This window comes from Castellaniella defragrans 65Phen, assembly GCF_000612685.1.
Taxonomy (GTDB): domain Bacteria; phylum Pseudomonadota; class Gammaproteobacteria; order Burkholderiales; family Burkholderiaceae_B; genus Castellaniella; species Castellaniella defragrans.
On sequence record NZ_HG916765.1, the window covers coordinates 3,819,731 to 3,875,521 of the forward strand.

The 55,791-nt window shown below is 69.5% G+C and carries 54 protein-coding genes and 2 pseudogenes (2 of these 56 only partly in view); 29 read left to right on the plus strand and 27 right to left on the minus strand.

The window, feature by feature from the left end:
- A protein-coding gene (locus tag BN940_RS17130; protein WP_043685057.1) for a YggT family protein crosses the window boundary here: on the plus strand, window positions 1–224 show its 3' portion. It extends 340 nt beyond the left edge of the window; only the last 224 of its 564 coding nucleotides appear in the window; its start codon lies off the left edge, out of view; it ends in the stop codon at window positions 222–224.
- Window positions 225–326: 102 nt separating this feature from the next.
- Here BN940_RS17130 and BN940_RS17135 read toward each other — a convergent pair whose 3' ends face one another.
- The 7 genes from BN940_RS17135 to BN940_RS17165 all read right to left on the minus strand — a co-directional run bounded on the left by BN940_RS17135 (window position 327) and on the right by BN940_RS17165 (window position 6,623).
- Complete coding sequence (locus tag BN940_RS17135; RefSeq protein WP_043685060.1) at window positions 327–824, minus strand: outer membrane lipoprotein; 498 nt, start codon at window positions 822–824, stop codon at window positions 327–329.
- Between the two features lie 55 nt (window positions 825–879).
- Window positions 880–1,827, minus strand: coding sequence for a carbohydrate kinase family protein (locus tag BN940_RS17140; RefSeq protein ID WP_043685063.1), 948 nt, complete (start codon window positions 1,825–1,827; stop codon window positions 880–882).
- 15 nt (window positions 1,828–1,842) lie between these two features.
- Window positions 1,843–3,111: a zinc-ribbon and DUF3426 domain-containing protein gene (locus BN940_RS17145; protein ID WP_043685066.1), complete on the minus strand. Its 1,269-nt coding sequence runs from the start codon at window positions 3,109–3,111 to the stop codon at window positions 1,843–1,845.
- Window positions 3,112–3,125: 14 nt separating this feature from the next.
- Window positions 3,126–4,040 (minus strand): 50S ribosomal protein L11 methyltransferase, encoded by a 915-nt coding sequence (gene prmA / locus BN940_RS17150; protein WP_043685068.1) that lies wholly within the window; start codon window positions 4,038–4,040, stop codon window positions 3,126–3,128.
- 8 nt (window positions 4,041–4,048) lie between these two features.
- A complete protein-coding gene (accC, locus tag BN940_RS17155) occupies window positions 4,049–5,395 on the minus strand; it encodes an acetyl-CoA carboxylase biotin carboxylase subunit (protein WP_043685071.1) in 1,347 nt (448 codons plus the stop codon).
- A 5-nt stretch (window positions 5,396–5,400) separates the two neighbouring features.
- Complete coding sequence (gene accB, locus BN940_RS17160) at window positions 5,401–5,859, minus strand: acetyl-CoA carboxylase biotin carboxyl carrier protein (RefSeq protein ID WP_043685074.1); 459 nt, start codon at window positions 5,857–5,859, stop codon at window positions 5,401–5,403.
- A gap of 281 nt (window positions 5,860–6,140) precedes the next feature.
- On the minus strand, window positions 6,141–6,623 hold the full coding sequence (locus BN940_RS17165; protein WP_242404227.1) for a TlpA family protein disulfide reductase: 483 nt from the start codon (window positions 6,621–6,623) through the stop codon (window positions 6,141–6,143).
- 226 nt (window positions 6,624–6,849) lie between these two features.
- On the opposite strand from BN940_RS17165, the gene mpl reads away from it, so the two are divergent.
- From mpl to BN940_RS17195, 6 genes are all read left to right on the plus strand, one after another.
- On the plus strand, window positions 6,850–8,241 hold the full coding sequence (gene mpl, locus BN940_RS17170) for a UDP-N-acetylmuramate:L-alanyl-gamma-D-glutamyl-meso-diaminopimelate ligase (RefSeq protein WP_043685078.1): 1,392 nt from the start codon (window positions 6,850–6,852) through the stop codon (window positions 8,239–8,241).
- Window positions 8,242–8,265: 24 nt separating this feature from the next.
- Window positions 8,266–10,143 (plus strand): ribonuclease catalytic domain-containing protein, encoded by a 1,878-nt coding sequence (locus BN940_RS17175; protein WP_043685081.1) that lies wholly within the window; start codon window positions 8,266–8,268, stop codon window positions 10,141–10,143.
- A 35-nt stretch (window positions 10,144–10,178) separates the two neighbouring features.
- The gene (locus tag BN940_RS17180) at window positions 10,179–11,072 is read left to right on the plus strand and encodes an energy transducer TonB (protein WP_043685083.1); all 894 of its coding nucleotides are present in this window, start codon (window positions 10,179–10,181) and stop codon (window positions 11,070–11,072) included.
- 58 nt (window positions 11,073–11,130) lie between these two features.
- Complete coding sequence (gene mtgA, locus BN940_RS17185; RefSeq protein WP_043685085.1) at window positions 11,131–11,841, plus strand: monofunctional biosynthetic peptidoglycan transglycosylase; 711 nt, start codon at window positions 11,131–11,133, stop codon at window positions 11,839–11,841.
- 114 nt (window positions 11,842–11,955) lie between these two features.
- On the plus strand, window positions 11,956–13,131 hold the full coding sequence (gene lptG / locus BN940_RS17190) for an LPS export ABC transporter permease LptG (RefSeq protein WP_043685087.1): 1,176 nt from the start codon (window positions 11,956–11,958) through the stop codon (window positions 13,129–13,131).
- Complete coding sequence (locus BN940_RS17195) at window positions 13,128–13,985, plus strand: symmetrical bis(5'-nucleosyl)-tetraphosphatase (protein WP_052355991.1); 858 nt, start codon at window positions 13,128–13,130, stop codon at window positions 13,983–13,985. Before lptG ends, BN940_RS17195 begins: the two co-directional genes overlap by 4 nt.
- Before the next feature lie 72 nt (window positions 13,986–14,057).
- On the opposite strand, the gene BN940_RS17200 is transcribed toward BN940_RS17195, so the two are convergent.
- The 4 genes from BN940_RS17200 to BN940_RS17215 form a co-directional block, all read right to left on the minus strand.
- Window positions 14,058–14,801 (minus strand): lysophospholipid acyltransferase family protein, encoded by a 744-nt coding sequence (locus tag BN940_RS17200; protein WP_043685089.1) that lies wholly within the window; start codon window positions 14,799–14,801, stop codon window positions 14,058–14,060.
- An 88-nt stretch (window positions 14,802–14,889) separates the two neighbouring features.
- On the minus strand, window positions 14,890–15,294 hold the full coding sequence (gene ruvX, locus BN940_RS17205) for a Holliday junction resolvase RuvX (protein WP_043687965.1): 405 nt from the start codon (window positions 15,292–15,294) through the stop codon (window positions 14,890–14,892).
- 136 nt (window positions 15,295–15,430) lie between these two features.
- Window positions 15,431–16,027, minus strand: a complete 597-nt coding sequence (locus BN940_RS17210) for a YqgE/AlgH family protein (RefSeq protein ID WP_043685092.1) — start codon at window positions 16,025–16,027, stop codon at window positions 15,431–15,433.
- Window positions 16,028–16,283: 256 nt separating this feature from the next.
- Window positions 16,284–16,448: a rubredoxin gene (locus tag BN940_RS17215; protein WP_043685094.1), complete on the minus strand. Its 165-nt coding sequence runs from the start codon at window positions 16,446–16,448 to the stop codon at window positions 16,284–16,286.
- Between the two features lie 157 nt (window positions 16,449–16,605).
- Between BN940_RS17215 and thiD the strand changes: the two genes are divergently transcribed.
- The 9 genes from thiD (at window position 16,606) to proB (ending at window position 25,204) form a co-directional block, all read left to right on the plus strand.
- Window positions 16,606–17,415 (plus strand): bifunctional hydroxymethylpyrimidine kinase/phosphomethylpyrimidine kinase, encoded by an 810-nt coding sequence (gene thiD / locus BN940_RS17220; protein ID WP_052355992.1) that lies wholly within the window; start codon window positions 16,606–16,608, stop codon window positions 17,413–17,415.
- A gap of 190 nt (window positions 17,416–17,605) precedes the next feature.
- Window positions 17,606–18,334: a thiamine phosphate synthase gene (gene thiE / locus BN940_RS17225; protein WP_043687970.1), complete on the plus strand. Its 729-nt coding sequence runs from the start codon at window positions 17,606–17,608 to the stop codon at window positions 18,332–18,334.
- A gap of 67 nt (window positions 18,335–18,401) precedes the next feature.
- A complete protein-coding gene (hemL, locus tag BN940_RS17230) occupies window positions 18,402–19,679 on the plus strand; it encodes a glutamate-1-semialdehyde 2,1-aminomutase (RefSeq protein ID WP_043685097.1) in 1,278 nt (425 codons plus the stop codon).
- A gap of 192 nt (window positions 19,680–19,871) precedes the next feature.
- Complete coding sequence (locus BN940_RS17235; RefSeq protein WP_052355993.1) at window positions 19,872–20,399, plus strand: MarR family winged helix-turn-helix transcriptional regulator; 528 nt, start codon at window positions 19,872–19,874, stop codon at window positions 20,397–20,399.
- Between the two features lie 157 nt (window positions 20,400–20,556).
- Window positions 20,557–21,783, plus strand: a complete 1,227-nt coding sequence (argJ, locus tag BN940_RS17240; protein ID WP_043685100.1) for a bifunctional glutamate N-acetyltransferase/amino-acid acetyltransferase ArgJ — start codon at window positions 20,557–20,559, stop codon at window positions 21,781–21,783.
- A 221-nt stretch (window positions 21,784–22,004) separates the two neighbouring features.
- Window positions 22,005–22,316, plus strand: coding sequence for a 50S ribosomal protein L21 (gene rplU, locus BN940_RS17245; protein WP_043685103.1), 312 nt, complete (start codon window positions 22,005–22,007; stop codon window positions 22,314–22,316).
- 27 nt (window positions 22,317–22,343) lie between these two features.
- Window positions 22,344–22,604, plus strand: coding sequence for a 50S ribosomal protein L27 (gene rpmA / locus BN940_RS17250; RefSeq protein ID WP_043685106.1), 261 nt, complete (start codon window positions 22,344–22,346; stop codon window positions 22,602–22,604).
- A 205-nt stretch (window positions 22,605–22,809) separates the two neighbouring features.
- Window positions 22,810–23,979 carry a GTPase ObgE gene (obgE, locus tag BN940_RS17255; protein WP_084330763.1) on the plus strand — a complete coding sequence of 390 codons (1,170 nt, stop codon included), beginning with the start codon at window positions 22,810–22,812 and terminating at the stop codon, window positions 23,977–23,979.
- A gap of 67 nt (window positions 23,980–24,046) precedes the next feature.
- A complete protein-coding gene (proB, locus tag BN940_RS17260; RefSeq protein WP_043685108.1) occupies window positions 24,047–25,204 on the plus strand; it encodes a glutamate 5-kinase in 1,158 nt (385 codons plus the stop codon).
- Between the two features lie 109 nt (window positions 25,205–25,313).
- Here proB and BN940_RS17265 read toward each other — a convergent pair whose 3' ends face one another.
- Complete coding sequence (locus tag BN940_RS17265; protein ID WP_043685110.1) at window positions 25,314–25,802, minus strand: winged helix-turn-helix transcriptional regulator; 489 nt, start codon at window positions 25,800–25,802, stop codon at window positions 25,314–25,316.
- A 270-nt stretch (window positions 25,803–26,072) separates the two neighbouring features.
- Here BN940_RS17265 and BN940_RS17270 point away from each other — a divergent pair, with 270 nt between their 5' ends.
- The gene (locus tag BN940_RS17270; RefSeq protein ID WP_043685113.1) at window positions 26,073–27,323 is read left to right on the plus strand and encodes a D-amino acid dehydrogenase; all 1,251 of its coding nucleotides are present in this window, start codon (window positions 26,073–26,075) and stop codon (window positions 27,321–27,323) included.
- A gap of 11 nt (window positions 27,324–27,334) precedes the next feature.
- On the opposite strand, the gene BN940_RS18120 is transcribed toward BN940_RS17270, so the two are convergent.
- A complete protein-coding gene (locus BN940_RS18120; protein WP_148305003.1) occupies window positions 27,335–28,039 on the minus strand; it encodes a helix-turn-helix domain-containing protein in 705 nt (234 codons plus the stop codon).
- Window positions 28,040–28,126: 87 nt separating this feature from the next.
- Between BN940_RS18120 and BN940_RS18125 the strand changes: the two genes are divergently transcribed.
- Both BN940_RS18125 and thiC read left to right on the plus strand, forming a co-directional pair.
- Complete coding sequence (locus BN940_RS18125; protein WP_084330764.1) at window positions 28,127–28,495, plus strand: helix-turn-helix domain-containing protein; 369 nt, start codon at window positions 28,127–28,129, stop codon at window positions 28,493–28,495.
- A gap of 314 nt (window positions 28,496–28,809) precedes the next feature.
- Entirely contained in the window at window positions 28,810–30,723 is a 1,914-nt protein-coding gene (thiC, locus tag BN940_RS17285) for a phosphomethylpyrimidine synthase ThiC (protein WP_043685116.1), read from the plus strand.
- 57 nt (window positions 30,724–30,780) lie between these two features.
- Here thiC and BN940_RS17290 read toward each other — a convergent pair whose 3' ends face one another.
- The 5 genes from BN940_RS17290 to BN940_RS17310 all read right to left on the minus strand — a co-directional run bounded on the left by BN940_RS17290 (window position 30,781) and on the right by BN940_RS17310 (window position 35,723).
- Entirely contained in the window at window positions 30,781–31,437 is a 657-nt protein-coding gene (locus tag BN940_RS17290) for a YiaD family glycine zipper/OmpA-like lipoprotein (protein ID WP_043685119.1), read from the minus strand.
- A gap of 101 nt (window positions 31,438–31,538) precedes the next feature.
- The gene (locus BN940_RS17295) at window positions 31,539–32,279 is read right to left on the minus strand and encodes an amino acid ABC transporter ATP-binding protein (RefSeq protein WP_043685121.1); all 741 of its coding nucleotides are present in this window, start codon (window positions 32,277–32,279) and stop codon (window positions 31,539–31,541) included.
- 52 nt (window positions 32,280–32,331) lie between these two features.
- On the minus strand, window positions 32,332–33,426 hold the full coding sequence (locus tag BN940_RS17300; RefSeq protein WP_043685124.1) for an amino acid ABC transporter permease: 1,095 nt from the start codon (window positions 33,424–33,426) through the stop codon (window positions 32,332–32,334).
- Entirely contained in the window at window positions 33,427–34,614 is a 1,188-nt protein-coding gene (locus BN940_RS17305; protein ID WP_043685127.1) for an amino acid ABC transporter permease, read from the minus strand. It lies immediately after the preceding gene.
- Between the two features lie 92 nt (window positions 34,615–34,706).
- Window positions 34,707–35,723, minus strand: coding sequence for an amino acid ABC transporter substrate-binding protein (locus BN940_RS17310; protein WP_043685130.1), 1,017 nt, complete (start codon window positions 35,721–35,723; stop codon window positions 34,707–34,709).
- Window positions 35,724–35,924: 201 nt separating this feature from the next.
- On the opposite strand from BN940_RS17310, the gene BN940_RS17315 reads away from it, so the two are divergent.
- The 3 genes and pseudogenes from BN940_RS17315 (at window position 35,925) to mutY (ending at window position 38,714) form a co-directional block, all read left to right on the plus strand.
- The gene (locus BN940_RS17315) at window positions 35,925–36,680 is read left to right on the plus strand and encodes a cell division ATP-binding protein FtsE (protein ID WP_043685133.1); all 756 of its coding nucleotides are present in this window, start codon (window positions 35,925–35,927) and stop codon (window positions 36,678–36,680) included.
- Window positions 36,677–37,585 (plus strand): cell division protein FtsX, encoded by a 909-nt coding sequence (locus tag BN940_RS17320; protein WP_043685136.1) that lies wholly within the window; start codon window positions 36,677–36,679, stop codon window positions 37,583–37,585. The genes BN940_RS17315 and BN940_RS17320 overlap by 4 nt, the downstream gene beginning before the upstream one ends.
- Window positions 37,585–38,714, plus strand: a pseudogene (gene mutY, locus BN940_RS17325) (A/G-specific adenine glycosylase). Before BN940_RS17320 ends, mutY begins: the two are co-directional and overlap by 1 nt.
- A gap of 4 nt (window positions 38,715–38,718) precedes the next feature.
- Here the strand turns inward: mutY and rodA are convergent.
- From rodA to BN940_RS17350, 5 genes and pseudogenes are all read right to left on the minus strand, one after another.
- Window positions 38,719–39,861: a rod shape-determining protein RodA gene (rodA, locus tag BN940_RS17330; RefSeq protein ID WP_043685139.1), complete on the minus strand. Its 1,143-nt coding sequence runs from the start codon at window positions 39,859–39,861 to the stop codon at window positions 38,719–38,721.
- A gap of 189 nt (window positions 39,862–40,050) precedes the next feature.
- A pseudogene (mrdA, locus tag BN940_RS18710) lies at window positions 40,051–41,896 on the minus strand (penicillin-binding protein 2); the annotation flags it as partial.
- A 15-nt stretch (window positions 41,897–41,911) separates the two neighbouring features.
- Entirely contained in the window at window positions 41,912–42,475 is a 564-nt protein-coding gene (gene mreD / locus BN940_RS17340; RefSeq protein WP_084330765.1) for a rod shape-determining protein MreD, read from the minus strand.
- Complete coding sequence (mreC, locus tag BN940_RS17345) at window positions 42,456–43,340, minus strand: rod shape-determining protein MreC (protein ID WP_043685146.1); 885 nt, start codon at window positions 43,338–43,340, stop codon at window positions 42,456–42,458. Before mreC ends, mreD begins: the two co-directional genes overlap by 20 nt.
- Before the next feature lie 24 nt (window positions 43,341–43,364).
- Entirely contained in the window at window positions 43,365–44,408 is a 1,044-nt protein-coding gene (locus BN940_RS17350) for a rod shape-determining protein (protein WP_043685149.1), read from the minus strand.
- 253 nt (window positions 44,409–44,661) lie between these two features.
- Between BN940_RS17350 and gatC the strand changes: the two genes are divergently transcribed.
- Genes gatC through gatB form a run of 3 tightly spaced genes read left to right on the plus strand, consistent with a single transcriptional unit; the run spans window position 44,662 to window position 47,955 of the window.
- Complete coding sequence (gene gatC / locus BN940_RS17355) at window positions 44,662–44,970, plus strand: Asp-tRNA(Asn)/Glu-tRNA(Gln) amidotransferase subunit GatC (protein WP_043685152.1); 309 nt, start codon at window positions 44,662–44,664, stop codon at window positions 44,968–44,970.
- A 4-nt stretch (window positions 44,971–44,974) separates the two neighbouring features.
- Window positions 44,975–46,498, plus strand: a complete 1,524-nt coding sequence (gatA, locus tag BN940_RS17360; RefSeq protein ID WP_043685155.1) for an Asp-tRNA(Asn)/Glu-tRNA(Gln) amidotransferase subunit GatA — start codon at window positions 44,975–44,977, stop codon at window positions 46,496–46,498.
- The gene (gene gatB / locus BN940_RS17365; RefSeq protein ID WP_043685158.1) at window positions 46,498–47,955 is read left to right on the plus strand and encodes an Asp-tRNA(Asn)/Glu-tRNA(Gln) amidotransferase subunit GatB; all 1,458 of its coding nucleotides are present in this window, start codon (window positions 46,498–46,500) and stop codon (window positions 47,953–47,955) included. Before gatA ends, gatB begins: the two co-directional genes overlap by 1 nt.
- A 323-nt stretch (window positions 47,956–48,278) precedes the next feature.
- On the opposite strand, the gene pyrE is transcribed toward gatB, so the two are convergent.
- Window positions 48,279–48,947 (minus strand): orotate phosphoribosyltransferase, encoded by a 669-nt coding sequence (gene pyrE / locus BN940_RS17370; RefSeq protein WP_043685161.1) that lies wholly within the window; start codon window positions 48,945–48,947, stop codon window positions 48,279–48,281.
- A gap of 186 nt (window positions 48,948–49,133) precedes the next feature.
- On the opposite strand from pyrE, the gene BN940_RS17375 reads away from it, so the two are divergent.
- Both BN940_RS17375 and BN940_RS17380 read left to right on the plus strand, forming a co-directional pair.
- Complete coding sequence (locus tag BN940_RS17375) at window positions 49,134–49,931, plus strand: DODA-type extradiol aromatic ring-opening family dioxygenase (RefSeq protein ID WP_043685163.1); 798 nt, start codon at window positions 49,134–49,136, stop codon at window positions 49,929–49,931.
- Window positions 49,932–50,026: 95 nt separating this feature from the next.
- A complete protein-coding gene (locus tag BN940_RS17380; RefSeq protein WP_043685166.1) occupies window positions 50,027–50,818 on the plus strand; it encodes an exodeoxyribonuclease III in 792 nt (263 codons plus the stop codon).
- Here the strand turns inward: BN940_RS17380 and BN940_RS17385 are convergent.
- The gene (locus BN940_RS17385; RefSeq protein ID WP_323029231.1) at window positions 50,803–52,086 is read right to left on the minus strand and encodes an FAD-dependent oxidoreductase; all 1,284 of its coding nucleotides are present in this window, start codon (window positions 52,084–52,086) and stop codon (window positions 50,803–50,805) included. The two genes, BN940_RS17380 and BN940_RS17385, sit on opposite strands and share 16 nt — an antisense overlap.
- Window positions 52,087–52,265: 179 nt before the next feature.
- Between BN940_RS17385 and BN940_RS17390 the strand changes: the two genes are divergently transcribed.
- The gene (locus tag BN940_RS17390) at window positions 52,266–52,469 is read left to right on the plus strand and encodes a hypothetical protein (RefSeq protein ID WP_043685169.1); all 204 of its coding nucleotides are present in this window, start codon (window positions 52,266–52,268) and stop codon (window positions 52,467–52,469) included.
- Window positions 52,470–52,552: 83 nt separating this feature from the next.
- Here BN940_RS17390 and BN940_RS17395 read toward each other — a convergent pair whose 3' ends face one another.
- Window positions 52,553–54,067 carry an IS5 family transposase gene (locus BN940_RS17395; protein WP_148304855.1) on the minus strand — a complete coding sequence of 505 codons (1,515 nt, stop codon included), beginning with the start codon at window positions 54,065–54,067 and terminating at the stop codon, window positions 52,553–52,555.
- Between the two features lie 310 nt (window positions 54,068–54,377).
- Window positions 54,378–55,385: a bile acid:sodium symporter family protein gene (locus tag BN940_RS17400; RefSeq protein WP_043687990.1), complete on the minus strand. Its 1,008-nt coding sequence runs from the start codon at window positions 55,383–55,385 to the stop codon at window positions 54,378–54,380.
- Between the two features lie 84 nt (window positions 55,386–55,469).
- On the opposite strand from BN940_RS17400, the gene BN940_RS17405 reads away from it, so the two are divergent.
- On the plus strand, window positions 55,470–55,791 hold the beginning of the coding sequence (locus tag BN940_RS17405) for an AraC family transcriptional regulator (protein WP_242404230.1). Its footprint extends 572 nt past the window's final position; only the first 322 of its 894 coding nucleotides appear in the window; it begins with the start codon at window positions 55,470–55,472; the stop codon falls past the right edge of the window.

Consider the following 55,791-nt stretch of genomic DNA (forward strand, 5'->3'; position numbering starts at 1 on the left):
ACGTGATCGTCTGGGTGACGCTGATCCAGGCCATCCTGTCCTGGATCAATCCCCTGTCGCCCATCATGCCGGTGCTCTACACCCTGACCGCGCCGCTGCTCGATCCCATCCGCCGGATCCTGCCGCGCATGGGCGGGCTGGACCTGTCCCCCCTGGTGCTGCTGGTGCTGGCCCAGATCGCCATGATGGTGCTCAATCACCTGGTCTTCACGACCTTCGGCTGAGCCGGGCCCGGGGCGATCCACCCGGCCGATCACAATGCAAAGGCCCGGCAATGCCGGGCCTTTGCGCATCCGGGAAGCCCGGATCGATGACGGCGGCGCGAATTACATCGGCACGACGCGGGTGGGGCCGCCGCCGCTGATCACCTGCACGCGCTGGCCGGAACTGAGCGGCACGTCGGCCGCCTGGGCGATGACGCGGGTTTCGCCGTTGTCCAGACGCACGGTGATTTCCAGGCCGTTGGTCTTGCCCACCTGGTTTTCGATCGCGTTGCCGGCCAGGCCGCCCAGCAGCGCGCCGCCGATCGAGGTCAGGATCTGGCCGCGGCCGCCGCCGATGGCGCTGCCCGCCACCCCGCCCAGCGCCGCGCCGCCGATCGCGCCGACGCCCGAAGGCTTGTCGGACTGGATGACCACGGAGCGCACGGACACCACGGTGCCGTAGCGCACGATCTGCTCCTGCTGGGCCTGGCCGTAGGTGTAGACCGAGCTGGAGGCGGACTGGTTGGCGCAGCCGGCCAGGGCGAGCAGCGACAGGGAGATCCCCGCGGCGGCGGCGAGGCGCGCCGCGCGGGACGAGAATGCATGGGTGAGGATCGCCATGGGCTGACTCCTGGAGTGAGAAAGAAACGCCCCCGAAAAGGAGGCCGTGCCCGGCTCAGGCGAGCGGGCCCGCGTCGATGCCGTAGTGCGTCTGCAGCGCCGCCGCGACGTCGGTGCGCGACGGGCCATGGTTTTGCGGACCCCTGTGGGCGATTTTAAAGCTGCCCATGACGTTCGCCAAGCAGCAGGCGTCGCGCAGGGACCAGCCGTGCGCCAGGCCGTACAGCAGGCCGGCGCGGTGCGCGTCGCCGCAGCCGGTCGGGTCCACGATGCGGGCCGCGGGCGGGGCCGGAATGTCGGTGCGTTCCTCGCCCACGAACAGCGAGGCGCCCTCGCCGCCACGGGTCACCACCACCGCCTGCAGACCGGCGGCAAGCGCCTGGATGGAACGGCCCGTGCGCTCCTCGATCACGCTGGCCTCGTAGTCGTTGGCGGTCAGGATGCTGGCCATGTCCAGCATGCGCAGCAGCTCGTCGCCGTCGAACAGCGGCATCGCCTGCCCCAGGTCGAAGATGAAGGGGATGCCGGCGGCCCGCAGGCGCTCGGCGTGGACGAACATGCCTTCCTTGGAATCGGGCGAGACGATGGCCCAGCACGCGGCGTTGCCGCTCAGGTCGTTCTCGGCCGAACGCAGCATCGCCCCCGGGTGGAACGAGGCGATCTGGTTGTTTTCCTGGTCCGTGATGATGTGGCACTGCGCCGTGTAGGTGTCGGGCAGCACGCGCACCAGGCGGGTGTCGATGTCCAGCGCGCGCAGGCGCTGCAGGTAGTCGTCGGCGTCCTGGCCCACGGTGCCGACGGGCACGGGCCGCCCGCCCAGCAGCTTCAGGCTGTAGGCGATGTTGCCGGCGCAGCCGCCGTATTCCTTGCGCAGCAGGGGCGCGAAGAACGACACGCTGAGGGACTTGATGTTGTCGGCCAGGATATGGTCGCGGAACCGGCCTTCAAACACGGCGATGGTGTCGAAGGCGATGGAACCGCAGATCAGGACGTCCTTGGACATGGCGGGGGAATTCCTTCAGGGATAGAAGAGGTCGAGCTGGTAGCCGTTGACGCGGACGCCGCTCACGGTCAGGGGGACGCGCACCAGGACTTCGCTGAGGGCGGCGAAGGGCTCGGCGGCGCGGGCGGCCCCCAGGTAGTCGGCGGGCGACAGGTTGCGGCGCACCAGCAGCGTGCCGGCGGCGTCCTTCAGGTCCAGGATCAGGGTCGGCCATTCCTGCGGCTGTTCGGCGCGGTTGCGCAGGGTGGCGTGCAGCACGAAATGCTGCTCGGCGGACGCCTGGCCGTCGGCCCCGCCTTCGGTCCGGCCGCCCTCGGCCCGCCCGGTCCCGGCGCGGCCGGCCGCGGCGCCGGCATCGGCCGCCTTGAGCGCGGAGCCGGTGATGGCGATGTGGGCGATGTCCCGCGCATAGGGCACCTGGCAGCGCAGCGGCACGCAGGCGCGTTCCAGCGCCGGCCGCAGCGCGGGCACCATCCGGGCGATCTGGGCGCGGTAGACGTAGACGGCCTGCGCGGCCAGCAGGACGAGCAGCAGGATGAACAGCAGCCAGGCGCCGAAGCGCAGCAGCGCATCCCACCAGCCCGGGGCATCCTCGTCGCGCAGCAGGGGGGCGGCCGAGCCGCCCTGGCTGCGGTGCCCCGGCCGGGCCTCGACCACGAAGGGCGCCTCCTGGGGAGGCGGCTCGGCCCGGCCGAAGACCGGCGCGGCGCCGGCATCGGGCACCCAGCCCTCGTCGGCCAGGATTTCCTCGACCGGCCGCGGCGCCGGCCCGCCCGCCGCCTGGCCGAGACGGGGCTCGGGGCGGTCGTCGGGCCAGGGCGCGACGCCGATGCGGAACACCGGCGCCGGCTCGGACTGGGGCCGCCCCGCCACCGGGCGGCCGGAGCGGATCACCTGGGGCGGCGGCTCGGCCGCGGGCCCGGCGGGCCCGGCCGATGCGGCCGATGTGGTGAAGGACGGAGAGGCGGCGTAAGGCGCGGAAGGAACGGAGGGCGCGGAAGGAACGGAGGGAGCGGGCGGCGCGGGCGGGGCGGCAGAAGCGGGCGGAACGAAGGGGACGGATGATGCGAACGGGGCGGAGGGCGCGGACGGCGCTTGGGCGGCGGCCGGGCGCGGCGCCGCCGGGGACGCCGGCGTCTCGGACGCATCGGAGACCACCTCGGCATAGCCGTCGAAGATATGGGCGCACTGCACGCAGCGGATGTAGCCCTTGCGCAGCTGCAGGTCGGACAGGCCCGCCTGGAACACGGTCCCGCATTTCGGGCAGCGCGTGGTCAGGTCCATCGCCACGGCGCCCTTCAGTCCCTGCGCCCCGTCAGGCAGACCCAGCCGTCGCGGGCCGCCCAGACGTGCAGGGGCAGGTGCGACGCGTAGGCCTGGCAGACCTCGTCGGCCTGGCGCTCCAGCACGCCGGAGAGCGCCAGCCGCCCGCCGGGGGCGACCCGCGCCGCCAGCATGGGTGCCAGGAGCTTGAGCGGATTGGAGAGGATGTTGGCGACCACCACCTGGCTGGCGCCGGCGGGCAGGTCGTCGGGCAGGCAGGCCTGGACGTCCACGCGGTTGGCGGCCGCGTTGCGCGCCGTGGCCAGCACCGCCTGTTCGTCGATGTCCACGCCCCGGGTCGGGCCCGCGCCCAGCAGGCGCGCGGCGATCGCCAGGATGCCGGAGCCGCAGCCGTAGTCCAGCACGGTCTCGCCGCCCCGCAGATGGGCCGCGAGCCATTCCAGGCACAGGTGCGTGGTGGGGTGGCTGCCGGTGCCGAAGGCCAGGCCCGGGTCGAGCTCGATGCGCACGATGCCGTCCCGGGCGCCGGCCGCGGGCAGGCCGGCATCGTCGCGGTGCCAGCTCGGCACGATCCAGATGCGCTCGCTCACGACGATGGGGCCGAACTGGGACTGCGTCAGGCGCACCCAGTCGGCGTCCGGCACGTCGCGCAGGCGCCAGTCGCCCGCCCCCGGCGCGGGCCCGGCCAGGCCGTCCAGCGCGGCCAGCAGGTGGGCGGGATCGTCGCCGTCGGCCAGCAGGGCCACCAGGCGGTTGCGCCGCCAGGCGAGGACCTCGGGCTCCGTGCCCGGCTCGCCGAACAGCGCCCGTTCGTGCTCGGTGTCGCCGTCGGCGTCCTCGACGGACACCGCCAGGGCGCCGGCTTCCAGCAGGGCGTCGGACCAGGCCTCGGCCTGGCTTTCCGCGCAGTTCAGCACCAGCTCTCGCATGCCGGACCTCAGGCGCGCGCGGCGAGCTTCTGTTCGAGGTAGTGGATGCTGGTGCCGCCTTCGACGAATCGGGCGTCCTGCATCAGCTCGCGGTGCAGCGGGATATTGGTCTGCACCCCCTCGACGATCATTTCCGACAGGGCGATGTCCATGCGCATGATCGCCTGGTGGCGGTCGTCGCCATAGGTGATGAGCTTGGCGATCATCGAGTCGTAGTAGGGCGGCACGGTGTAGCCGGTGAACACGTGCGAATCCATGCGCACGCCCGGGCCGCCCGGCGTGTGCCAGTTGGTGATCCTGCCGGGGCTGGGCGTGAACTTGTACGGGTCCTCGGCGTTGATCCGGCATTCGATCGCATGGCCGCGCAGGTGGACGTCGCGCTGGCGCAGGGTGAATTTCTCGCCGGCGGCGATGCGCAGCTGCTGCTGGACCAGGTCGATGCCGGTGATCATCTCGGTGATCGTGTGCTCGACCTGGATGCGGGTGTTCATCTCGATGAAGAAGAATTCGCCGTTCTCGTAGAGGAATTCAAAGGTGCCGGCGCCACGGTAGCGCATCTGGCGGCAGGCCTCGGCGCAGCGTTCGCCGATGCGCTCGACCAGGGCGCGCTCGATGCCCGGGGCGGGCGCCTCTTCGATGATCTTCTGGTGGCGGCGCTGCATGGAGCAGTCGCGCTCGCCCAGCCAGACGGCCTTGCCCTCGCCGTCGGCCAGCACCTGGATCTCGATGTGGCGCGGGTTTTCCAGGAATTTTTCGAGGTAGACCTCGGGATTGTTGAAGGCGGCGCCGGCCTCGGTGCGCGTCATGGCCACCGCGTTGAGCAGGGCCGCCTCGGTGTAGACCACCCGCATGCCGCGCCCGCCGCCGCCGCCCGCGGCCTTGATGATGACCGGATAGCCGACCTCGGCGGCGATGCGCTGGATTTCCCTGGGGTCGTCGGGCAGCGCGCCGCCCGAACCCGGCACGACCGGCACGCCGGCGGCGATCATCGCCTGCTTGGCGCTGACCTTGTCGCCCATGGTGCGGATGCTCTCGGGACGCGGTCCGATGAAGACGAAGCCGCTCTTTTCCACGCGCTCGGCGAAATCGGCGTTTTCCGACAGGAAGCCGTAGCCGGGGTGGATGGCCTCGGCGTCGGTGACTTCGGCGGCCGAGATCAGCGCCGGCATGTTCAGATAGCTGTCGCGCGGCGTGGCCGGCCCGATGCAGACGGATTCGTCGGCCAGGCGCACGTATTTGGCATCGCGGTCGGCCTCGGAGTGCACGACCACGGTCTTGACGCCCAGCTCGCGGCAGGCGCGCAGGACCCGCAGGGCGATTTCGCCGCGATTGGCGATCAGGATTTTTTCAAACATGGCGCTCAGGCGATGATGAACAGGGGCTGGCCATATTCGACCGGTTCGCCGTTCTCGACGAGGATTTCCTTGATGACGCCGGACTTGTCGGCCTCGATCTCGTTGAGCAGCTTCATCGCCTCGATGATGCACAGGGGATCGCCTTCCTTGACGGCCTGGCCGACCTCGACGAAGGCCGCGGCGTTCGGATTGGGCGAACGGTAGAAGGTGCCGACCATCGGCGCCTTGACCTGATGGCCCTGCGGAGCGGCGGGCGCCGGGGCGGCGGCCGGCGCGGGGGCGGCCGCGGGCGCGGGCGCGGCCACGACCTGGGCCGGCGCGGCGGCCACGGCCACCGGGGCGCCCGCGGCGGGCTGGGCGAACTTGACGATGCGGACCTTGCCCTCGCCCTCGGTGATTTCCAGTTCGGCGATACCCGAATCGGCCACCAGGTCGATCAGCGTTTTCAGTTTTCGGAGATCCATGACGATAAATTCCTGTGTGCTGGCCCATACGGGGGGCGGGCCGTTCGATGGTCGGATCCGGGCGGCGAAAACAAATGCGCCGTCGGTCCGACCCCGGCGATGCGGGGAGAATCCACGACGGCCACATGTGTTGCTGCTGCCAGCGGGCAGCCCAGGACTCCTGCCCGAAGCCGCCTGATCCTGGGTATGAGGGTACCCTTCAAAGCGCCTTTTTACGCTAAAACCGCCGATTTGTCCATAAAAACAGCCCTGCGAGGGGCTGGAACACTAATTATTGAAACTTAAAGTATCTGCCCCAGCCGGGCCTCGATGTCGTCCGGCCTGAGTTCGCCCATGACCGAATCGGCGACGCGGCCGCGGCGGTCGAACAGCAGGGTGAACGGCAGGCCGCCGCCCTTGTTGCCCAGCTCGCGCATCAGCGGGATGCCCTGGGTGCCGGTGAGCAGCAGGGGATAGGACACCTGCACCTTTTTCAGGAAGCGCTCGACGTTGGCCTGGGTGTCGATGGCCAGCCCGAGCACGGCCAGGTCGGGATGGCGCTGGTGCAGGGTTTCGAGCAGGGGCATCTCGCGCACGCAGGGCGCGCACCAGCTGGCCCAGAAATTCATCAGCACCGGCCGGCCCACATAGGCCGACAGGGCCTGGTCGCGGCCCTGCAGATCGGCGAAGGTGCGGCCGAACACCGGATCGGCCGGCAGCATCGAGGCCGCCGCGCCGCGCGCGCCCGCCGCAAGCCCCAGCGTCGCCAGGGAAACCGCGTGCAAGAATTTCCGCCTGTCCATGTAGGGAACATGCTCCATGCTGTCCGTCCGTCCCGCGGCCCGCAGGCCGCCCGGATTCGTCAGGCGCGCCAGGGTCCGCAGGGACCCAGGCGCGTCCGGCCTCGTCCATCATAGCATTGGGCCGCGGCGCGGGCCGGTCCGGGCGGCGGCGGCCCGCAAAGCGGAAGCCCCGGCCCGCGCACCCTTACAATACAGGCCGGAGGATACGATGCACGTACACATACTGGGAATCTGCGGCACGTTCATGGGCGGCCTGGCCCTGATCGCCCGCGCGGCGGGCCATCGGGTCACCGGCTGCGACGCGGGCGTCTATCCGCCCATGAGCACGCAGCTGCGCGAGCAGGGCATCGACCTGATCGAAGGCTTCGACGCCGGCCAGACCGGCCTGGGCGCGGACCTGTACGTGGTCGGCAACGTGGTCAGCCGGGGCAATCCGCTGATGGAGGCCATCCTGGACCAGGGCCTGCCCTACACCTCCGGCCCCCAATGGCTGGCCGACCACGTCCTGGGCGGCCAGCACGTCCTGGCGGTGGCGGGCACGCACGGCAAGACCACGACCAGCGCCATGCTGGCCTGGATCTTCGAGCAGTCCGGCGAGCCCGCCAACTTCCTGATCGGCGGCGTGGCGCCCGACCTGGGCGTCTCGGCCCGCTACGACCCGGCGCGGCGCCACTTCGTGATCGAGGCCGACGAATACGACACGGCCTTCTTCGACAAGCGCTCGAAGTTCGTCCACTACCGGCCGCGCACCGCCATCCTGAACAATCTCGAATACGACCACGCCGACATCTTCCCCGACCTGGCCGCGATCGAGACCCAGTTCCACCACCTGGTGCGCACCGTCCCGGCATCGGGGCATCTCGTCCGGCCGGCGGCCAGCGACGCCCTGGACCGCGTCCTGGCGCGCGGCTGCTGGACCCCGGTCGAGACCTTCGGTCCGGGCGGCGACTGGCAGGCGGAGCCGGAAACGGACGACGGCCGGCGCTGCCGCATCCTGCACCGCGGCCGTCCGGCGGGAACGCTGGACTGGTCGCTCGCCGGCGCCCACAATCAGGCCAACGCCCTGGCCGCCCTGGCCGCCGCCCGGCACGCCGGCATCGCGGCGGAAGACGGCATCGCCGCCCTGAACCGCTTCCAGGGCGTGCGCCGCCGCCTGGAACTGCGCGGCACGCGGGACGGCGTGGCCGTCTACGACGATTTCGCCCACCACCCCAGCGCCATCGCCACCACCCTGGACGGCCTGCGCCGCCGCGTCGGCCCGCACACCCGCATCCTGGCGGTGATCGAGCCGCGCTCCAACACCATGAAGCTGGGCACGATGGCGGCCCGGCTGCCGGCGGCGCTGGCCGGCGCCGACCGGGTCTTCTGCCACGGCGCCACCCAGGGCCGCCACGCCCTGGGCTGGGATCCCCGGCAGGTGCTGGCCGGCCTGGGCGAGCGCCTGTGGACGGGCGACGACCTGGACGCGCTGGCCGACGCCGTGTGCGACGCGGCGCAGCCCGGCGACCAGGTGCTCGTCATGAGCAACGGCAGCTTCGGCGGCATCCACCAGACCCTCCTCGACAGGCTGGCGCGCCGCCGCCCCCGGTCTTCCCCCTGAACCCAGCGGTCCCCTTTCTCCTGTATGCACGTTCTCTACGAAGACGCCGGCAAGCTCAAGGCCGAAACCATTTTCTCCGAAGCCGACACCTCGCTGCAGGTCGAATCGGCCAGCGGCAAGCGCAGCAAGATCAAGCGCAACGCCGTGCTGTTCACCTTCGAGCAGCCCGCGCCCGACACCCTGCTGCCCGCGGCCGAAACCCTGGCGGCCACGCTGGACGCGGGCTTCCTGTGGGAATGCGCGCCACAGCAGGAATTCGAGGCCGCCGCCCTGGCCGAGGAATATTTCGGCCACGCGCCCGACGCGGTGGAGAAGACCGCCACCATCCTGGCCCTGTCGGCCGCGCCGGCCTATTTCCACCGGCGCGGCAAGGGCGCCTTCCGCCCCGCGCCGCCCGACATCCTGCAGGCCGCGCTGGCCGCCATCGAGAAAAAGCGCCGCCAGGCCGAGTTGCAGGCGGAATGGACCGAGGCGCTGCTGGCGGGCACGCTGCCCGACGCCCTGAAGCCCGTCGCTGCCACCTTCCTGGACCGGCCCGACAAGAACACGCTGGAATGGAAGGCCTTCGACGCCGCCGTGCAGCAGTCCGGCATCAGCCCCGAGCGGCTGCTGCTGTCGCTGGGCGTCTGGCCCCACCCCCTGGCCATGATGCGCGACCGCTTCCTGTCGGCCCACTTCCCCCGCGGCACGCAATGGCCGCCCGTGGACGTGCAGGACTGGGGTGCGGACCTGCCGCAGGTCGAGGTCGAGGCCTATTCCCTGGACGACGCCAGCACCATCGAGATCGACGACGCCCTGTCGGTCTCCATCCCCGCGCCCGGCACGGTCCGCGTCGGCATCCACATCGCCGTGCCGGCCCTGGCCGTCACGCGCGGCAGCGCGCTGGACGAGCAGGCGCGCGCGCGCATGTCCACCGTCTACATGCCGGGCGACAAGATCCCCATGCTGCCGCGCGAGCTGATCGCCGCCTTTTCCCTGGACGAGGGGCAGTGGCGCCCGGCCCTGTCGCTGTACGTCACTGGCCGCGTGGCCGACGGCGAGATCCTGGAAGCCGAGACCCGGCTGGAACGCATCCGGGTGGCCGCCAACCTGCGCCACGGCCGCATCGACGAGGTCACCGAGGCCGCGCTGGCCGATCCGGCGGCGCCCCTGCCGCACGCCCACTGGCTGCGCCCGCTGTGGCAGCTCGCGCAGGCGCTGTGCGCGGTGCGCGACCGCACGCGCGGCAAGCCGGAAAACAACGACCGCATCGAATACGGCTTCGAGATCGAAGGCCCGCCCGACGACCCGGATTCGATCGTGCGCCTGGTGCCGCGCCAGCGCAACGCTCCGCTGGACCGGCTGGTGGCCGAATACATGATCCTCGCCAATACGCAATGGGGCGCCCTGCTGGCGCGCCACGGCGTGCCCGGCATCTACCGGTCCCAGCAGATGGGCCGCACGCGCATGTCCACCCAGGCGCTGCCGCACGAATCCATCGCCGTGCCGCAGTACATCTGGTCGACCTCGCCGCTGCGCCGCTACGTGGACCTGGTCAACCAGGGCCAGATCCTGGCGGCGGCCGAGCACGGCGTCTCCGCGCGCCTGGCGGCGCCCTTCAAGCCCAAGGACGCGGACCTGTACGCCCTGATCGGCGCCTTCGATTCGCAATACACGCTGTGGGGCGAATTCCAGTCCTCGATGGAGCGCTACTGGTGCATCCGCTGGCTGCAGCAGCAGGGCCTGAAGGAAGTGCGCGCCCACGTGCTGCGGGAAAACCTGGTCCGGCTGGCCTGCGCGCCCTTCGTCACCCGCATCAACGGCCTGCCCGAATACGAGCGCGGCCACGAAGTGCGGCTGGACATCCTGGGCTACGATGAGATCGGCCTGGACATCGAGTGCCGCCTGCGGGAAGCGGGCTAGGGCCCGGCCACACTACTTCGGGGAGTCGCGTTGCCATGGACACGCTGCCGCTGCCGCTGCGACTGCTGGAATACCGGCACGAAGGCCGCGGCCGCATGGCGGCGGCCCTGCTGCTGTCCCTGGCCGCCCACGCCGCGCTGCTGGCCTGGCACGGCGCGCCTCCCGCACCGCCGGCGACGCAGTCCTCCACGCTGGAAGTCACCCTGGTCAACAGCCGCAGCGAGCAGGCGCCGCTGAATCCACAGGCGCTGGCCCAGCAGGACCTGGACGGCGGCGGCGACCAGGCGCAGGGCATGGCCTCGTCCCCCCTGCCCCGGACCACCGACGGCAGCGCCGAGGAAACCGTGCTGGCCGCGCTGCGGCGGCGGCAGGCCGAACTGGAGGCCGAGCAGCGCCGCCTGCTGGCGCAGCTGGAAGCCCTGGACACCGTCCCGGCGGCCCGCCCCGCCCCGGAACTGCTGGGCCGCAGCGCCGAGCCGGGCGAGGACGACCGCCAGCAGGACAGCCTGGTGCTCAGCGCCCGCATCGCCGCCCTGAAGGAGCGCATCGAGCGCTACAACGCCCTGCCCCGCCAGACCTTCACCGCCCCGTCCGCCCGGGCGTCGGACGACGCCCGCTACGTCGAGGCCTGGCGCCAGCGCATCGAGCTGATCGGCACGCAGCACTACCCGCCCGAGGCGCGCGGCCGCATCTACGGCGACCTGCAGCTCACCGTCTACATCCGGCGCGACGGCAGCCTGGACCACATCGAGTTCGACCGGCCCTCGGACAAGGCCGTCCTGAACAGCGCCGCCCGGCGCATCGTCGAACTGGCCGCGCCCTTCGACCCGCTGCCGCCGGAACTGGCGCGCCACACCGACATCCTCGCCATCACGCGGACCTGGCACTTCACCCGCGACGGCCTGGATACAGGGGCGGGGGCGCCATGAGCGCGCCGGGCCGCCCCCCAGCGCGGATCCCGGAGCGCATCGCGCGGAGGATCGTCCAGTGAGCGCGCCGGGCCGGAAGATCATCACCACCGTCCTGCTGGCGGCGCTGTGCGCCGCCTTCCTGTACCAGATCGGCCTGCTGGGCATGGTGGTCTGGTTCAACTTCCGCAATCCTTCCGCCACCCCCATCATGCGGGACACGCTCAACGCCCTGCGGGCCGACGATCCCCAGGCCCGGCTCGCCTACGAGTGGGTGCCGTACGAGCGCATCAGCACCCACCTGAAGCGCGCCGTGATCGCCTCCGAGGACAGCGGCTTCGTCGACCACGACGGCGTCGAATGGGACGCGATCCGCAAGGCCTGGACCTACAACCAGCGCCAGGCCGACCTGGGCCGCGCGCGGCGGCGCGGCGGCTCCACGATCACCCAGCAGCTCGCCAAGAACCTGTTCCTGTCGAATTCGCGCAACTACCTGCGCAAGGGCCAGGAGCTGATCCTCACCTACATGATCGAGGGCGTGATGAGCAAGCGCCGCATCCTGGAGCTCTACCTGAACGTGGCCCAGTGGGGCGCCGCCACCTTCGGCGCCCAGGCCGCCGCGCGGCACTACTTCCGCACGGACGCGGCGCGCCTGTCGGCCGGGCAGGCCTCGCGCCTGGCGGCCATGCTGCCCAACCCCGCCTACTACGACCGCCACGGCGCCACCGCCTACCTGCAGTCCCACGCGGCCACCGTGCGTGCGCGCATGCGGCAGGTGGCGGTGCCGTAGGCGGGGCGCGCCCGGAAAGGACGCTCCCTCCGCCGGGAAACGCCGCGGGCGGACGCGGCCCCGGTCTTCGCCGCCGTTCGGGGTACTATTGAGGTTTCCTCCGCGTTTCCGTCCATGCGCACGGCCCGTCGCTACATCGCCCGCGAAATCTACCGCTCGACCGCCGTCGTGCTGGTGGCGCTGGTCGGCCTTTTCATGTTCTTCGCGCTGATCGAAGGCCTGGACAAGGTCGGCCAGCGCCTGACCCTGCTGAACCTGTTCTACCTGCAGGCCCTGGACGTCCCCAACCACCTGTACGAACTGCTGCCCATCGGCCTGCTGATCGGCGCGGTGCTGGCGCTGGCGGGGCTCGCGCAGCGCAACGAACTCACCATCCTGCGGGCATCGGGGGTCAGCGGCATGCGCCTGCTGGTGGCCCTGTGGCTGATCACCATCCCGCTGGTGCTGGGCGCCTTCGTCCTGTCGGAATTCATCACCCCGGCGGCGGAACTGCGCGGCAGCGAGTCCCGCCTGGCGCTGCTGGGCCGCACCGACGGCGGCCGGCTGTCCAGCGGCTACTGGTTCAAGGAAGCCGACGACCGGGGCGGCACCCGCATCATCAACATCGGCCAGCTCTCCGGCAAGGGCCGCGTCGACGACGTGATGCTCTACGAATTCGCCGGAGACGGCGCGCTGCGGGCCACCGTCCAGGCCGCCGCGGGGCAGTTCGAGCAGGGACGCCTGGTGCTGCGCGACCTGACCGAGACGCGCATCCACCCCGAATCCGCCGACGCCCTGGCCGACGCCCGCATTCCCGCCGCGCCCATCAGCGAGCTCGTCCACCTGGACCAGCGCGTCGTCCCCACCTCGCTCACGCCCGAACGCCTGATCGCCCGCATCCTCACGCCCGAGCGCATGGCGATCTCGGACCTGCTGGACTACATCCGCTACCTGAAGCAGAACCAGCTGCAGACCGACCGCCAGGAAGTCGCCCTGTGGCGCAAGATCGCCTATCCCTTCACCCTGCTGGTCATGGTCACCATCGCCGCGCCGATCGGCTTCATGCAGACGCGCCGCGGCGGGGTCGGCATCAAGGTGTTCGCCGGCATCATCCTGGGGGTGGGCTTCTTCATGCTCAACCAGCTGGCCCTGAACGCCGGCATGCTGGGCGACTGGCCGCCCTGGGCCACGGCGCTGGTGCCCAGCCTGGCCGGCCAGGCCGCCGCCCTGCTGGCCCTGCTGGGCATGGAGCACCGCCACCCGCTGTCCATGTGGTTGCGCCAGCGCCGGCTCCAGCGGAGCCCCGCATGACGCTTGCGTCCGTGTCCGAAGCATCCCCGGCGGCCGACGCCCCCGGGGGCGACGTCTGGGTCATCGGCGACGTGCAGGGCTGCGCGGGCGCGCTGCGCGCCCTGCTGGCCCATCCCGAGCTCGCCCGCCCCGACACCGAGCTGTGGTTCGCCGGAGACCTGGTCAATCGCGGCCCCGATTCCCTGGGGGCGCTGCGCCTGATCCGCGCGCTGGGCGCCCGCGCCCGCCCCATCCTGGGCAACCACGACCTGCACCTGCTGGCCGTGGTGGCCGGAGTGCGCCCGCCGGGCAGGTCCGACACGATCCAGGACGTCCTGGACGCGCCCGATGCCGCCGAGCTGATCGACTGGCTGCGCCACCTGCCGCTGCTGGTGCGCGACCGCGGACACGTCATGGTGCACGCCGGCATCCTGCCCGCCTGGACCCTGGAGCAGGCCCAGGCCCTGGCCGGCGAGATCGAAACCGCGCTGCGCCAGCCCGACTGGCACCCCGCCCTGCACGACCTGTACGGCGAGGAGCCCCTGCAATGGGACGACGCCCTGCGCGGGCCGGACCGCATGCGGGTGATCGTCAACGCCCTGACCCGCATGCGGGTCTGCCATGCCGACGGCCGCATGGACTTCCACCACAAGGGCGAACCCCACGCCACGCCGGGGATGATGCCCTGGTTCGAGCTGCCCGGACGGCGCGACCCCGCCGTGCCGGTGATCTTCGGCCACTGGTCCGCCCTGGGCCTGCACATCCGTCCCGACGCGATCTGCCTGGATACCGGCTGCGTCTGGGGGCGCGCGCTGACCGCATTGCGGCTGCGCGACCACCGCATCATCCAGCAGGACTGCGCCGCCTGCCGCTGAGGCCGCGCGCGGCCCCGCCCGGCCGTGCGGCGGCCGCGATCCCCCCATGGATTCCCGCCGGGACCGGCGCGCTCACTCGCCGCGCACGGCCGCCCGGATGGCGGCATGCGCGCGGCGCGCCAGTTCGCCCCGCACCGGGGCGTCCTGCGCCGGGATCGGCGCCAGGAAGATGCATTCGACCGTCACGCCCCGGGCCCCGAGCAGGAACCACAGGTTTGCCACCAGCGTCTGCTCGCCGACGAAGGCCAGTTCCGGCGCCCGCCGGCCGCGCTTGAGGAAGCGCAGGGCCACCGGCTGCGTCGGCACGCCGGCCCGCACGGCGGCGTCGAACAGGCCCGCGTGGAAGGGCAGCACGTCCGCGCCGTCCGTGGTCGTGCCTTCGGGGAACAGCCCGACGGCCTCGCCCCGCTCGAAGCAGGTGCGCATCTGGCGGCCGGCGGTGCGCACCGCGTGCCGGGAGCGCCGGTCGATGAACAGCGTGCCCGCCCAGGCCACCAGCAGGCCGATCACCGGCCAGCGCCGGATGTCGCTCTTGGCGACGAAGGACGTGGTGCGCACGCCGTTGAGCACGAAGATGTCCACCCACGAGACGTGATTGGCCACCCACAGGACGGCGCCCCGTTTCACGGGCTCGCCCAGGCGGCGCACGCGGACCCCGCACAGCCATAGCAGCCCCCGCGACCACGCGCCCACGATCTGGCGCCGCCGGCGGCGGCTCAGGGCCGGAAACACCACCAGCTCGGTCGCCAGGCCCAGCAGGACCCAGGCCGACACGCAGACGAAACGCAACAGGAACAGAAACGGCGCCACCGGCATCCTCCGCCCCGAACGGGCAATGGCGCTCATCATACCCGGGCGGGCGGCCTGGCCGCCGGGCGCGGGCGGGGGTTGGTCCAATCCGGCCTCACCGCGGACCGGCGGCGCCCGCACGCGCCGGGTCGTCGAGGTAGCGCTGCAGGATCACGGCGGCGGCCATGGCGTCGTCCGGCGCGCGGCTGCCCAGGAGCTGCTGGGCCTCCAGGCTGGAACCGCGCTCGTCCACCAGCACCACGCGCACGCGGAAGCGCCCCTCGATCTGGTGCGCGAAGCGGCGGCTGTGCTGCGAGGCGGGCTGTTCGCCGCCATCCAGGGTGAGGGGCAGTCCCACGATCACGCGATCGGGCTGCCATTCGGCCAGCAGGGCGCCGACCTGGGCGAAACGCTGCTCGCGCGTGGCGGGCGTCAGGATGCACAGGGGGCGGGCATGGTTCGTCAGGGTATTGCCCAGCGCCACGCCGATTTTCTTCAGGCCGAAATCGAAGGCCAGCAGCGTCTGTTCGGATGGGCGCGCTCCGGCCCGCGGGCTGGAGCCGCTCCGCCCCTGGGCGGGGGTGGCTTCGGCACCGGACAGGCAGGGCCCCGCTCGATCCCGCCCGGAAGGGCAAGGCTCGCGCTGCGGCACGGGGTCAGGCATGGCCCGCGTCGCTGGCCAGCATCGAGGCGCGGATGCCCAACTGGGCCAGGGCGGCGTCGTAGCGGTCCTCGGCGGGCGTGTCGAACAGGATGTCGTTGGACGCCAGCACGTTCAGCCAGGCGTTGCGGGCGAGCTCGTCTTCCAGTTGGCCCGCGCCCCAGCCGGCATAGCCCAGCGTCACCAGCAGCCGGGACGGGCCGTGGCCGGCGGCGACGTCCTGGAGCACGTCGCGGGACGTGGTGAGCGCCACGTCGCCGCCCAGCTCGATGCTGGAGCTGTATGTGCCGCGCGGCACGTGCAGCACGAAGCCGCGATCGGTCTGCACCGGGCCGCCGAAGAAGACCGGCGCGTTGCGCACCGGGCCGATTTCCAGGGACAGGGTCAGGTCGATGCGCTGCAGCAGGTCGCCGATGGTGAGATCGGTGGGCCGGTTGATCACCAGCCCCAGCGCGCCGTGCTCGGTGTGTTCGCAGACGTAGATCACGGTATTGGCCAGCTCGCCCGACACCATCCCCGGCATGGCCAGCAGGAACTGCCGGGACAGGTCGATGCGTGAACCGGCGTCGGAAACATACGGTACTGTCGTCATGGCGGTCCCCTTGTAGTCCGGCCCCGAGGGAGCCTCTGAATAAGTCGAGCGGAAAGCGGGCGCCGCGGATCGGGATGGGATGCAAGGCGCGAACCGCAGCCATGGCCGGTGCCATGGCGAGGATGAACAACGCCGCAGACCGCCCGAGTCCGCAGATGCACGCGGCGCGAGGACTTGTTCAGAGGCTCCCCGTGCCCATGATGCTAGAGTATCAGAAACGCCCTCGAACACCCACAGGGCCTGTGGGGACGAAGCCTCAGATCTCGATCAATTCAAAGTCTTCCTTGCGGGCGCCGCATTCGGGGCAGACCCAGTTGGGCGGCACGTCCTCCCAGCGCGTGCCGGGCGCGATCCCGTCTTCCGGGAAGCCGGCCGCCTCGTCGTAGATCCAGCCGCAGATCAGGCACATCCAGGTTCGCATGACAATCAAATCCTCATCTTCTCCGATTCGGCGGGCGCAGGGCATCATTCGATTAGAATGGGTGCCATAGTACACAAACCGCCGTACACAAACCGCCGTACACCAACCGCTGTACATCAACCGCCGGCCGTGGCGACCGGCCGCTTCTTCCGCCGTCATGCCCGCGCCCGACTCCTCCTCCGTCCCCCTGCCCCTGATTTTCGGTCCGTTCGATCCCAGCGGGGCCAGTCACCTGCCGATCGACGCGGTCATTTGCGCCGGCCTGGGCGCGCACGCGGGATCGGTGGCCACCGCCATCCACGTCCAGGATACCGCCGGCACGGAAACCATCCAGCGCCTGACGCCGGACCTGATCGACGACCAGGCCCGCTGCCTGCTGGAAGACATGGCCATCGGCGCGCTGAAGATCGGCCCGCAGTACGACCCCGAAACCATCTCGACGCTGGCGCAGATCGCGGCCGACTACAGCGCGCTGCCCCTGGTGCTGCAGCTGAGCGCGCCGCCGCCGGTGTCCGACCTGGAAGACCTGGACCCCGAGGAAACCGTCGGCGCGCTGCTCGAACTGCTGGTGCCCCAGGCGCACATCGTCGTCGTCGACGCCCGCCTGCCGGAGCAATGGGCCGGCCAGGGCCTGCTGTCCTCGGCCCGGGCCGACGATCCGATTGGCGCCCTGCACGAATTCGGCGCGCCGCTGGTCCTGTGCTGCAATGCGGCGCTCGGCCCCGGGCTGAACGGCCTGATCCTACACGCGCAGGAGCAGCCCGGCAGCCGCTGGCCCTGGCCCACTCCGCGCGTGCGCACGGGCGACGCCGAAAGCCTGCTCGCCACGGTGCTGTGCTGCCTGCTGGCGCGCGGACTGGATCCGGCGGAGGCCGTCCCCCAGGCCGTGGCCACCGCCACCGCCCTGCTGGAGCGGCACTTCCACCCCGGCATGGGGCAGCGCATCCTGCTGCACGCCGCGCCATGACCGCTGCACGCCGCGCCATGACCGCCGCACGCCGCGCCATGGCCGCCGCATGCCGCATTGCCTCACGCTTGCCCATGGCCATCGCATGCCGCGCCGATTCACGCTCCCTCATGCCTGCCGCATGCCGTGCCGCTTCGCGCTGCGCCACGACGCATTCCGCTCCGGCCTCCCGCCGCAGGAGGGCGGTCCGATGAGCGCGCGGGACACGACCCGTTTCCCGCGCGGCCTGTACGGCGTCACGCCCGACTGGGCCGACACCGACCGCATGCTGGCCGCCATCGAACAGGCCCATGCCGGCGGCATGACCGCCCTGCAATGGCGCCGCAAGCACGGTGCCCAGGCCGAACTGCGCGCCCAGGCCCGCGCGGTGCGCGAGCTGTGCCTGCGGCTGGGCCTGGTCCTGATCGTCAACGACGACTGGCGCCTGGCGGCCGACCTGGACGCCGACGGCGCCCACCTGGGCCGCGACGACGGCGCCGTCGCCCAGGCGCGCCTGGCGCTGGGCTCGGACAAGCTGATCGGCTGCTCCTGCTACGACCAGCCCGGGCTGGCCGCCCGGCGGCTGCAGGACGACGCCGACTACATCGCCTTCGGCGCGATGTATCCGTCCCGCGTCAAGCCCGACGCCGTGCACGCCACCCTGGGCCACGTCCGCGCCGGCCGCCGCCTGGCCGAGGCGCATGCGTCCGGCGCCCCCGCCGGCGCCATGGCCGGCCGCGAACCGCTCGCCGGCGCGCCGCGGCATCCGCGCGCGGCCGTGGTGGCGATCGGCGGCATCACCCCCGACAACGCCGCCCCCGTGATCCAGGCGGGCGCCGACAGCATCGCCGTGATCAGCGCCCTGTTCGAGGTCCCCGACATCCGCGCCGCCGCGCGGCGCTGCGCCGCCCTGTTCGACGCCGATGCCGGCCGCCCATGAACTCCGTCCGGCCGCGTCCGACACGCGCCGGTCCTTCCCGAAACCCCGCAGCAACCGGAATCCCGCCATGTCCCGCAACACCGAACTCTTCGACCGCGCCTGCCGCGCCATCCCGGGCGGCGTCAACTCGCCCGTGCGCGCCTTCCGCTCCGTGGGCGGCACTCCGCCCTTCATCGCCCGCGCCCAGGGCCCCTACCTGTGGGATGCCGAAGGCACCCGCTACATCGACTACATCGGCTCCTGGGGCCCGGCCATCCTGGGCCACGCCGATCCCGAAGTCGTCGCCGCCGTGCAGGCCGCCGCCGTGGACGGCCTGTCCTTCGGCGCGCCCACCGAGGCCGAGATCGAACTGGCCGAGGCCATCATCGAGCGCATTCCCTCGATCGAGCAGGTGCGCCTGGTCAGTTCGGGCACCGAGGCCACCATGTCGGCGATCCGGCTGGCGCGCGGCCACACCGGCCGCCCGAAGATCATCAAGTTCGAGGGCTGCTACCACGGCCACGCCGACAGCCTGCTGGTCAAGGCCGGCTCGGGCATGCTGACCTTCGGCAACCCCACTTCGGCCGGCGTGCCGCCCGAATTCGTGCAGCACACCCTGGTGCTGGACTACAACGACCTGGCCGCCGTCGAGGCCGCCTTCGCCCAATACCCCGAGGACATCGCCTGCGTCATCGTCGAGCCGATCGCCGGCAACATGAACATGGTGCGCCCGGCCGCCGGCTTCCTCGAAGGCCTGCGCGCCCTGTGCACGCGCCACGGCGCGGTGCTGATCTTCGACGAGGTCATGACCGGGCTGCGCGTGGGCCCGCAGGGCATGCAGGGCCTGTGCGGCGTCACGCCCGACCTGACCACGCTGGCCAAGATCATCGGCGGCGGCATGCCGGTGGGCGCCTTCGGCGGCCGCGCCGAGATCATGGCCGGCATCGCGCCGCTGGGCGCGGTCTACCAGGCGGGCACGCTGTCGGGCAATCCGGTGGCGGTCGCCGCCGGGCGCGTCACCCTGCGCCGCCTGGCCGAGCCTGGCTTCTACGACGCCCTGCACCGGCAGACCGGCCTGCTGATCCAGGGCCTGGTCGAGCGCGCGCGGCGCCACGGCGTGGCCTTCAGCGGCGACTGGCAGGGCGGCCTGTTCGGCCTGTATTTCCGCGCCACGGTGCCGACCAGCCTGGCCGAGGTCTCCGCCAGCGACACCGACGCCTTCAAGCGCTTCTTCCACGGCATGCTGGCCGAAGGCGTGCATTTCGCGCCCTCGGCCTTCGAGGCCGGCTTCGTCTCGGCCACTCACGACGACGCCGTCATCCAGGCGACGCTGGACGCGGCCGACCGGGTCTTCGCCCGGCTGTAGCAACAGCCCCGCACCTCGCCGCCCGCAAGCGGCTCCGATTCGGCGGGCATGCAGTGGTCCATGGGAACCCTTGCATGCCCGATCTCATCTTAAATAGTCCGAACTTCAAGTTTCTTGACGCAGGACAAGGACATGCCGCTTCCGGTTCCCTACACTTGACGTGCTCTGATCAAGTCCGCCAGGAGGCGCGTCATGACCGACTACACCCAATACGCCGCTACCCAGCACCCCGCCGTCACCCCCCCGGTGCCGGATCTCGAAACCCAGGCCACCGGCCAGGAGCCGCAGGATCTGCGCCTGTGGCTGCGCATGCTCAGCTGCTGCACGCTGATCGAAAACGAACTGCGCAGCCGGCTGCGCACCGAATTCCAGACCACGCTGCCGCGCTTCGACCTGATGTCGCAGCTCACCCATGCCCCCAAGGGCCTGAAGATGAGCGAGCTGTCCCGCCTGATGATGGTCACCAACGGCAACATCACCGGCATCACCGACCAGCTGGAAAAAGACGGCCTGGTCGAACGCCTGAAAGACGACTCGGACCGCCGCAGTTCGCTGATCCGCCTCACCATGAAGGGCCGCCGCTACCATCGCCGCATGCAGCGCGCGCACGCCACCTGGATCCAGTCCCTGCTGGGCGGCCTGGCGCCGTCCGCGCGGGCCATGCTGTTCGATCTCCTGGGCGACCTGAAGCAATCCACCTACGCGCGCCTGCCGGCCTGAACGCCAGGACTCCCGCGCGCCGCGGGCCTGACGCACCCGGACCGCATGCGCGCGGCAAGGCGGACGGGCACCGCAACGCACCGCCCGATTCCGCAGATGCACCGCCCCCATTCGGCATAGAATGGGGGCTTATTTTTTGCTACGGATCCCCTCCGCCATGGCCATCAACCTGATCATCCCGGCGCAAGACGCCATCCACCCGATCCCCGGCATCCGCATCGGCACGGCCGAGGCCGGCATCCGCAAGGCCGGGCGCCGCGACCTGACCGTCCTGCTGCTGGACGAAGGCGCGTCGGTGGCGGGGGTCTTCACGCGCAACCGCTTCCGCGCCGCGCCGGTCCAGGTCTGCGAGGCCCACCTGGCCGCCGGCGCCGGCATCCGCGCGCTGGTCATCAACACCGGCAACGCCAACGCGGGCACCGGAGAACCCGGCCTGCGGGCCGCCCTCGACACCTGCCGCGCCCTGGCCGGCCGCCTGGGCGTGGCGCCCGAGCAGATCCTGCCGTTCTCCACGGGCGTCATCCTGGAACCGCTGCCCGTGGACCGCCTGATCGCCGGCCTGCCGGCCGCCCTGGACGACGCCCGTCCGGACCACTGGTTCGAGGCGGCCCACAGCATCATGACCACGGACACCCAGCCCAAGATCCATTCCGCCCGGATCGAGCTGGGCGGCATCCCGGTCTCGATCACCGGCATCAGCAAGGGCGCGGGCATGATCCGCCCCAACATGGCCACCATGCTGGGCTTCCTGGGCACGGACGCGGGCCTGCCGCCGGCGCTGCTGCGCACCCTGGCCACACGCATCGCCGACCAGTCCTTCAACCGCATCACGGTGGACGGCGACACCTCCACCAACGATTCCTTCATCCTCATCGCCACCGGCGCCAGCGGCGCGCACATCGAATCCGAACAGGACCCGCGCTTCGCCGCGCTGGCCGAGGCCCTGACGGCCGCCGCGCGCGACCTCGCCCAGAAGATCGTGCGCGACGCCGAGGGCGCGACGAAATTCATGACCATCCGCGTCGAGCAGGCCGCCTCCACCGACGAGGCCCTGAAGGTCGCCTACGCCATCGCCCATTCGCCGCTGGTCAAGACCGCCTTCTATGCGTCCGACCCCAACCTCGGCCGCATCCTGGCGGCGATCGGCTACGCCGGCATCGACGACCTCGACGTCTCGAAGCTGACGCTGTGGCTGGGCGACGTGCGGGTGGCCTCGCAGGGCGGCCGCGACCCGGCCTACCGCGAGGAAGACGGCCAGCGCGTGATGGCGGAATCCGAGATCCTGGTGCGCGTCGCCCTGGGCCGCGGCGAGGTGGCCGACACGGTCTACACCTGCGACTTCTCGCACGAATACGTCAGCATCAACGCCGACTACCGCTCGTAGCCCCATCGGACCGGCCCGCGGTGCGCGCAGAAACCCGACGCAGAAACCGCTTGATTTACAAAAGGATTTCTGCGTAAAATGCAGGGCTTGGCCATGTCCCCACTGGACTTGGCCGTTTTTGGCATACCCGGGCAGGTTCGTCGGGGTCTTGCGTATCGCGGCGATTGCGCCGCGCGTGCAGTTCCCGCCGCCCGATCCGGGCATTCTCACAGGAAATCCCCATGTACGCGGTCATAAAAACCGGCGGCAAGCAATATCGCGTTTGCGCCGGCCAGAAACTGAAAATCGAACAGATACCGGCTGACATTGGGCAAGAAATCTCGCTCGACCAGGTGCTGTCCGTCGGCGAAGGCGAAACGCTGAAGATCGGCGCGCCCTTCGTCGAGGGCGCCGCGGTCAAAGCCACCGTTCTTGCACAAGGCCGTCACGACAAGGTCAAGATCTTCAAGATGCGCCGTCGCAAGCACTACCAGAAGCACCAGGGCCATCGTCAGAACTACACCGAGATCCGCATCGACGCCGTCGCGGCCTGATCCGGTCATCGCATTTAGGAGCTCATCATGGCACACAAAAAGGGCGGCGGCTCGACTCGCAACGGCCGCGATTCCGAATCGAAACGACTGGGCGTGAAGGTCTACGGCGGCCAGCAGATCTCGGCCGGCGGCATCATCGTCCGCCAGCGCGGCACCCAGTTCCACCCCGGCGTCAACGTCGGCATCGGCAAGGACCACACGCTGTATTCCCTGGTGGACGGCGTCGTGCAGTTCTCCATCAAGGGCGCGCAGAACAAGCGCACCGTCTCGGTGAACACGGCGAACTGATCGCCGCACGATCCGCAAAAGGCCCTGCTCTTCAGCAGGGTCTTTTCGTTTGGCGCCCCGCCCGGGCGGCACCTCCGGGCACTCCCCGACCGGCCCGGCAGCGGCGCCCGATTTTGACTAGAATGATTTCCGCAGGCCCCATGGCCCATCCGTCCCCGGACCGGGCATGCGCCGCGCGGGACGCCACCCCCTGGAACACCCCACCATGAAATTCGTAGACGAAGCCACCATCGAGGTCATCGCCGGCAAGGGCGGCAATGGCGTCGCCAGCTTCCGCCGGGAAAAATTCATTCCCATGGGCGGCCCCGACGGCGGCGACGGCGGCCGCGGGGGCTCCGTCCTGGCGGTGGCCGACCGCAACATCAACACCCTGATCGATTTCCGCTACGCCCGGCTGCACCGCGCGAAGAACGGCGAAAACGGCCGCGGCTCGGACCAGTACGGCGCGGGCGCGGCGGACATCGTCCTGCGCATGCCCGTGGGCACGGTGATCCACGACGCCGACAGCGGCGAGCAGCTCTTCGACCTGGACCACCACGGCATGCAGGTCACGCTGGCGGCCGGCGGCGCGGGCGGCCTGGGCAATCTGCACTTCAAGTCCAGCACCAACCGCGCGCCGCGCCAGTGCACGCCGGGCCGCGAGGGCGAGCAGCGCCGCCTGCGCCTGGAACTGAAGGTGCTGGCCGACGTGGGTCTGCTGGGCATGCCCAACGCGGGCAAGTCCACCCTGATCGCGCGCGTGTCCAACGCCCGCCCGAAGATCGCCGACTATCCCTTCACCACCCTGCACCCGAACCTGGGCGTGGTGCGCACCTCGCCGTCGCACAGCTTCGTCATCGCCGACATCCCCGGCCTGATCGAGGGCGCCTCGGAAGGCGCCGGCCTGGGCCACCTGTTCCTGCGCCACCTGAGCCGCACCCGCGTGCTGCTGCACCTGCTGGACGTGCATTCGCCCGATCCGGACGTCGACGCCTGCGCCCAGGCCGTGCACGACGCCCGGGCCATCGCGCGCGAACTCGAACGCTACAGCCCCGACCTGGCCGCCAAGCCGCGCTGGCTGGTGCTCAACAAGCTGGACATGGTCGAGGATCCCGCCGCCGTCCAGGACCGCATCTGCCGCGAACTCGGCTGGACCGGTCCGGTCTTCGGCATCTCCGCGCTCACCGGCGCGGGCACCCAGGCCCTGACCGGGGCGCTGCAGTCCTGGCTGGACGAACAGCGGCGCAGCGCCCACGCCCACGACGAGGATCCCCGCTTCGCGCGCGGCGAACCGCAGGCGGACCCGGACGGGGATCCGGACGCGGCCCCAGGCGCCGTCCCGGCCCCGGACGCGCCGGACGCCGGAGAGCCGGACGACCCCCGTTTCAGGCGCTGAACCCGCCAAGCCCGCCGAATCCGCTGAGCCTTCCACCCGAACCGCCCGCTTCGCCCCGCCCGCCATCATGACTCGTCCGGATCCTTCCCCCTCCGTCGCCCGGGACGCGCAACGCCTCGTCCTGAAAGTCGGCTCCTCCCTGGTCACCAACGAAGGCCGGGGCATCGACCTGGAAGCCGTCGCCCAATGGGCCGAGCAGATCGCCGGCCTGCACGCCGCGGGCCGGCAGCTGGTGCTGGTGTCCAGCGGCGCCATCGCCGAAGGCATGGCACGCCTGGGCTGGCCCCGCCGGCCCAAGCTCATGTCCGAGCTGCAGGCGGCGGCGGCCGTGGGCCAGATGGGCCTGATCCAGGCCTACGAGGCCGCCTTCGGCCGCCACGGCGTGCGCACCGCCCAGATCCTGCTGACGCACGAGGACCTGGCCGACCGGCGCCGCTACCTGAACGCGCGCAGCACGCTGAACACCCTGCTGGCCCTGGGCGTGGTGCCCATCGTCAACGAGAACGACACGGTCGTCACCGACGAGATCCGCGTGGGGGACAACGACACCCTGGGCGCCCTGGTGACCAACCTGATCGAAGCCGACGTGCTGATCATCCTGACCGACCAGTCCGGCCTGTACAGCGCCGATCCGCGCAAGCATCCGGACGCGCGCTTCATCCACCGAGGCCAGGCCGGCGACCCGGCCCTGGAAGCCATGGCGGGCGGCTCGGGCAGCGCCATCGGCACCGGCGGCATGCTGACCAAGGTCCTGGCCGCGCGGCGCGCGGCCAACAGCGGCGGCCACACCATCATCGCCTCCGGCCGCGAGCCCGCCGTGCTGCAGCGCCTGGCCTCGGGCGAGCCGATCGGCACCGAACTGCGCGCCGTCCTGCCGGTGCGCTCGGCGCGGCAGCGCTGGATGGCCAACCACCTGCGCTTGCGCGGGCGCGTCACCCTGGACGCCGGCGCCGTGCGCGCGCTGACCCAGGGCCACCGCAGCCTGCTGCCCATCGGCGTGATCGCCGTCGAGGGCGAATTCGAGCGCGGCGACGTGGTGGCCTGCGTGGACGAGCACGGCGTGGAATGCGGCCGCGGCCTGATCAATTATTCGTCGGCCGACACGGCGCGCATCCTGCGCCAGCCCAGCGCCCGCATCGCGGAGATCCTGGGCCATCTATCGGACCCGGAACTGATGCACCGCGACAACATGGTCGTCGCGCGGATGAGGCGGGACATAGGATAGTCCCCGCGGACCATCCTATGCCGGACGAATCGGAGCGTCTGACAAGGCGCGGCGTGGGGAGCCGTTACGATTGAAGACAATCGGTGCCTGCGACGCTCACCGGGCCTGTCTAGCGCTGCGCCGGGATGAACTGGGTCTCCTTGACCTCCTCCATCACCACGCAGCTCTTGGTCTGAGTCACCCCCGGCAGGCGCAGCAGGATGTCGCCCAGCAGGCTGCGGTACTGGCTGATTTCCTTGATCCGGGCCTTGACCATGTAGTCGAAATCCCCGGACACCAGGTGGCATTCGAGCACCTGCGGCACGCACAGCACCTCGCGGCGGAATTCCTCGAAGGTGCGCCCGGACTTGCTGGACATGCTGATTTCCACGAACACCAGCAGGCCGGCGTCCAGGGCGGCCGGCGACACCCGGGCATGGTAGCCCGTGATCACGCCGTCGCGCTCCAGGCGGCGCACCCGTTCGATGCAGGGCGTCACCGTCAGCCCCACCGCGTCGGCCAGTTCCGTCATCGACAGGCGGCCGTTCTGCTGCAGCAGGTCCAGGATGCGGCGGTCGATCTTGTCCAGGGCATGGACGGATTCCTTCTGTACGCGCATGATCGTTCTCCAATTCACGGCCTTCGCAGGCCCGCGGCCGGCGCCCGCAACCACGGACGCGGGCGGGAAACCGGCCCGGAAATGGCCCGGAAATGGCCCGAAGCGGGCACCCTACGCGGGTACGATGCGGCGCACCAGGATTTTGTCCTGCACGGCCACGCCGGAACCCGCGACCACCTCTATGTTTTCATGAAAACCTCATTTTTTCATAAAAATTTATCTGGGTATATTGCCTATCATCATGAAAAATTAATCCACTGAGGGTGCATCATGAAGGTTCTGGTTCTAGGGGCGGGCGTCGTGGGCGTCACGAGCGCCTACTACCTGGCCCGCCAAGGGCACGAAGTCACCGTGATCGACCGCGAGACCGGCACGGCGGAGGAAACCAGCTTCGGCAACGCCGGCCAGCTGTCCTTCGGCTATTCCTCGCCCTGGGCCGCGCCCGGCATTCCGCTGAAGGCGTTCAAATGGCTGTTCACGCCGCATGCGCCGCTGACGATCCGGCCCGACGGCAGCCTGTTCCAGCTGCGCTGGATGCTGGACATGTGGCGCAACTGCACGCCGGCCCGCTACGCCGCCAACAAGGACCGCATGCTGCGCCTGTCGGCCTACAGCCGCCAGTGCCTGCACGCGCTGCAGGCCGACACCGGCATCCAGTTCGAGGGCCGGCGCCAGGGCACGCTGCAGGTCTTCCGCACCCAGAAGCAGATGGACGACGCCCAGCGCGACGTCCAGGCCCTGAGCGAGGCCGGCATCGCCCACGAACTGATCGAGGGCGACCGCCTGGCCCAGTACGAGCCCGCGCTGGCCCAGGTGCGCCACAAGCTGGCCGGCGGCCTGCGCACGCCGGACGACGAGACCGGCGACTGCCGCCTGTTCACCCAGGCCCTGACGCGGCTGGCCGAGGCCGAAGGCGTGCGCTTCCGCTACGGCGAGACCATCCAGGCCCTGCAGACGGCGGGCGACCGCGTCACGGGCGTGCAATGCGCCTCCGGCCTGGAGCGGGCGGACGCCTACGTGGTCGCGCTGGGCTCCTATTCGCCCCTGCTGCTGCGCGGCGTGGTGGACATCCCCGTCTACCCCATGAAGGGCTATTCCATCACCGTGGACATCGCCGATCCGGAACGGGCGCCGGTGTCCACCCTGCTGGACGAGACCTACAAGATCGCCCTGACCCGCTTCGACCGGCGCATCCGCGTCGGCGGCATGGCCGAGGTCGTGGGCTACGACACGGCCCTGGACCCGCGCCGCCAGCGCACCCTGGAAATGGTGCTGAACGACCTGTTCCCGGGCAGCTACGTCCCGGGCGACTTGAACTTCTGGACCGGGCTGCGTCCCAAGACGCCCGACAGCACCCCCATCGTGGGGCCCACCCGGCTGGGCAACCTGTTCCTGAACACCGGCCACGGCACGCTGGGCTGGACCATGTCCTGCGGCAGCGGCCGGCTGATCGCGGACATCGTGTCGGGCAAGCCGACCGACATCCGCCACGACGACCTGGGCGTCCAGCGCTACCGCTGAACGGCGCCGGCTCAGATTTCCCAGACGTAGCCGTAGCCGCGCAGGGATTCCACCGGCGGCACCATGCCGGCCCGTTGCCCCCGCCAGCGCAGCCGGCTGATGACGCCGCGCGGCTTGGGATCGTGCGGCCGGCGGCCGTAGGCATGCCGCCAGCCCTGGAGCAGGGCCTGGTTCAGCATGGCGTGGCTGGCGATGTGGCCGGGCGCCTCGAACAGGCAGACCAGGATCGCGCGCTCGGAGACGGTCAGGCGCAGCGACGTGCCGTCGCGGTGGCGCAGGCACCAGCCCTGGTCCTCCAGGCTCCACGGCCCGATGTCGTGCGTCGTGCCCGCCGCGGGGCCCGCGGCACGGTCCATGCGGCGCAGGCGCAGGGCGCGCAGCACGGCGGCCAGCAAGGCGGGCGGATCGCCCTGCCGCATGACCCAGTCCACCCCGACCCGCAGCAGCGCCGTCAGTTCGCCCCGGCGCGCGGGACCCATGACGGCCACCACGTCCAGCGGCAGGCCCATGTCGCGCGCCAGCCGGGCCACGCGACAGTTGGCGGCCGCGTCCGCCATCAGCAGCACGGCGTCGCACGGCTGCATGCCGGCCCGGATCGCCTTCCGGTCGGCGGCGTCGATGGAACCGCAGCGCCGCACCTCGCAGCCCTCGGCCCGCAGATACTGAAGATCGGCATTGTCTTCCGGCGCCAATGCCCAAACCTGGCGGCCTTGCATGTCAGCTCCTTGCCACTTCCGTGAAATATTACAAATGTATTATTCCATGAACACCAATGTGATTGAGCTTTTTAGTCCAATGCATGAGTGGAAACCTTCGCTGAACGGCTCCGGCATGCCCGGCTCTTGCGCGGCCTGTCGCAGGAGACTTTGGCACGCGCCTGCGGCCTGTCGCAAAGCGCCATCTCCAGCTACGAGAACGGCACCCGCCAATCGCCCAAGAAGCTGCTGAACCTGGCCCAGATCCTGGAAGTGGACATCTACTGGCTGAGCCGGGGCCTGGGCGACATGGCGCCGGCTCCCGGCGCGGCGGCCTCCGTGGCCGAAGGCGCCTGGCCCTTTCCCTCGATCGATCCCCGGCAATTCTGGACCCTGACCCGCAAGGACCGCCTGGTCGTGGAAAGCGCCGTCAGCGCCCTGATCGACAGCCTGCTGATTTCGGGAAAAGAAGAGTAATCCCGCCTCGTGGCCTGCAGGCCACTCGGATTCGCCAGGCGCAGACCAGTCCTCAAGGGACTGCCCTGCGTCCGGGCTCATCCCCACGCCGCGCAGGCGGTATACTCCACTCCACGCAGGGGTACTCGCCGGCCTGGCCGGCGTGTTGAGAGAAACCCTTCGTACCAGTACGGATAATGCCGATGCTGGGAGCGTGCGCGGTTTCTTCACCGGTTCCATCCATCGATTTCCGGAACCCTTCCCTCCGGAACGCGCTTCCCCCCTCCCCGACTCGGCTCCATTTCCGAATCCTTTTTCGTACCTGGAGCTACATCTTGAACGCCAATCCGCAATTCCTGGCCGCCCGCGCCACCGTCGACCTGGCCGCGATCGAACCGCTGCCGCAGTCCCGCAAGATCTACGAGACCGGGTCCCGGCCCGACATCCGCGTGCCCTTCCGAGAAATCCGGCAGGACGACACGCCCGGCCTGTTCGGCGGCGAGCCCAATCCGCCCCTGACGGTCTACGACACCAGCGGCCCGTACACCGATCCCGACGTCGCCATCGACATCCGCAAGGGCCTGCCCGCCCCGCGCCTGCCCTGGATCCTGGAGCGCGGCGACACCGAGGCGCTGCCAGGCCTCACCAGCCAGTACGGCCGCGCCCGGCTGTCCGACCCGGAACTGGACGCGCTGCGCTTCGACCTGCAGCGGCCCCCGCGGCGCGCCCGCGCCGGTGCGAACGTGACCCAGATGCACTACGCCCGCCGGGGCATCGTCACGCCCGAGATGGAATTCGTGGCGATCCGCGAAAACCTGCGCCGCGAGCAGTACGTCGAGTCGCTGCGCGGGAGCGGCCCCGAAGGCGCCCGCCTGGCCGAGCGCCTGACCCGCCAGCACCCCGGGCAGTCCTTCGGCGCCGCCATCCCCGAACGCATCACGCCCGAATTCGTGCGCGACGAAGTCGCCCGCGGCCGCGCCATCATCCCGGCCAACATCAACCACCCGGAAGCCGAGCCCATGGCCATCGGCCGCAACTTCCTGGTCAAGGTCAACGCCAACATCGGCAATTCCGCCATCCGCTCGGACATCAGCGAGGAAGTCGAGAAGATGACCTGGGCGATCCGCTGGGGCGGCGACACGGTGATGGACCTGTCCACCGGCAAGCACATCCACGAAACGCGCGAATGGATCATCCGCAACTCGCCGGTGCCCATCGGCACCGTGCCGATCTACCAGGCGCTGGAGAAGGTCGGCGGCGTCGCCGAGGAGCTGAACTGGGAGATCTTCCGCGACACGCTGATCGAGCAGGCCGAGCAGGGCGTGGACTACTTCACCATCCACGCGGGCGTGCGCCTGCCCTTCGTGCCGATGACGGCCAGCCGCATGACGGGCATCGTGTCGCGCGGCGGCTCGATCATGGCCAAGTGGTGTCTGGCGCACCACAAGGAAAGTTTCCTCTACGAGCGCTTCGAGGACATCTGCGAGATCATGAAGGCCTACGACGTCAGCTTCTCGCTGGGCGACGGGCTGCGTCCGGGCTCCGGCTACGACGCCAACGACGAGGCCCAGTTCGCCGAACTGCGCACGCTGGGCGAGCTGACCCAGGTGGCCTGGAAGCACGACGTGCAGGTGATGATCGAAGGGCCGGGCCACGTGCCCATGCAGATGATCCGCGAGAACATGGACCTGCAGCTCAAGCATTGCCACGAGGCGCCGTTCTACACCCTGGGCCCGCTGACCACGGACATCGCGCCGGGCTACGACCACATCACCTCGGGCATCGGCGCGGCGCTGATCGGCTGGTACGGCACGGCCATGCTGTGCTACGTGACGCCCAAGGAGCACCTGGGCCTGCCCAACAAGAAGGACGTGAAGGACGGCATCATCACCTACAAGATCGCCGCCCACGCGGCCGACCTGGCCAAGGGCCACCCGGGCGCGGCGATCCGCGACAACGCCCTGTCCAAGGCGCGCTTCGAGTTCCGCTGGGAGGACCAGTTCAACCTCGGCCTGGACCCGGACACGGCGCGCGCCTTCCACGACGAGACCCTGCCCAAGGACTCGATGAAGGTGGCGCACTTCTGCTCCATGTGCGGCCCGAAGTTCTGCAGCATGAAGATCTCGCAGGACGTGCGCGACTACGCCAGGGAAAACGGCCTGGACGAAGCCGCCGCCCTGGCCCAGGGCATGGCCGCGAAATCGGCCGAATTCATCAGCCAGGGGGCGGAGATCTACCAGAAGGCGTGAGGACTGCGCCAGGCACTGATCAGCCCGCAAGGGACTGGTCAGTGTCCCGCCCCCTCCCTATTTCACCGCGTACAGGAACAGTTCCACCCGGCGGTTCAGGGCGCGGCCTTCGGGGGTGCCGTTGTCGCCCACCGGGTTGGCGGCGCCGCGGCCCTCGGCCGTGAGCCGGCCGGCGGCGACGCCCTGGCCCGCCAGGTACTGCGTCACCGCGCCGGCCCGGCGCTGGGACAGCGGCACGTTGATGGCGTCGGTCCCGGTGGAGTCGGTGTGGCCGACCGCCTTGGCGCGCAGTTCGGGATGCTGGATCAGGGCCCGCGCCACGCTGTCCAGGACCGGCAGCAGCTCAGGCTTCAGCACGGCCTTGTTGGTGTCGAACGACACGTTGCTGGGAATGTTGACCTTCAGCGTGCCGTCGGGCATTTCGATGACGGCGATCCCCAGGCCGGATGCGCCGGACTTCTCGACGTCCTGCTTGACCGCCTTCCAGTTGTAGCCGACGACGCTGCCCACCACGGTGCCGATGCCGGCGCCGATCAGCGCGGCCTTGCCGCTGTCGCCGATCAGCACCCCCAGCCCCGCTCCCAGGGCGGCGCCCGCGCCGGCCCCGATCGCCGTGTTCTGGCCCTGGGGCGACATGTTGGCGCAGGCCGTCAAGAGCACCAGGCTGCCGATCGCCGCCGTGCGGGCGGTCCGTTGCGTTAGTGTGCGCATCATTCATTCTCCTTGTCGTGCGGACGTGGACGGCGGCGCGGGAAGCCTCGCCGGCCGTGCACGTCGATGATTCCCGAAAAGGCGGAATGCTTCAACCCCGGGGGTCAGTGCAGGATCTGGCTGAGGAACAGCCGGGTGCGCTCGTTCTTCGGGTGGTCGAAGAACTCGTCCGGCGCGTTTTCCTCGATGATCTCGCCGTGGTCCATGAAGATGACGCGGTCGGCGACCTTGCGCGCGAAGCCCATTTCGTGGGTCACGCACAGCATCGTCATGCCGGTTTCTTCGGCCAGCTCGACCATGACGTCCAGCACTTCCTTGACCATTTCCGGGTCCAGGGCGGAGGTGGGCTCGTCGAACAGCATGATCTTGGGGTTCATGCACAGGGACCGGGCGATGGCCACGCGCTGCTGCTGGCCGCCGGAGAGCTGGCCCGGGTATTTGCTGGCCTGGTCGGGGATGCGCACCCGTTCCAGGTATTTCATGGCGGTCGCCTCGGCCTCGGCCTTGGGGCGCTTGAGCACCCAGACCGGCCCCAGCGTCAGGTTCTCCAGCACGGTCATGTGGGGAAACAGGTTGAAGTGCTGGAACACCATGCCGACGTCGCGGCGGATGGCTTCGATCTGCTTGAGGTCGTTGGTGAGTTCGGTGCCGTCGACGATGATGCGGCCCTCCTGGTGTTCCTCCAGGCGGTTGATGCAGCGGATCATGGTGGACTTGCCCGACCCGGAAGGGCCGCAGATCACGATGCGCTCGCTGGGCGCGACGTCCAGGTTCAGGTCCTTCAGGACGTGGAACTGGCCGTACCACTTGTTGACGTTCTGCAGGCGGATGATGGGTTCCGACATGGGCGGAGGCTCCTGGGCGGCGGGACGGGGCCCGCCGGTGCATACGGGAAGATTAACGGTGCTGCCCCTGATCCAGCTGGCGTTCCAGCGACAGGCTGTAGCGCGAGATCGAGTAGCAGAAGACGAAGTAGATGGCCGAGATGAAGAGGTAGGATTCCGTGCTGAAGCCGCGCCAGACGGCGTCGGACACGGCCGCCTTGGCCGCCTGGGTCAGGTCGAAGATGCCGATGATCACCACCAGGGACGTGTCCTTGAACAGGGAGATGAAGATCCCCACCAGCGGCGGGATGACGATCTTCAGCGCCTGCGGCAGGATGATCTTGCGCATCTGCTGCCAGTAGCTCAGGCCGAGCGAATCGGCGCCCTCGTACTGGCCCTTGGGGATGGCCTGCAGGCCGCCGCGCACGGTCTCGGCCACGTAGGCCGCCGCGAACAGGATGATGGCGATCTGGGCGCGCAGCAGCTTGTCGATGGAAAAGCCTTCGGGCAGGAACAGCGGCAGCATCACCGAGGACATGAACAGCAGGCTGACCAGGGGCACCCCGCGGATCAGCTCGATGTAGATCACGCACACGGCCTTGACGCCCGGCATGTGCGAACGCCGCCCCAGGGCGAGCAGCAGCCCGAAGGGAAAGGCGAAGGCGATGCCGAAGGTGGACAGGATCAGCGTGAGCGGCAGGCCGCCCCACTTGGCGTTTTCCACGTAGGTGAGGCCCAGGACCCCGCCCCACATCAGCACGCCCACCGCCGTCAGGACGACGACCCAGATCAGCGCCAGGAACGGTTTCCAGAACCAGCGGATGCAGCTGCAGACGATCGCCGCCACCAGGATCACGGAGGCCAGCAGCGGGCGCCACTGCTCGTCGTAGGGATAGATGCCGAACAGGATCAGGCGGTGCTTCTCGCGCACGAAGGCCCAGCAGTAGCCGCCGGTCTCGCGGCACTGGGCCGCCGTCGTGGCGGCGAAATCGGGCTTCACGAACAGGTAGTCGATCAGGGCCGGAACCGCCAGCAGCAGGATCCACAGGGCCAGGATCGTCAGGATCGCATTCAGCGGCGAAGAGAACAGCCGGCTGCGCATCCAGCCGATCACGCCGGTGTCGGTGCGCGGCGGCAGGCGGTCGGTGCCAGGGAGTGTGCGGTCCATCTATCGCTCCACCAGCGCGATGCGCTTGTTGTACCAGTTCATGAAGATCGAGATCGACAGGCTGACCACCAGATAGGCCGCCATGATGATCATGATGCCCTCGATGGCCTGCCCGGTCTGGTTCAGGATGGTGTTGGTGACGGCCACGATGTCCGGATAGCCGATGGCCACGGCCAGGGAGCTGTTCTTGGTCAGGTTGAGGTACTGGCTGGTCATGGGCGGGATGATGACCCGCATGGCCTGCGGCAGGATCACCAGCCGCAGGGTGCGCGCCCGCGACAGGCCGATCGAGGAGGCGGCTTCCCATTGGCCCTGGTTGACGGCCTGGATGCCGGAACGCACGACCTCGCCCACGAAGGCCGAGGTGTAGGTCACCAGCCCCAGCAGCAGCGCCGAGAATTCCGGCGACATGTTCAGCCCGCCCTGGAAGTTGAAGCCCTTGAGTTCGGGCCGGTCCAGCTCCAGCGAGCCGCCGCTGATCCAGAAGGCCAGCAGGGGCACGGCGATCAGCAGGCCCAGCGCGGTCCGCCCCAGGGGGAATATCCTGCCGGTGGCGTCCTGGTGGCGGCGCGCCCAATGGGCCAGCAGCACGATCAGCACGATGGCCAGCGCCAGCCCGCCGAAGATCCAGTCCATGGCGTCGCCCTTGAGCCAGGGGATCTTGAAGCCGCGGTTGGAGATGAAGACGTCCGGCAGGGGCTGCAGCGCCTGCCGCGGGCCGGGCATGATCTCGGTGATGAGGGCATACCAGAAGAACAGCTGCAGCAGCAGCGGGATGTTGCGCATGACCTCGATGTAGAGGCCGGCCATGCGGGAGATCAGCCAGTTCTTCGACAGGCGGCTGATGCCCAGCAGCGTGCCGAACAGCGTGGCGGCGATCACGCCGATCACGGAGACCTTGAGGGTGTTCAGCAGGCCGACCACGACCGCGTGGCCGTAGGTGTCGGCGGGTGAATATTCCACCATCGATTCGCCGATGGCGAAGCCGGCTTCCTCGTGCAGGAAGGCGAAGCCGGTGGAGATGTTGCGCGCCGCCAGATTGTGCAGCGTGTTGGAAGCCAGGTACCACACGCCCAGGGCGACCAGACCCAGGATCAGGACCTGGTAGATCAGCGCGCGCGTGGCCGGATCGTTCCAGGACCAGCGCCGCTGCGGCGCCCTGGGTGCGCGGGGTGTCGTTTCAGTCATAGGATGCGGGCGATGAAGGCGGCAGGCGCCGCCGGAACCCGGCCGCCGGGAGAACCCCGGCGGCCGAAAGGACCGAAGACCGGATCAGGCGATCAGCGGATCGGCCAGGCGTACATCACGCCGCCCTTGGTCCACTGGGCGTTCAGGCCGCGTTCCAGCTTGAGCGGGGAGCCCATGCCGATGTTGCGCTCGAACGATTCGCCGTAGTTGCCCACCTGCTTGATGATGTTGTAGGCCCACTTCTTGTCCAGGCCCAGGCCCTTGCCCATGTCGCCGGACACGCCCAGGATGCGCTGGATGTTGGGGTTGGGGCTCTTGAGCATTTCGTCCAGGTTCTTGGAATCGATACCGTATTCCTCGGCTTCGACCATGGCGTTCAGCGCCCAGCGCACGACCATGAACCATTCGTCGTCGCCCTGGCGGACCATGGGGCCCAGGGGTTCCTTGGAGAAGTCTTCCGGCAGGATGACGTAGTCGTCCGGGGTGGCGGAGGACGCGCGCAGGCTGCCCAGCTGGGACTTGTCGCTGGTGACGACGTCGCAGCGGCCGGACTCGAAAGTGCGGAAGCCTTCTTCGGAGGTGTTGATCACGACCGGCTTGAAGTCGAGCTTGTGGGCGCGGAACCAGTCGGCCAGGTTCAGTTCGGTGGTGGTGCCCTGCAGCACGCAGACCGCGGCGCCGCCCAGTTCGGTGGCGCTCTTCACGCCCAGGCTCTTCTTGACCAGCACGCCCTGGCTGTCGTAGTAGTTGACCCCGGCGCTCATCAGGCCCAGCGTGGTGTCGCGGGTCATGGTGGCGGTGGTGTTGCGGGTGAGCACGTCGACCTCGCCGGACTGCAGGGCGGTGAAGCGCTGCTGGGTGGTGAGCGGGGTGGCCTTGAACTTGCTGGCGTCGCCGAACACCATCGCGGCCACGGCACGGCACATGTCGACGTCGATGCCCTTCCAGACGCCCTTGCTGTCGGCCTGGGAGAAGCCCGGCAGGCCGGCGTTCACGCCGCATTGCACGAAGCCGCGCGCCTTGACGGCATTGTAGGTTTCACCTGCCTGAGCGGTCGTGCCGGCGAACAGCAGCGCGGCGCTGACGGCTGCGAGTTTCATGAATTTCATAGTCATCCTTTCCCGATTGAGCAAGTGGCGTTGAACAACACGGAATACAATCTCGTGGAATTGGTCCGTCTGGCCTAGATCGTAGCCTGCGACGGCAGGCCTCAAACATGCGGGATATCCCTGCACCCGCCATGGCATCCGGGTTGCGCCATGCCGCGGGGAGCCCCTGGGCCCGGACCCGGATCGACCCGCAGGACACGCATGATCGAATTTCAGCACGTCTTCAAATCCTTCGGCCGGGGGCGCAACATCCTCGCCGACGTCAATTTCGGCATCGCGCCGGGGGAATTCGTGTTCGTCTCCGGCCCCTCGGGCGCGGGCAAGTCCACCCTGCTGAAGCTGGTCGGCGGACTGGAGCCCGCCAGCCGGGGCGCCGTCACGGTCAACGGCCACCGCATCGACCGCCTGTCGGCGCGCACGCTGCCCTACCTGCGCCGCACCGTGGGCCTGATCCTGCAGGACGCCCACCTGCTGTTCGACCGCAACGCCTTCGACAACGTCATGCTGCCGCTGGCCGTGCTGGGGCTGGACCGCGCCACGGCGGCGACCCGCGCCCGCGCCGCCATGGAAAAGGTCGGCCTGCGCGGCAAGGAAGACCTGTCGCCCATCGAGCTGTCCGGCGGCGAGCAGCAGCGCCTGGCCATCGCCCGCGCCATCGTGGGCCGGCCCGCCATCCTGATCGCCGACGAGCCCACCGCCAACCTGGACCACGACAGCGCCGTCCACATCATGGACGTGTTCCGCGACTTCAACCAGGTCGGCGTCACCACCCTGATCGCCTCGCACGACACCGCGCTCATGGCCCGCTACGCGCGGCGCACCCTGCGCATCGACGCCGGGCGCTTCGAGGACATCGCGGGGGTGCCGGGCCGGGTCGAGGGCGACCGAGGGGGCAGCATGAGCGCGAGCGATGCGAACGCGCCTGGCCGTCTCGACGGCAGCAGGGGGACGCCATGAATCGCTGGCTGAGACACCACCGCTACGCCCTGGCCGTGGCGCTGCGGCGCCTGCGCCTGCATCCCTTCTCGTCGCTGGCCAACATCGTGGTCATCGCCCTGATGCTGGCCGTGCCCATCCTGGGCGCCTCGGTCCTGCAGTCCAGCCAGCCGCTCGCCCGGCAGCTGGCGGTCGCGCCGGAACTGACCCTGTTCCTGAAGGCCGGCACGCCGCCCACGGCGCAGCAGGCTCTGCTGGCGCGCGTGCGCGAGGAGGCCGGCGCGCGGATCGCCCAGGCCCGGCTGATCCCGCGCGACCGGGCCATGGCCCAGCTGCGCGCCGACCCGACCTGGGCCCGCGCCCTGGACGCCCTGCCCGACAACCCCCTGCCCGACGCCCTCATCGTCACCCTGCGCGATTCCGCCGCCCCGGCGCGCGAGGCGGCCGACCTGGCGCAGGCCTGGCGCCAGTGGCCGGAGGTGGAGGAAATCCAGCTCGACAGCGAGTGGGTGCGGCGCCTGGAATCCCTGCTCTCCTTCGTGCGGATGGGCCTGGGCATGCTGGCCGGCGCGGTGGTCATCGTCGTGCTGGCGACCGTGTTCAACACCGTGCGCCTGCAGGCCCTGACCCAGCGCGAGGAAATCGCCGTCGCGCGGCTGGTGGGCGCCACCGAATCCTTCGTCCGGCGGCCCTTCCTGTACCTGGGCGCCCTGACGGGCCTGGCCGCGAGCCTGCTGGCGCTGCTGCTGGCGTGGCTCGCGCTGACGCCGCTGAACACGATCCTGGGCGGCTTCGCCCGCAGCTACGGCCTGGACTGGGCGATCCGCCTGCCGGCCGCCCCGGACCTGCTGCTGTCCGGCCTGCTGGTGGCCCTGCTGGGCGCCATCGCCGCGCGCCTGTCGGTCACGCGCCGCACCCGGTTCTGATGGCGCGCCGCACCGCCACGGCGCCGCGCCCGGACGCCTCCGTCCCGCCCGCCCGCCCCGCGGGCGCGTCGGCCGACGCCGCTTCCCGCATCGCCGCCTGGCAGCGCCGGGCCGGACGCCACGGACTGCCCTGGCAGCACACCCGCGATCCCTACCGCATCTGGCTGTCGGAAATCATGCTGCAGCAGACCCAGGCCGCCACCGTCGTCCCGTACTACGAGCGTTTCCTGGCCCTGTTCCCCACCGTCGTCGATCTGGCCGACGCGCCGCAGGACGCGGTGCTGCGGACCTGGGCCGGCCTGGGCTACTACGCCCGCGCGCGCAACCTGCACCGCTGCGCGCAGGCGCTGCGCGACGGGCACGGCGGCCGCTTTCCCGCCACCGCCGCCGAACTGGCGCGGCTGCCCGGCATCGGCCCTCGACCGCCGCCGCCATCGCCGCCTTCGCCTACGGCGAGCGCGCGCCGATCCTGGACGGCAACGTGCGCCGGGTGCTGGCGCGCTATTTCGCCATCGAGGGCGACCCCGCGGCGGCGCGCACGGCGCAGCGGCTCTGGGACCACGCGCGGGCGCTGCTCGACGCCGCGCCCGCCGGCCTGGACATGGCGGCCTACACCCAGGGCCAGATGGACCTGGGTGCCACGATCTGCACCCGCACGCGGCCCGATTGCGCGCGCTGTCCGCTCGCGCTGGACTGCCAGGCGCGGATCCAGGGCCGCCAGGACGAGCTGCCGACGCCGCGCACGCGCCGGGCGCAGCCGCTGCGCCACTGCTGGATGCTGATCGCGGAATGCGAGGGCCGCGTGCTGCTGGAGCGCCGGCCCGACGCGGGCATCTGGGGCGGCCTGTGGACCCTGCCGCAATTCGAGTCCGCCGAGGCGCTGGCCGCCGCCCGCGACGCGCTGCCCGCCGGCGAGGCGCCGCAGGCGCTGGCCGCGTTCGACCACGTGTTCACGCACTTCCGGCTGCGCATCCAGCCCTGCCGGCTGCGGCTGGCGGGCGCCGCACCCGCGCCGGACGGCGCGGACCGGGCCTGGGCGCCCCTGGCGGAACTGGATGCCTACGGCATGCCGGCGCCGGTCGCGCGGCTGCTGGCCGGGCTGTACGCGGACACGCCGCTGCCGCGCTGACCGCTCAGGGATCCGGGCGCGGCTGGTGCGCGCCGATGCTCATCAGCAGGCCGCAGGCCACGCCCAGCGTCATCAGCGCCGTGCCGCCGTAGCTCATGAAGGGCAGCGGCACCCCCACCACCGGCAGCACTCCGGTCACCATGCCGATGTTCACGAAGACGTAGACGAACATCATCATGGACATGGCGCCGGCCAGCAGCCGCCCGAACTGCGTGGGCGCCCGCACGGTGATGGTCAGGCCGCGCAGCACCAGCAGCGTGTACAGGATGAGCAGGGCCACCCCGCCGTACAGGCCGAATTCCTCGGCGAACACGGCGAAGATGAAGTCCGTGGTCCGCTCGGGGATGAAGTCCAGGTGCGTCTGGGTGCCCTGCATGTAGCCCTTGCCATAGAGGCCGCCCGAGCCCACCGCGATCATGGACTGGATGGTGTGGAAGCCCTTGCCCAGCGGGTCCGAGCCCGGATTGAGCAGCACGCAGACGCGGTATTTCTGGTAGTCGTGCAGCACCACCCAGTCCACCTCCGGCTGGCAGATCTGGTCCTCGTAGGCCACCAGCGTCCCGAGCGCCAGCGTGACCGCCAGCACCGCCGGGATCAGCAGCTTGAACGACAGGCCGGCGAAATAGATGACGCAGAAGCCCGAGGCCAGCACCAGCAGCGCCGTGCCCAGGTCCGGCTGCTCGATGATGAGCCCCGCCGGCACCAGCAGCAGCACGCCGGCCACGAGGAAGTCCAGGATGCGGAAGCGGTTGGCCGACTGGCGCTGGAAATACCAGGCCAGCATCAGCGGCACGGCGATCTTCATCATCTCCGAGGGCTGGATGCGCACGAAGCCCAGGTTCAGCCAGCGGGTCGCGCCCTTGCTGGTCTCGCCGAACAGCATGACCGCCACCAGCAGCCCCACCCCGAGCGCATAGAACAGCGGCGCCGAGCGCATGATCCAGGCCGGGCGCATCAGCGCGACGGCCCACATGGCCGCGAACGCCAGCATGAAGTTGCGCAGCTGGTCGGCGAAGCGCCAGTCGGTGTTGCCCACCGCCGAATGCATGGTGGCCATGCCGACCAGGCCCATGACGGCCAGCAGGGCGAGCATCGGCCAGTCCAGCACGGCGAACATGCGGCGCACCGCCAGCACGATCAGTTTCATGGGTTTTCCTCCTGGGCGCCGTCCTCGGGCGCCGAGGCCTCGTCGGGCAGGGGCGCGGGCTCGGGCGCCTCCTCGTCGTCGGGGCCGGCTGCGCGTCGGGCCGTCCCGGCGCGGCCGCCGGCAGCGGGCCCGCCTGGGCGGCCCGCGCGGCCTGTTCCGCCCGCAGGCGTTCGCCGCGCTGCGCCACGCGGGCCGGATCCAGCCAGTAATCGAACACCGTCCGGGCGATCGGCGCGGCCACCGAGGCGCCCCAGCCGCCGTTTTCCACGATCAGGGCCACCGCGATCTGGGGGTCCTCGACCGGCGCGTAGGCCATGAACAGCGCGTGGTCGCGCAGGCGCTCGTCGACCGCCTGCGCCTTGTACTTGGCGCCGCGCAGGCTGTAGACCTGGGCCGTGCCGGTCTTGCCGGCCGCCTGGTAGGCCGCGCCCTCGAAGGCGCGCCGCGCCGTGCCCTTGCGCACCACGTCCACCATGGCCTCGCGGATCACGCGCAGGTTGTCCGGTTTCAGGTCGATGGTGTATTGCGGCCCGACCACGGGATAGCTGAAGCGCCCGGTGAGCGGATCGATGATCCGGCGCACCAGGTGCGGCTTCATGTAGACGCCGTCGTTGGCCAGCACCGAGGTCGCCTGCGCCAGCTGCAGCAGGGTGAAGGCGTTGTAGCCCTGCCCCACGGTGACGGACACGGTCTCGCCGCGGTACCAGTGCTGCTGCTCGGGCTTCTTGTAGGTCTTGCGCTTCCAGGCGCGCGAAGGCAGCACGCCGCGGCGCTCGCCGTCCAGGTCGATGCCGGTGATCTGGCCGAAGCCGAACCGCCCGGTGAAGTCGTGCAGGGCGTCCACGTCCATCTGCGCGCCCAGCGAGAAGAAGTAGGTGTCGGAGGACACGACGATGGCCCGGTGCATGTCGGTCGGGCCGTAGGCCGCGCCGCCGGCGTTGCGGAACTTCTGCCCGGCCAGCTCGAAGTAGCCGGGGTCGGGGATCAGTTCCCGCGCCGAGCGCAGGCCCATTTCCAGGGCGGCCAGGCCGACGAAGGGCTTGTAGGTCGAGCCGATGGGATAGGTGCCGTACAGCGGCCGGTTGATGAGCGGATGGTCGGGCGATTCGTTCAGCTTGCGCCAGTTCTCCACGTCGATGCCGTCCACGAACAGGTTCGGGTCGAAGGACGGCGAGGACACGAAGGCCAGGATCTCGCCCGTATGCGGCTGGATGGCGACCAGCGCGCCGCGCCGGCCCTCGAACTGGGCCTCGGCCAGCTGCTGCAGGCCGATGTCCAGGGACAGTTCCAGGTTGGCGCCGGGCACCGGGTCGGTGCGGCTCAGTTCGCGCACCGGCCGCCCGCCCGCCGTGACTTCGAGTTCCTCGACCCCGGTGCGGCCGTGCAGGGCCTTTTCCCAGGTCTTCTCGACGCCCTTCTTGCCGATGACCAGCGTGCCCCGGTAGTTGCCGAGCTGGCCGGATTCATCCAGCTCCTGCTGGTCCTCCTCGGAGATGCGGCCGACGAAGCCCAGCACGTGCGCGGCCGATTCGTGCATAGGGTAGGAGCGCACCCAGCGCGCCTCCAGGCTGACGCCGGGAAAGCGGTAGGCGTGGACGGCGAACCAGGACGCCTCGATGTCGTTGAGGTTGTTGCGCAGCAGGACCGGCGCGTAGCGGCCGCTCTGCTGGTACAGGCGCATGAACTTGCGCCGGTCGCCCTCGCTCAGGTAGACCAGCTCGCCGAGGCGGTCGAGCACGTCGTTGATGTCGCCCCGGATCTGGGCGCGCGTCACCGTCAGCGTGTAGTCGCGCAGGTTCTGCGCGAGCACCGCGCCGTTGCGGTCGGCGATCTGCCCGCGCCGGGGCGGCACGGGCACGATGGTGATGCGGTTCTGCTCGGCGCGCGCCGACAGGGTGTCGTAGCGCACGACCTGCAGGTACCACAGGCGCCCGGCCAGCAGCAGCAGGCAGACCAGGGCGAACAGCCCCGCGACCCACGCGCGCAGCAGCACCGTCTGCCGCTGGCGGTGGCCGGTCTTGCGGAACTCGAACATGCCGCCCCCCGGCCGTCAGACCGGCCCCGCGCCATCGCCGCCCAGGCGGCGCGGGTGCAGGGACATGAGGATGTCGGGCAGGGGCCACAGCGCCCCGGTGAACAAGGCCGACCAGAGCCATTCCCAGCCTTCCCAGGCGCCGTTCAGCCAGGCGCCCAGCAGGCTGGAGACCGTGCAGGCGGCCACGAACACCGGCAGGATCTGGAGGGCCTGCAGCCAGGTGTTGAAGTGCCGCAGCCGCGGGCTCAGCCGCAGCACGCCGTAGGCGGCCAGCACGTAGCACAGGGCGTGCAGGCCGAGCAGGCCGGCGTCCTGGACATCCATCAGCAGGCCGAAGACGAAGGCCGTCGTCAGCCCCACGCGGGTGGGCGCGTGCAGGCACCAGTAGAGCAGCAGCAGCAGCAGCACGTCGGGCACCGGTTGCCAGAGCCGCCAGGGCAGCAGCGAGGCCACCCACACCAGGATCAGCGAGCCCCACACCAGCCAGCCGGAGGCGGCGCTCTGGAACGCGCCGGCGTCCACCGGCTGCAGGTCCATCAGGGAGGAACCGCCCGTGCGCCTATTGCTGCTCGAGGGCATGCTCGATCTCCTCCGGGCGGGGCACGTCGTCCACGTCCACGCGCAGGACCAGGAAATGGCGGTAGCGCTCGGGATGCGACAGCGGCTCGGCGATCGCCATGGCGAAGCCGGTGCCCGGATCGCGCTCGACCCTTTCGATGCGGCCGACCGACAGGCCCGAGGGGAACAGGCCGCCGATGCCGCTGGTCACCAGCACGTCGCCCACGCGCACGTCCACGCCGGCCGACAGGTAGCGGACTTCGAGCTTGCCGACCTCGTTGCCGCCGAACGCGATCAGCCGCAGCCCGTTGCGCAGCACCTGGACGGGGATGGACACCTGGTCGTCGATCAGCAGGGCGGCCTCGGAGGTGAAGGGCGTGACGCGCACGATCTGGCCCACGACCCCGCCCTCGTCGATCACCGGCATGCCCGGGGCGATGCCGGCGCGCGAGCCCTTGTTGAAGATCAGTCGATGGCTGAAGGCATTGGAGGGCACGTAGAAGACCTCGACCGCCACGGACTGCTGGGCGATGGATTCGGACACGTTGAGCAGGCGGCGCAGCTGTTCGTTTTCGGTGGCCAGCTGGGCCGCGTGGGTCGAGAGCTGGGCCATTTCGATGCGCTGGCGGCGCAGGGCTTCCTGTTCGTCGCGCGCCAGCGCGGCCGCCTGCGACCAGCTGTCGAAATATTCCAGCGCGTCGCGCGGCGCCAGGGCGATGCGCTGGAAGGGATAGAGGACCATGGACAGGCCGCTGCGCACCGGCCCCAGCACGGACCAGTGCGCGTCGGTCACGACCATCCCGAGACACAGGGCCAGCAGCAGGACCAGCCGGACTTCGATGCTGGGACCGCGCTTGAAGAGTCTCAGGGTTCCAGGTTCATGCATGACGAGGAACGCCCGGCCGGCCGATCAGTCGTAGATGAACACCCCGCCCAGGCGCTCGAGATGTTCGAGCGCCTCGCCGCAGCCGCGCACCACGCAGGTGAGCGGGTCTTCGGCGACCACCACGGGCAGGCCGGTTTCTTCCTGGAGCAGGCGGTCCAGGTCGTGCAGCAGCGCGCCGCCGCCGGTCAGGGCGATACCCTTGTCGGTGATGTCGGCGCCCAGTTCGGGCGGGGTCTGCTCCAGAGCCGTCTTCACCGCCGACACGATCTGGTTGAGCGGATCGGTCAGGGATTCGAGGATTTCGTTGGAGGACACCGTAAAGCTGCGCGGCACGCCTTCGGACAGGTTGCGGCCCTTGACTTCGATTTCGCGGATCTCGGAGCCGGGGAAGGCCGAGCCGATTTCCTTTTTGATCAGTTCGGCGGTGGGCTCGCCGATCAGCATGCCGTAGTTGCGGCGGATGTAGTTGATGATGGCTTCGTCGAACTTGTCGCCGCCGACGCGCACCGAGCCTTTATAGACCATGCCGCCCAGGGAGATCACGGCGACCTCGGTGGTGCCGCCGCCGATGTCCACCACCATCGAACCGCTGGCGTCGGACACCGCCAGGCCGGCGCCGATCGCGGCGGCCATGGGTTCCTCGATCAGGTAGACCTGGCTGGCGCCGGCGCCCAGGGCGGATTCGCGGATGGCGCGGCGCTCGACCTGGGTGGAGCCGCAGGGCACGCAGACGATGATGCGCGGGCTGGGGGCCAGCATGCTGCGCGGATGCACCATGCGGATGAACTGCTTGAGCATCTGCTCGGTCACGGTGAAGTCGGCGATCACGCCGTCCTTCATGGGGCGGATGGCTTCGATGTTGCCGGGGACCCGGCCCAGCATCTGCTTGGCCTCGTGGCCGACCGCCTGGATGATTTTCTTGCCGTTGGGGCCGCCATCATGGCGGATGGCGACGACCGAGGGTTCATCGAGCACGATGCCCTTGCTGCGGACATAGATCAGCGTATTCGCCGTGCCGAGGTCGATCGCCATGTCGCTGGAAAAGTAGCTGCGTAGGAATCCGAACATGGGCGCACTAATAAAAGGGGGGTGTCTGGTGTGGATCCGCGCGAGCGACCCGGTGCCGACTGTACCAAGACCGCCAGGACGGCGGCGCAGGCCGGGCAAACCGCATGGAATCAGCAATGATAACTTATAATCCCCTACGGCTAGACGCGGATCAGAGGGGAATGTTTTGCAAAATCCCCGCTTTTCGCTACTCCGGTCACATCCGCACACACTCAATCCGGCCGCCCCCGCGGCGGCCCCTCGGCACGACGACATGGCACTCACCGAACAGGACATCGCCCGGCTGGCACGGCTCTCCGGCCTGCGGCTGGATTCCAACGACCAGATCCGCGCCCGCCAGGAGCTGGACCGCATCCTGGGGCTGATCGAAGAGCTGCAGGCCGTGGACACGGCCGGCGTCGAGCCCATGGCCCATCCGCTGGCCGCCCACCAGGACATCGCCCTGCGCCTGTGCGACGACGCGCCCGAGCCGGCCCAGACGCCCGAGCAGCGCGACGCGTGCATGGCCAACGCCCCCGCCGCCCACCAGGGCCTGTTCCTCGTGCCCACCGTCATCGAATGATGCCATGAACCAGCTTGCAGAATTCCACAGCATCCAGGCGCTGGGCGCGGCCCTGCGCGCCCGGCGCGTCAGCGCCTTTGAGCTGGCCGCCGACGCCCTGCGCGCGGCGCGCGCCTACGCCGACCCTAACGTCTTCCTGCACATCGACGACGACCTGACCCTGGCGCAGGCGCGCGCCGCCGACCAGGCGCTGGCCGCGGGCGCCGCCGGGCCGCTCACCGGCATCCCCGTGGCCCACAAGGACCTGTTCGTGACGCGCGGCTGGCGCACCACCGCCGCCAGCCGGATGCTGGCCGGCTACGTCAGCCCCTTCGACGCCGCCGTGGTCGAGCGCTGGCGCGAGGCCGGCGCCGTCTCGCTGGGCAAGCTCAGCTGCGACGAATTCGCCATGGGCTCGGGCAACGAGAATTCCGCCTTCGGCCCGGTGCGCAATCCCTGGGACCCGGAACGCGTCCCGGGCGGCTCGTCCGGCGGCTCCGCCGCCGCCGTGGCCGCCGGCCTGGTGCTGGGCGCCACCGGCACGGACACCGGCGGCTCGGTGCGCCAGCCCGCCGCCCTGTGCGGCGTCAGCGGCATCAAGCCCACCTACGGCACGGTCTCGCGCTACGGCATCATCGCCTACGCCTCCAGCCTGGACCAGGCCGGCCCCCTGGCGCGCAGCGCCCGCGACCTGGTGCCGCTGCTGGACGCCATGAGCGGCTTCGACCCGCGCGACTCCACCAGCCTGGAATCCTGCGACGGCGCGCCCAACGCCGCCGGCCGCGTCCAGGCCGCGTTCGATGCCGCCCAGGCCGGCTTCCAGGCGGGCGGCGAGCGCCCGCTGGCGGGGCTGCGCATCGGCGTGCCGCGCGAGTTCCTCAACGAAGGCCTGTCCGCCGAGGTCGGCGCCGCCGTCGAAGCGGCCCTGCGGGTCTTCGAATCCCTGGGCGCAGTGCGCGTGGACGTGTCCCTGCCGCGCACACGCCTGTCGATCCCGGCCTACTACGTGATCGCCCCGGCCGAGGCCTCCAGCAACCTGTCGCGCTACGACGGGGTGCGCTACGGCCACCGCGCAGCCGTTTACGCCGACCTGGCCGACATGACCAGCCGGTCCCGCTCCGAGGGCTTCGGCGACGAGGTCCGCCGCCGCATCCTGGTGGGCGCCTACGTGCTGTCGCACGGCTACTACGACGCCTACTACCTGCAGGCCCAGCGCGTGCGGCGCATGATCGCCGACGACTTCCGCCGGGTCCTGACCGAGGACTGCGACGTGATCATGGGCCCGGTCACCCCCGCCGTGGCGCGCCGCATCGGCGACAACCGCCAGGACCCGATCGCCGACTGGCTGGGCGACATCTACACGCTGGGCGTCAGCCTGGCGGGCCTGCCGGGCATGTCCATCCCCTGCGGCTTCGGCGGCGAATCGGGCCGCCTGCCCATCGGGCTGCAGCTCATCGGCCGCTATTTCGACGAAGGCCGCCTGCTGGCCCTGGCCGACCGCTACCAGCAGGCCACCGACTGGCACCAACGCACCCCGGGACACGCATAATGGATTGGGAAATCGTCATCGGGCTGGAAACCCACGCCCAGCTCTCCACGCGGTCGAAAATCTTTTCCCGCAGCAGCACGCGCTTCGGCGCCGAGCCCAACACCCAGGCCAACGCCGTGGACATGGCCCTGCCCGGCTCGCTGCCGGCCATGAACCGCGGCGCGGTGGAACGCGCGATCCAGTTCGGCCTGGCCGTGGGCGCCCGGGTGGCCGAGCGCTCGGTGTTCGCGCGCAAGAACTATTTCTACCCCGACCTGCCGAAGAACTACCAGATCAGCCAGTTCGAGCTGCCGATCGTGGTGGGCGGGCAGCTGTCCTTCTTCGTGGGCGAGCAGGAACACACGGTGCGCCTGACCCGCGCCCACCTGGAAGAGGACGCGGGCAAGTCGCTGCACGAGCATTTCACCGGGCCGCACGGGGAATCGTCCAGCGGCATCGACCTGAACCGCGCCGGCACGCCGCTGCTGGAAATCGTGTCTGAACCCGAGATGCGCTCGGCCGCCGAGGCGGTGGCCTATGCGCGCACGCTGCACGGGCTGGTAGTGTGGCTGGGCATCTGCGACGGCAACATGCAGGAAGGCTCTTTCCGCTGCGACGCCAACGTGTCGGTGCGCCCGCGCGGCCAGGCCGAATTCGGCACGCGCTGCGAGATCAAGAACCTGAATTCCTTCCGTTTCCTGGAACGCGCGATCCAGTACGAAGCGCGCCGCCAGATCGAGCTGATCGAGGACGGCGGCAGGGTGGTGCAGGAAACGCGCCTGTACGACGCCGACCGCGACGAAACCCGCAGCATGCGCACGAAGGAAGATTCCGACGATTACCGCTATTTCCCCGATCCGGATCTGCCGCCGCTGGTGGTGGCGCCGGACTGGATCGAGCAGGTGCGCCAGGCGATGCCGGAGCTGCCGGCGGCCAAGCGCGCGCGCTTCGAGGCCGACCTGGGCCTGTCGGCCTACGACGCGGCCCAGCTGACGCTGCACCGCGCGACGGCGGACTATTTCGAGGCCGCGGCGGCCGCCCTGCCCGCCGGCCAGGCGAAGCAGGCCGCCAACTGGATCCTGGGCGAGCTGTCCGCCGCGCTGAACCGCGACGGCCTGGACATCGGCGCGTCGCCGGTGTCCCCGCGGCGCCTGGCGGCGCTGATCGCGCGGGTGCTGGACGGGACGATCTCGACGAAGATCGCGCGCGACGTGTTCGCGGCGATGTGGACGGGCGAGTCGGGCGGCGATCCGGACGCGATCATCGAGTCGCGCGGGCTGCGCCAGATCAGCGACACGGGGGCGATCGAGGCGATGATCGACACGGTGCTGGCGGCCAATCCGGCGATCGTGGAGGAATACCGGGCGGGCAAGCAGAAGGCATTCAATTCGCTGGTCGGCCAGGTGATGAAGGCGGCCAAGGGCAAGGCGAATCCGCAGCAGGTGAACGAGGTTCTGAAGCGGAAGCTGGAGTCTTGATCGGTCTTGGCCGGGGCTTTCTTGATCGGTCTTGGCCGGGGCTGTCATCTCGGCCGGCGTGCGCCCCCGCCCGGCGCGCAGCTCGCCCGGTCCCGGCTTTGCCGGGACTGCCCGGGCATCATGGCCTCATCAGGGCGCTCGCCAAACTCGCAAGGCGGTCAGTCCCCCGGACTGACCGCACCCGTCTTGCTCGAACAGTGGCTCGCTTGCCTCCCTGCTGAGGCCATGCTGTCCGGCGGACTCGAACAGCGCGCCGGGCGGGGGCGCACGCCGTCCTGACGCAACAACGACCATCGGGTTCGAGGCCCGGCCGTGTACCCTGATCACACCCCGTATTTGCCCCGGTACGCCGACACGGCGTCGCGGTGCTTGGCCAGGGTGGCGTCGTCTTCCAGCAAAGCCATGATGTCGGCCAGCGAGGCGATGCTGACCACGGGGATGCCGTAGGCCCGTTCGACTTCCTGGACGGCCGAGCCCTCGGACAGCGCGTCGTCCGCGCCGGCGCGTTCCATGCGGTCCAGGGCGATCAGCACGGCGGCGGGCTGGGCGCCGGCGGCACGGATCAGGGCGACGGATTCGCGCACGGACGTGCCCGCCGTGATCACATCGTCGATGATCACCACGCGGCCCTTCAACGGCGCGCCGACCAGCGTGCCGCCTTCGCCGTGGTCCTTGGCTTCCTTGCGATTGAAGGCGAAGGGCACCGCGCGGTCGGCCCGCGCGGGATGGTTCGACAGGGCGATCGCGGCGGTGGTGGCCAGGGGGATGCCCTTGTACGCGGGGCCGAACAGCATGTCGAAGTCCAGCCCGGAATCGGCCAGCGCCTGAGCGTAGAACTGGCCCAGGCGGCCGACGCTGGCGCCGTCGTTGAACAGGCCCGCGTTGAAGAAATACGGGCTGCGGCGGCCGGATTTCATCGTGAAGTCGCCGAAATTCAAGACGCCCTGTTCCAGGGCGAAACGGACGAAGGCTTGGGCGCGGGAACCAGGCATGGCGAATGATCTCTGTGCGGGAAAGGGCACATTATCGGATATTTGGGCGGGATCCGAGCGGGGCGAAGGCGGAGGCAGGGCATACTCCCATGCGCCATGGCGGGCGCCCGTCGCCCCGGCACGCATGAAGCGCGGCCATGCGGCTATCATGTCCTTTTCGTTCCTGCCGACCTGCAAGGCCATCTCATGCGTCAACCCGTCTATTTCCTGTCCCACGGCGGCGGCCCCTGGCCCTGGATGCCCGAAAAGCGGGACGCCTACGCGCCCCTGACCGCCGCGCTGCAGGCGATCCCCGCCGCCCTGCCCCGCCGTCCCGCGGCAATCCTGATGGTGTCGGCGCACTGGATCACCCGCGGCGGCGTGCTGCTGGGCAGCCACCCGCAGCCGGACATGCTGTACGACTACTACGGCTTTCCCGCCCACACCTACGAAATCCGCTACCCCGCGCCCGGCTCGCCGGAACTGGCCGCGCGCACGGCGGATCTGCTGCGGGCCGACGGCATCCCCGTGGACTTCGACCCGCAGCGCGGCTTCGACCACGGCGCCTTCGTGCCCGCCCACGTCATGTTCCCGGCAGCGGACATCCCCATGGTCCAGCTCTCGATCGAACGCGGCTTCGATCCGGACTGGCACCACCGGCTGGGTGCCGCCCTGGCGCCGCTGCGCGACGAGAACATCCTGATCGTCGGCAGCGGGCTCAGCTACCACAACCTGCGCCTGTTCGGCCCGGCGGGACGCGAGCCGTCCATCCAGTTCGACACCTGGCTGCGGAACGCAATGACGCCGGCCTCGGCAGCGGAGCGCCACGAGCGGCTGCGGGACTGGGAACAAGCCCCCGCCGCCCGGATCGCCCACCCCATGGAAGACCACCTGGTGCCCCTGTTCGTCGCCAACGGTGCGGCGGGCGACGGCCCCGCCAGCCTCTGCCACCACGAAACCGAGGCTGCGGGCGGGCTGACCGTGTCCAGCTTCCGATTCGATTGAGCCCGGGCCGCCTCCCGGCTGGCGGGCACCTCGTCTCGAGCCCCGTGAGCCGGGTAGGTTAAAGTTCAAGCTGCAATGACCAACCGGACACCCACGTGCTGCGGATCACCTCCCTGAACGTCAACGGCATCCGCTCGGCCTTCCGCAAGGGGCTGGCCGACTGGCTCGCCGACGCCCGCCCCGACATCGTCTGCCTGCAGGAAATCAAGATCCAGGACGGCGACCTGGCCGAGGACGTGCGCCATCCCGACGGCCTGACCGGGCACTTCCACCACGCCGAGAAAAAGGGCTACAGCGGCGTGGGCCTCTACCTGCGCCAGCCGGCCGAAGCCATCACCGCGGGCATGGGCTGCCCCGAATTCGACGCCGAAGGCCGCATCCTGCGCGCCGACTGGCCCGGCCTGACCGTCGTCAGCGCCTACCTGCCCTCGGGCTCCAGCGGCGACGAACGCCAGGCCGCCAAATACCGCTTCCTCGACCACTTCGAGGCCTGGCTGGACGGGCTGATGCAGGAACACCGCGACACCGGCCGCGAATTCATCATCTGCGGCGACTGGAACATCGCCCACAAGGAAATCGACCTGAAGAACTGGAAAGGCAACCTGAAGAACAGCGGCTTCCTGCCCGAAGAGCGCGCCTGGCTGAGCAAGATCTTCGACGAACACGGCTGGGTGGACGTCTACCGCCGCCTGCACCCGGACGCCACCGGCGAGGCCTACACCTGGTGGAGCAACCGCGGCCAGGCCTGGGCCAAGAACGTCGGCTGGCGCATCGACTACCACATCGCCACTCCCGGCATCGCCGCGCGTGCGCGCGCCGCCTCCATTCACCGGGAGCCGAGATTCAGTGACCACGCGCCTCTGACGATCGATTACGATTGGTCGTGAACGCCCTGGTCAACGCCGACTTCGGCTTGGTCAATGCACGGCGTGCGCACATGTTCCTGGCGAATCCCGTAGCCAAATAGCTGAGCGGGGCGGTTGCGTACCACGCGGAATTTCAGCAACAGGCGAAGCAGCCAAGGAATGCGCGGCGGCCCACCGCCCGCCTCCAGCGCCCGGCTGATGATGCGGTTCTGAATGGCCAGTTGTACCCGCTGCACCACACGCACTGGAAACTCGCGCCGCCGCTGGATGGATGCGAGCAGCGTCTCGTCGATACGGCGTCCCTCACGCAACGGCGCCGCCAGCGCATTGGCTGCGGCGACGGCGTCCTGAATCGCCAGATTGATGCCGACGCCACCGATCGGCGACATGGCGTGCGCAGCGTCCCCGATCAACAGCAAACCGGGCCTGTGCCAGCACTCCAGGCGATCGACCTGCACAGCCAGCGTGCTGACCGCATCCCAGCCCTCAATACTATCCTTGCGATCGGACAGGAATAGCGCAAGCCGCGCAACCGCATCGCGCAGGCCGTCGATCGGCCGGGCACGCAAGGCGGCGTCGCTGCCTTTGGGCACCACGAAAGCCGTCTGCCAATAATCGTTGCGGTTTAGAAGGATCATCAAGCGGCCATCGTTCGCAATGCCGAAAGTGCCCTGTGGATCGTGTGGCGCGCGCGGCAACCGGAACCACAGCACATCCATGGGGGCACCGTAGTCCTTGCTTGGCAAGCCGGCCGCCTCGCGCATCAGGGAATGGCGCCCGTCGCAGGCCACCACCAGAGCGGCGCGCAGTTCATGATTCCCCTCGGGTGATTCGACCCGAACGCCGACCATACGCCCATTTTCCGTGATCAGGCCGGTGGCCTTATGGCGCATGCGCAGATCGAAGGCCTGGTAGCGCCTGCCTGCGTCGGCCAACAGATTGAGAAAATCCCATTGCGGCACCAGCGCCAGATAGTCGAACGGCCGCAACCCACTGAAATCCACCACAGGCTGCTCGTGCCCCGCGATCAACCCACTCAGAAGGCGCTCGTGCCGCTGGGGCAGTTGTTCAAACTTTTTCAGCAGGTCGAGTTCCTGGAGGATCTGCAGGGTCGAAGGATGGACGGTATCGCCACGGAAGTCGCGCAGGAAATCGCCATGCTTTTCCAGGACGGTCACTGGGACGCCCGCCCGGGCCAGCAGCAACGCCAGCATCATGCCGGCCGGCCCGCCTCCAACGACACAGCAGCTCGTATAATCAGGGGGATTTGGGCTCAATGGCATGATCATGTACTCGAAATGTCGCCAGCCGATCGCGGTCAGTCATAGCGTAGCGCATGACCGTCCGACGAGGGGTGTGGTCGTCATGAACGGCCTAAAGAAAGTACAATCGATGCCGTAGAAGAGAACAGATCCGTTTTCCGTCGTCCGCGTTCCCATGCGCAGGCCGCATTTTTACAGGAGTTCCCATGTCCGATTCCATCGAAGGCACCGTCGCCGCGGCGACCGGCCTGCAAAACTGGAACATGATGCAGGAAAAAGACAACCTGCTGCTGCGCAAGGTCCTGGACGGCCAGGCCAACACCATCCTCAGCCTGGTCAACTCGGTGCCCACTGCGCCGCAACTGGCAAACGGCGGCATGGTGGGCACGCTGCTGCACACGACCGCCTGACGAAGGATTTTCTCCGTGGATTGGGGCCTGGGTTTCCAGGCCCTTTTTAATTAGTCGTCCCTGAAAAATTCATTTGTCCTGTTTCAGGCTGAATTTCCGGCGATCCGAGGCCACGGATTTCGATAGGGCAGGCAGCCCACCGGATCAACCCAATCGCCTCTTGAGCCCATCATGGGCATCAGGCGTTGAATCTGACGACCAATCCACGCAATAAATCGGCACAAAAATAAAGGGCCGATGCCCTTGCGGGCAATCATGCGCAGCAGCCACTTGATATTGAAGCCTGCCGCGCACAACACCGCATGGATCGCATCACCCGTTTGGCCTTTCAAATGACAGCGATTCATTCCATGATCGCTTTTCAGATGCCCAATGACCGGCTCCACCGCCTGGCGCCGTTTAAGCATTCGGCGCTCCTGGTCGGTGAGACGTTTGAATTTGCCTCGGTGTTTAAGGCTATATTCCGGGATCTCGGCATCAACGCCTCGATAGCCCAGATCCGTGTAGACGGTCTGCGGAGCCACGTCCACCGCCTCCATCAGGATGCGGGACTGCTCCAACTGCTCGGCCAGTGTGTGGCCATCGTACGGATTGCCAGGGAAGCTGCGTGCTCCCACGATCAGATTCCCCTTCAAGGTGGTGACAATGCCCACCTTCACTCCAAACTCATAGGGCGTACGGGCCTTGCCCTTGCTGATGCACTCCACCTCATCGGCGTGCCAGCTGTAGACCTTGTCTTTTCCCTTCACCTTCGCGCCCCGACGGCTCTGAGCCGCGATCTTATGTGCGCGAGCCAATAACGGGTCCAAGGCGTCCTGGATGCTCTGCGCCAGCACCGTCTTGTTGCGCTCAATGTCACGCGCCAGACGGCCCAGAATCGTGCGCTGGCGCTTGATCGTCTTATGCATGCGCCGATACTGCTTGGCATGCGCATAGCGGCCCGCTTTCCTGGCCAGCTCCCGGCCTTCCTTGGCGTAGCTCTGCTTTAACGCAATGCCGTGCGCCTTGGCCGCGCAGGCGATCTTCTGGCGCGCCACCTCCAGCAAACGGCTGTCGGTGGGATGCGCCACCGCCTTGGCTTGCACGGTGCTGTCCACTATCACCGACTGCATCGCCGTGCGCTCGATCAGCCCCAGCTTGATGGCCACCACCAAAGTCTGCACCAGCAGCTCTTCGACGCCTTCCTCACCCAACAGCCCCCGGAATCGGCTGATGGCGCTGGGATCGCACGGCAGGCGATTCTCGAAATACTCCTGCCCCGAAAAATACTGCCAGGTGGGTGCATCGCTCCAGCGTTCGCAGACGCCTTCATCGCTCTCGTTGAAGGTGTGCTTCAGATACAGCAGCGAAATCATCAGCCGCATCGGCAGCCGGGGACGCCCCGCGTTTGAATGGCCGGCCCCTACCACGGCCATCGTCGGGCCAAACAGATCAATATCCTCAACCTGCCGGCCGGTGCGCACCTGACGCGCAAAACGGTGTGCGACAGCCGCCTCCAGTTCCTGCCAAGGAATATGCGTGGCAAGCACCGCCAGGGGTTTACGCAGATCAATCATCTGGTCCAGGCGGCTGCGGAAAAAATCGTCAATCTGGCTCATGCGGTTTCGGGGCAATCTCCCAGAAAATGAGCCCCAGCGGGCTGTTTTTGGGGGATTTGATAGTCTGGAGTGGCTTTATTTTACAATAAAATCAATGAGTTATTTATAATTCAGGGCCGATACATTATCCAGCCTGTCGCTCCCGCGCCCCGCCGGGGCCTGTTGGAGGGGCGGGCAGCCGCAGGCCGAGGGCGCACGACCTGCGCCCGAGCCGCGCCGACCTGGCCCCGGCGGGGCGCGGGGGCGGCGGGCGGGTTAAAAACCCAGACCCAAAACGCAGGCTAGAAACCCAGACAACAAAAAGCCCGAATCAAGCAGCGGCACGACGCCCAGACGAATCCTGCTGCTGCCCCGCCCGCAAATAATGCTGCGCCAGCACCGCGCACACCATCAGCTGGATCTGGTGGAAGATCATCAGCGGCAGCAGCACCGGCCCGATGGCGCCCGCGCTGAACAGCACCCCGGCCATCGGCACGCCGGTGGCCATGCTCTTCTTCGAGCCGCAGAACACGATCGTGATCTCGTCTGCCCGGTTGAAGCCCATGCGCCGCGCCGACCACGTATTGAGCACCAGCACCAGCGCCAGCAGCCCGCAGCAGGCCACCACCAGCCAGGCAAGCGAGATCGAATCCACCGTCTGCCACAGCCCGCCGATCACCGACTCGCTGAAGGCCGTGTAGACCACCAGCAGGATCGAACTCTGGTCCACGCTGGTGACGAGCTTGCGGTGGCCGTCCATCCAGCGGCCGATCACCGGACGCATCAGGTGGCCGGCGACGAAAGGCAGGAAGATCTGCACACTGATGCGGCCGATCGCCTGCAGCAGCGAACTGCCGCCCAGGGCGGACGTGTCCGCGCCCAGAAACAACTGCAGCAGCAGGGGAGTGATGACGATGCCGACGATGCTGGAAGCAGAGGCCGCGCAGACCGCCGCGGGCACGTTGCCGCGCGCGATGGATGTGAAGGCGATGGCCGACTGGACCGTGCCGGGCAGCACCGTCAGGTAGACGATGCCCACGTAGAGCGGCTCGCCCAGCAGCGGCAGAAGAACCGGCCGAAGCACCCACCCCAGGATGGGGAAAATCACGAATGTCCAGATGAAGATCACGCCATGCAGCCGCCAGTGCGTGGCGCCTGCGATGATGGCCTCGCGGGATAGCTTGGCCCCATGCAGGAAGAACAGCAACGCGATGGCTGCAGCCGTGAGCCGTTCAAAGAACACCGCGCCCTGGCCGTGGGCCGGCAAGACCGTGGCGGCCGTGACGACCGCGATCAGGATCAGGGTGAAACGATCGAACAGCAGACGTAATTTCGACATCATGAAAGTGGGCGCTCCGGCGGTCCGGGGCTCTCGCAGAGAAGGTTAAACTGGCTGGGAAGCCATGTTTGGCGGTAAACAGCTATGAAACATTCTCGAACGGACATGCAAAGCGGCATCCAGGTCGCCGCGGACACCGTCCGGGCCGGCGGCAACCCCGGCAAAAGCCCAGGCAATGCCGCCGTTCCGGGCCGGCGCGGCGGCCTGCGCCGCCTGCCCCGGCCCGTCTACGGCCACATCGACAGCCAGTCGAACATCCTCATCCCGCGCCATCACAAGCACACCTGGGCGCAGCTGTCCTACGCCACCCAGGGCTACCTGCAGGTCTGGACGCCGGACGCCCGCTTCGTCGCCCTGGCGCAGCGCGCGGTCTGGATCCCGGCCGGGGTCACGCACCAGGTGCGGC

Bases quoted from the DNA above. Each gene is read 5' to 3' on its own strand.
- BN940_RS17140 (WP_043685063.1), bottom strand. From the start codon at position 1,827: ATGTCCAAGGACGTCCTGATCTGCGGTTCCATCGCCTTCGACACCATC.
- prmA (WP_043685068.1), bottom strand. From the start codon at position 4,040: ATGCGAGAGCTGGTGCTGAACTGCGCGGAAAGCCAGGCCGAGGCCTGG.
- BN940_RS17385 (WP_323029231.1), bottom strand. From the start codon at position 52,086: ATGATCATGCCATTGAGCCCAAATCCCCCTGATTATACGAGCTGCTGT.
- BN940_RS17320 (WP_043685136.1), top strand. From the start codon at position 36,677: ATGAATCGCTGGCTGAGACACCACCGCTACGCCCTGGCCGTGGCGCTG.
- mreD (WP_084330765.1), bottom strand. From the start codon at position 42,475: ATGCCCTCGAGCAGCAATAGGCGCACGGGCGGTTCCTCCCTGATGGAC.
- gatA (WP_043685155.1), top strand. From the start codon at position 44,975: ATGAACCAGCTTGCAGAATTCCACAGCATCCAGGCGCTGGGCGCGGCC.
- BN940_RS17390 (WP_043685169.1), top strand. From the start codon at position 52,266: ATGTCCGATTCCATCGAAGGCACCGTCGCCGCGGCGACCGGCCTGCAA.
- lptG (WP_043685087.1), top strand. From the start codon at position 11,956: ATGCGCACGGCCCGTCGCTACATCGCCCGCGAAATCTACCGCTCGACC.
- BN940_RS17315 (WP_043685133.1), top strand. From the start codon at position 35,925: ATGATCGAATTTCAGCACGTCTTCAAATCCTTCGGCCGGGGGCGCAAC.
- rodA (WP_043685139.1), bottom strand. From the start codon at position 39,861: ATGAAACTGATCGTGCTGGCGGTGCGCCGCATGTTCGCCGTGCTGGAC.
- BN940_RS17175 (WP_043685081.1), top strand. From the start codon at position 8,266: ATGCACGTTCTCTACGAAGACGCCGGCAAGCTCAAGGCCGAAACCATT.
- accC (WP_043685071.1), bottom strand. From the start codon at position 5,395: ATGTTTGAAAAAATCCTGATCGCCAATCGCGGCGAAATCGCCCTGCGG.
- BN940_RS17235 (WP_052355993.1), top strand. From the start codon at position 19,872: ATGACCGACTACACCCAATACGCCGCTACCCAGCACCCCGCCGTCACC.
- BN940_RS17135 (WP_043685060.1), bottom strand. From the start codon at position 824: ATGGCGATCCTCACCCATGCATTCTCGTCCCGCGCGGCGCGCCTCGCC.
- BN940_RS17210 (WP_043685092.1), bottom strand. From the start codon at position 16,027: ATGACGACAGTACCGTATGTTTCCGACGCCGGTTCACGCATCGACCTG.
- BN940_RS17375 (WP_043685163.1), top strand. From the start codon at position 49,134: ATGCGTCAACCCGTCTATTTCCTGTCCCACGGCGGCGGCCCCTGGCCC.
- mreC (WP_043685146.1), bottom strand. From the start codon at position 43,340: ATGCATGAACCTGGAACCCTGAGACTCTTCAAGCGCGGTCCCAGCATC.
- rpmA (WP_043685106.1), top strand. From the start codon at position 22,344: ATGGCACACAAAAAGGGCGGCGGCTCGACTCGCAACGGCCGCGATTCC.
- thiE (WP_043687970.1), top strand. From the start codon at position 17,606: ATGAGCGCGCGGGACACGACCCGTTTCCCGCGCGGCCTGTACGGCGTC.
- thiD (WP_052355992.1), top strand. From the start codon at position 16,606: ATGCCCGCGCCCGACTCCTCCTCCGTCCCCCTGCCCCTGATTTTCGGT.
- BN940_RS17195 (WP_052355991.1), top strand. From the start codon at position 13,128: ATGACGCTTGCGTCCGTGTCCGAAGCATCCCCGGCGGCCGACGCCCCC.
- accB (WP_043685074.1), bottom strand. From the start codon at position 5,859: ATGGATCTCCGAAAACTGAAAACGCTGATCGACCTGGTGGCCGATTCG.
- BN940_RS17310 (WP_043685130.1), bottom strand. From the start codon at position 35,723: ATGAAATTCATGAAACTCGCAGCCGTCAGCGCCGCGCTGCTGTTCGCC.
- mpl (WP_043685078.1), top strand. From the start codon at position 6,850: ATGCACGTACACATACTGGGAATCTGCGGCACGTTCATGGGCGGCCTG.
- pyrE (WP_043685161.1), bottom strand. From the start codon at position 48,947: ATGCCTGGTTCCCGCGCCCAAGCCTTCGTCCGTTTCGCCCTGGAACAG.
- BN940_RS17295 (WP_043685121.1), bottom strand. From the start codon at position 32,279: ATGTCGGAACCCATCATCCGCCTGCAGAACGTCAACAAGTGGTACGGC.
- gatB (WP_043685158.1), top strand. From the start codon at position 46,498: ATGGATTGGGAAATCGTCATCGGGCTGGAAACCCACGCCCAGCTCTCC.
- BN940_RS17300 (WP_043685124.1), bottom strand. From the start codon at position 33,426: ATGGACCGCACACTCCCTGGCACCGACCGCCTGCCGCCGCGCACCGAC.
- argJ (WP_043685100.1), top strand. From the start codon at position 20,557: ATGGCCATCAACCTGATCATCCCGGCGCAAGACGCCATCCACCCGATC.
- rplU (WP_043685103.1), top strand. From the start codon at position 22,005: ATGTACGCGGTCATAAAAACCGGCGGCAAGCAATATCGCGTTTGCGCC.
- obgE (WP_084330763.1), top strand. From the start codon at position 22,810: ATGAAATTCGTAGACGAAGCCACCATCGAGGTCATCGCCGGCAAGGGC.
- BN940_RS17200 (WP_043685089.1), bottom strand. From the start codon at position 14,801: ATGCCGGTGGCGCCGTTTCTGTTCCTGTTGCGTTTCGTCTGCGTGTCG.
- BN940_RS17215 (WP_043685094.1), bottom strand. From the start codon at position 16,448: ATGCGAACCTGGATGTGCCTGATCTGCGGCTGGATCTACGACGAGGCG.
- BN940_RS17180 (WP_043685083.1), top strand. From the start codon at position 10,179: ATGGACACGCTGCCGCTGCCGCTGCGACTGCTGGAATACCGGCACGAA.
- proB (WP_043685108.1), top strand. From the start codon at position 24,047: ATGACTCGTCCGGATCCTTCCCCCTCCGTCGCCCGGGACGCGCAACGC.
- hemL (WP_043685097.1), top strand. From the start codon at position 18,402: ATGTCCCGCAACACCGAACTCTTCGACCGCGCCTGCCGCGCCATCCCG.
- BN940_RS17400 (WP_043687990.1), bottom strand. From the start codon at position 55,385: ATGTCGAAATTACGTCTGCTGTTCGATCGTTTCACCCTGATCCTGATC.
- BN940_RS18120 (WP_148305003.1), bottom strand. From the start codon at position 28,039: ATGCAAGGCCGCCAGGTTTGGGCATTGGCGCCGGAAGACAATGCCGAT.
- BN940_RS17350 (WP_043685149.1), bottom strand. From the start codon at position 44,408: ATGTTCGGATTCCTACGCAGCTACTTTTCCAGCGACATGGCGATCGAC.
- BN940_RS17305 (WP_043685127.1), bottom strand. From the start codon at position 34,614: ATGACTGAAACGACACCCCGCGCACCCAGGGCGCCGCAGCGGCGCTGG.
- BN940_RS17265 (WP_043685110.1), bottom strand. From the start codon at position 25,802: ATGCGCGTACAGAAGGAATCCGTCCATGCCCTGGACAAGATCGACCGC.
- BN940_RS17145 (WP_043685066.1), bottom strand. From the start codon at position 3,111: ATGGACCTGACCACGCGCTGCCCGAAATGCGGGACCGTGTTCCAGGCG.
- BN940_RS17395 (WP_148304855.1), bottom strand. From the start codon at position 54,067: ATGAGCCAGATTGACGATTTTTTCCGCAGCCGCCTGGACCAGATGATT.
- gatC (WP_043685152.1), top strand. From the start codon at position 44,662: ATGGCACTCACCGAACAGGACATCGCCCGGCTGGCACGGCTCTCCGGC.
- BN940_RS17290 (WP_043685119.1), bottom strand. From the start codon at position 31,437: ATGATGCGCACACTAACGCAACGGACCGCCCGCACGGCGGCGATCGGC.
- BN940_RS17270 (WP_043685113.1), top strand. From the start codon at position 26,073: ATGAAGGTTCTGGTTCTAGGGGCGGGCGTCGTGGGCGTCACGAGCGCC.